This window comes from Streptococcus sanguinis, from assembly GCF_900475275.1.
Taxonomy (GTDB): domain Bacteria; phylum Bacillota; class Bacilli; order Lactobacillales; family Streptococcaceae; genus Streptococcus; species Streptococcus sanguinis_N.
Genome location: NZ_LS483364.1, coordinates 1 through 57,671, shown reverse-complemented (window position 1 = coordinate 57,671; position 57,671 = coordinate 1). Strand labels below are relative to the sequence as shown.

Here is a 57,671-nt window from a genome sequence, read left to right as displayed (position 1 = left end):
AGAAAAAATAAGAAACACTGGCTGTTCCCCTGAAAATTAGTACAATGATAAAGCAAAAAAGCTGGATTCAATCCCAGCTTTTTGATATAAAATGTTCCTTATTTTGCAAATGAAGTCGTTTATCAAGTCTTTAGAAAAACGGCTATTTTTTTATTTCTAATTCACGGACCTGAAGCAAAACATTAGGCAAATCTGCCCCGGCTTGTAGAAGAGCAGCAGCCGTATAGGATCCTTCTACCAAGGGAACATTATTGATAATGATTTCCTTATCAGAAAAGTCCGCGACCATTTCCAGATTCATCCGAGCCGAACCCAGATCGAAAAAGGCCAAAATAGTGTCCTTGTCATTGGCATCTAAAGCTGCCTGAATCCCTTCAAAGCTGGTCCCAATGCTACCGTCGTCCAACCCGCCCACATAGCTGATGGCCACATCTGCCGCCACCTGCGAAATGAGGTCAAACAAGCCTTGGGCCAGGTTTTTGGAATGGGAAATGATAAGAATGCCAGTATCTGCCATCAGCCTGCCTCCGTTTCTAGAAGAGCCTCAAAGAGGAGACCAGATGAAGCCGAACCGGGATCGATATGACCGATAGAGCGCTCACCGACATAGGAAGCCCGCCCCTTGGTCGCCTTCAAATCCTTAGTCGCTTCCACTAGGGAACCAATCATTTCACGCGTCAAGTCTCCGGACTGCAGAGAAATGGGAAGCCCCGACCAGACATCCACCATGGTCTTCTCACCCGGCACAGCCTTGCCCCGCTTCTGAATCATGTCCAGCCCAGCTTGGATGACTTCTGACAAGTCTTTGCCGTCTTTTTCAGCTTTGGCCATACCCATGAAAGCTGAGCCATAGAGAGGTCCGGAAGCACCGCCGACCTTGCTAATCAGCTGCATAGAAACAGCCTGAAAAACCTCAGCCGCACTGGCAAAGTCCTTAGCAGCTAGACTCTCTACTGCTGCCGCCATTCCCCTGGCCATATTGGCGCCATGATCACCGTCGCCGATGGGAGTGTCGAGATCAGACAGATAGACTTTCTGGTCCTGGATCTTCTCGTTGAACAACTGCATCCATTTTTTTGCTCTTGCTGCGTCCATAAGCACCTCCTTACCAAGCGGCTGTTGTGACAGGACTGTTGAGAGCTTTCAGCCAGTCTGGCTGGTCCAGCTGGATAAAGGTCAGAGAAATCCCCGCCATATCAATGGAGGTCATGTAATTACCCAGCTTTTTGTAAACAACTTCGACTCCAGCATCTGCCAGGAGATTTGCTACATCTGCCGCAAAGACATACTGCTCCATGAGCGGTGTTGCCCCCATACCATTGATGAGGATACCAATTTTTTTGCCAGATTTGAGCTCAAAGGACTGACTGAGTTTTTCGACCAATTCTTTAGCTAAGTCCTTAGACGGCTGCATCTTTTCCTTGCGATAGCCTGGCTCACCATGGATGCCAATACCGAACTCTATCTCATCATCAGCCAAAACAAAACCAGGCTTGCCGACTTCCGGTACGGTTGCCCCGCTCAGAGCCAAGCCAACCGTGTGAATATGTTTGACCAGCTCATCAGCCAGAGCCTTGATTTCAGTCAGAGATTTGCCTGCACGCGCCGCATTCCCTAGAATCTTATGGACAAGAATGGTGCCAGCCACTCCGCGGCGACCTTGGGTATAGAGGCTGTCTTCCACTGCGATATCATCATCTACGACGACACTAGCCACCTCAATCCCTTCCATCTCAGCCATTTCCTGAGCCATTTCAAAGTTCATGATGTCACCGGAGTAATTCTTGATCACCATGAAGACCCCAGCTCCCTCATCTGCTTCCTTGATAGCCTGCAAGACTTGGTCAGGTGTTGGCGAAGTAAAGACTGCTCCGCAAATAGCGGCTGACAGCATGCCCTCACCGACAAAACCCGCGTGGGAAGGCTCATGACCACTGCCACCGCCAGAAATCAAGCCAACCTTGCCTGTCTTCTCGCTCTTACGGGCAATGATATCGAAGCCCTCCACCCGATAAACCAAATCGCTGTGAATATAGGCCAAGCCGTCCAGCATCTCGTCCACAACCGCTGTTGGATTATTGATAATTTTCTTCATAGGTGTCCTCCGTTTCTCAGCGTTTCTTTACAACGAGCAATTCGCCCTAAAAAGAAAGCGCTATCATTTTGATATTATTTTAACATTTTATCTTACTGAAAGCAAATTCTGTCACATCCTAGACTAGAAGAAAGCATCAAATTAGTTGACAAGAAAAAGTAGACAGTGTATACTAAAGATAGATAAGTAGACAGTGTATACTTTAGGAGAAAATGAATGAAACGCAATACTGCCCAGCTGAAAGAACAACTCATCCAAACAGGGATTGACGAAATCGGAAAACACGGAATTGAACAGCTTTCGCTCAGGACTGTTGCCAAGGCCTGCGGTGTAACTCACGGCAGCCCCTACCGCCATTTTGAGAGCAAGGAAGGCTACCTTAAGGTAGTTTTGACCCAGCTTTCGCTGTTTCTCAATCAGGAAATCAATGAAAATATTGATGCGACAGGTTCTGCGCGTGATCAGCTGACCCGGCTTGGACTTAATTTCATTATTTTTGCCAAGACCTACCCTCATTTTTTCGAAGCTCTCTTTATCAAATTTCCTTTTAAATATATGAAGGTGACTCAGGACACCATTCTCTTGGAGTCTGACCTGCCTGGATTTGATAAATTTAAGGAGCTTGTTTTAAAGCTTCGCGAGGAGGAAAATTTTAGCAATAGCGAAGCAGAAAGCCTTTTTCACTTTTGGAGCTTTATCACAGGCCTAGCCGTTCTGACCAACAGTCCTATCGGACAAGACCTTGATCCTCAAGCCATCCAAAGCACGATCGAGCACATGCTTGACATTTATATCAAAGGAGAACGATCATGAAAACCTTGATTATTTACACCCACCCCAGCCCAACTGGCTTCAATACTGCTATTCTCAAAGAGGTTCAAAGCAACCTTTCTAAGAAGCATGAGGTAAAAACCTTGGACTTGTATGCTGAAAATTTTGACCCTATCTTACGCTTTGACCAAGAACACAGACGCCGTGATCTGCATAAAGACCCTGAAATGGCCAAATACCGAGATTTAATCACTTGGGCAGACCATCTGATTTTCATTTTCCCTATCTGGTGGAGCGGTATGCCGGCCATTCTCAAAGGCTTTATCGACCGCGTCTTTGCGGCTGACTTTGCCTACTCTTATAAGAAAGTCGGACTCCAAGGCCACCTGCAAGGGAAATCCGGCTGGATTATCACCAGCCATAATACTCCAGGTTTTGCCCTGCCTTTCGTTCAAGACTACGGTAAGGTGCTTAAAAATCAAATCCTGAAACTTTGTGGAATTTCTCCAGTCAAACTGACCGAGCTCAACGGAGTAGAACGCAAAACAGACCAACAACGTCAAGAAATGCTCAAGAAAATCGGACAACTGGCCAGTCAAATTTAAGATAAAGCAAATAGGCACTTCCCTAAGAAGCGCCTATTTTTTTGTTTAATCCAGCCCCACGCGCTTGAAGATTTCATCTACGCGCTTGGTGTAGTAAATAGGATTGAAGATTTCATCAATTTCTTCTTGAGTCAGACGGGAAGTCACTTCTGGGTCCGCTTCGAGCAGAGGCTTGAAGTCTACTTGATTGTCCCAAGACTGAGCAGTCTTTGGCTGCACCAGATCATAAGCCTGCTCCCGAGTCATGCCTTTCTCAATCAAGGTCAACATAGCCCGCTGGCTAAAGATAAGACCAAAAGTTGAGTTCATGTTGCGCTTCATGTTTTCTGGAAAGACGGTCAAGTTCTTGACGATATTACCAAAGCGGTTGAGCATATAGTCGATGAGAATGGTCGTGTCCGGTGCGATAATCCGCTCAGCTGATGAGTGGGAAATGTCGCGCTCATGCCAGAGAGAGACATTCTCAAAGGCCGTCACCATGTGGCCTCGAATGACACGCGCCAGACCAGTCATATTTTCAGAGCCGATAGGATTGCGTTTGTGAGGCATTGCTGAAGAACCTTTTTGTCCCTTGGCAAAGAACTCTTCGACTTCGCGCTGCTCAGACTTTTGCAGACCGCGAATCTCAGTTGCCATACGCTCGATAGAGGTTGCAATCAAGGCTAGAGCTGAGAAGTATTCAGCATGGAGATCACGTGGCAGAACTTGAGTCGAAATCTCCTGCGGACGGATGCCTAATTTCTCACAGACATAACTTTCCACAAATGGCGGAATGTTAGCAAAGTTCCCAACCGCACCAGAGATTTTCCCAGCTTCCACACCCGCAGCCGCAATCTCGAAACGCTCGATATTACGCTTCATTTCGCTGTACCAGGTCGCGAGCTTAAGACCGAAAGTCGTCGGCTCCGCATGTACCCCGTGGGTCCGTCCCATCATGATGGTGAACTTGTGCTCCCGTGCCCGCTCCGCAATGATGTCGGTGAAGCGACGCAGATCCTCACGAATGATGTCATTGGCCTGCTTGTAGAGGTAACCGTAGGCTGTATCCACCACGTCGGTCGAGGTCAGGCCATAGTGCACCCACTTGCGCTCCTCGCCCAGCGTCTCAGAAACCGCCCGCGTAAAGGCCACCACATCGTGGCGCGTCTCCTGCTCAATCTCCAAGATGCGGTCGATGTCAAACCCAGCCTTCTCACGAATCAAGGCCACATCTTCCTTGGGAATCTCACCCAGCTCAGCCCAGGCCTCATCAGCCAGAACCTCAACCTCCAGCCAAGCCTTGTACTTATTTTCCTCAGTCCAAATATTCGCCATTTCGGGACGAGAGTAACGGTTGATCATAATTAATTTTTCCTTTCCTTTTATACTTGCCTTAAGTAGTGGGAACAGAAGTGACCTCTTACAGAGTTCCATTTCCAAGTTGTGAGCCTTTAAAGGCTCACAACTTCCCTGCAACCAAACTGATAGTTTGGTTGCAGGGAAGTATCTAGTGGGCGACCTACGGTCGCAAGATTGATTTCATCTCTTATTTAATACACTGTTGCAACTTATTTACACAACTTCTCCAAAAATTTATGAATAAATTTATAACACAAAAATGTTCAATTTTTAAGAACTCTCTTTTTGACTCCTCATTATATATAATTTTTCTATAGGTAGCATTATCAATAATACGATTTTTATAAGTTTCACCACCAAAATAAATTGCATCTCTCAAATCTTCATATGTAGCGTTTTCACTGTATAATATACTATCATATATGTTAGAGGCTCTCAATTCTCCTAGTTTCAATTTAATATTAATAATAAAACTACCAAGTACATAGCCAGATAACCATAAAAAATTAATAGTTGAAAATATTTTCAGCTTACTTTTTATTATTACTAAAAATAATAATTCAATAGTTTCATTAATCTCTTTAATAAATCCACTTTTGTATAATGAATCATAAAAATCCCTAGGTAAAACATTTGATAAGTTTTGCACCGTCATGGTGGATTGTGCAAACTGACCTATAACATAGTTTGATAATATATGTTCCATTAAGGTGGGAACTATGATAGAAAATAATGCTCCAAAAATTAATGTTGAATTAGTCACTTTTCGAAGATAAGGAACCGGCAGCAACAAAGTGAAAATCAGATACATTATTATCACAAAGCAAAAATACTTAACAATTGACTCAGTAGTACCCACATCTTCAATTTTAACCGATAATAGACTTAAAGAAGTAATAGGAATTATAAAATAATATATGGGAGTCCAGTGATATCTCAATTTTAATATAATAGCTATAAGTACTAATAAAATGGCTACATGAGCTACATTCAAATCACTACCGAAAATTTTTATTTTACGTAAATCTATTCCAACTTGATTAAATAAATAAAAACTTAGAACTACTGCAAAAAATATTCCATACGCTGTTATCAGAGACACTTCGTCAATTTTTCGTCTTTTGACAATGTCGGTTTCATGACCTAAGTCTGTTACATAAAAATAGACACGCTCTCGGACCTTTTCTCTACTTTTTCTTGTATCTGTCCACTTCTTTATAATTTCCTTCCGCCAAAGTGCTAACATGGAGAAATAATATATAGAGAATAAAAAAATTAATAATTGTTGATTTGGATAATAGTAATTCAGTAACATTATCAAAAAAAACAAACCAAAACTTACCCATTGTTTTGGCGTAAATTGTATTTTAGGGTTGTTATTCTGCATAAACTCCTCCCTAGAATTGTTTTATATTAAAGTCTAAATTCTTCTTTAATTTGTTTTCTTGAGAAATAATTAGATATCTGGATACTCTCTTCATTTACCAATCAATCCCTTTCCCAAACTCCTCAACCTCATCCGGCGCATCACTAAACACTGTCACATGACCTACCTTACGATTGCACTTGTCTTCTATAATCACTTATTTACCGCCCACCCAGCTGCTTTCTCTGCATGAATCATCGTTGTGTCGTAGAGAGGCAAGTCAGTGTCGGATTGCTTGACGAGGAGACCAATCTCGGTACAACCCAAGATAACAGCTTCTGCGCCAGCTTTTTTCAAATCATCTATAATGGTAAGATAAGTCTGCTTTGAGCTTTCTTTGATATCCCCTAGACAGAGTTCGTCATAAATGATCCGATTGACCTCTGTAATACCAGCTTGGTCTGGAATCAGCACTTCTAACCCAGACTCTATTAATTTCTCCTTGTAAAAATCTTGGGTCATGGTGTACTTAGTCCCGAGAAGACCGACTTTTTGAATACCGTCAGCCAACAAGGCCTGCGCAGTTGCCTGTGCAATATGCAAGATTGGAATCGTAATCTTTTCTTGTATCTGCGGAGCAACCTTGTGCATGGTGTTGGTGCAAATAACAATGAAATCTGCACCTGCTTGCTCCAAGCGCTTAGCAACATCTGCCAAAAGTTGACCGCTTTTCTCCCAGTCTCCGACTGCCTGATAATGCTCAATCTCTGCAAAATCAACACTATAAAGTAGAATCTTAGCAGAATGCAGGCCACCCAGCTCTTTTTTGATGGTTTCATTAATAATTTGGTAGTAAGATGTGGTGCTTTCCCAACTCATGCCACCAATCAGACCGATAGTTTTCATAGGCTAATCAAACTCCTCCTTGCTTATCGCCACCGACGGATAGTGCGGCAAGCTACTCAGATCTGTATCCAATGGCAAATCATAGATAGCCAGATAATTGTCTGGATATTGAATCTTTAATTCCTGATATTTGGCTTTTACTTTTTCATGGTCAGCGCTGGCAAAAAGCACTTCTACAACGGCAGTTTATTTGCCTTCTTCCAAAAAAGCATTAACGATGATTTGAATCATAGAAACCTCCTATATCACAATTCAACATCTAACTTTAAAATATCTCCCTTTTCTCCATAATGAAGAAGCCGCAGATATTCTCCCCAAACTCTGGACTTGCCAATTTCTGTATTCATCCAGCTATCCCGACCAATCTCAACATCCTTGTAAAAGGCATTGAAGGTATAAGGGATATAGCGAAGATGCTTCGGTAAGTGCTGAGCCAAAGTCCGCCATTGCCTACCAGTCGCGTGGCTTTTGCAAATGAACATAACGGTCTCAACAGTGTTAAAATCAAAAATTTCTTTGGCAAACAGTACGTTTTCTAAAGTATTGCTAGATGAGTTTTCAGATTTAATCGCTTCTTCAGGAATGCCCGCAGCCAGCAGATGCTGAATAATAACCTCTGCCTCTGTATATCCATTCCAATCCGGATGAGGCGTTCCCGTCAAACTTCGGCCGCCAGTCACAATGATTCGTCTTACATAGCCTTTTTGATAAGCCTCAATAGCTTTTTCCCAGTGGCCTGGGTGAGTCCCACTGAAAACAAATAAAACGTCACACGGCTGAGGTTCGATTATTTCCCCAAAAACACTCTTAGTCAAAAAGGAAATTTCTTTATCAGAGAACTCTTTCGGAACTTCTGGACTTTTCGGGATAATTGGTTTCATCTATAACATTTTCTCCGCAGAATTTTCTTAAAAATCAATCCCTTTCCCAAACTCTTCAACCTCGTCTGGTTCACTACTAAACAAAGTCACATGTCCCATTTTGCGGTTGTGTTTCGCTTCTATTTTACCATACAGGTGGAGGTGGGCGCTTGGATTTTCTGTGACATATTTTTCAGCGGCCTCAACATGCTGGCCGAGCACGTTGAGCATGACGGCTGGCGCATGCAGGTGGATAGCTGGCAATGGTGCTCCGAGAACACCGAGAATATGGGTGTCAAACTGCGAGAAGTCGCAGGCTTCGATAGAGTAGTGCCCAGAGTTGTGCGGTCGTGGAGCAATCTCATTGACAATGATGTCATCAGCAGTCGCAAACATTTCCACGCAAAGCGTTCCAGACAGGTTGAGCTGTTCTGCGATTCGCACCGCCATAGCTTTGGCCTTGTCAGCCAGATTTGCTGAAATGCGAGCTGGCACAATGGTCTTAGACAGGATATTGTTGCGGTGGATGTTTTCCTGAACTGGGAAAACTGTCACATCCTTGCCATTTCCGGATACAATGACAGAAATTTCAAGATCAAAATTGACAAATTCTTCCAAAACGCAGGCTGCTGAATTCGCTAAAACGTAGGCTTCTTCCAAGTCTTCTACCGAGCGAATAACCTTTTGTCCATGTCCGTCATAGCCACCTGTCGCAGTCTTGAGAACATAGTTTTTGGACAGGTCAATATTTGCCAAGTCTTGGCTAGAAGTCACGACTTTGTAGGGTGCCACGGTGACTTGGGCCTTGTTTGCGAGAAAGTCCTTCTCAGAAATCCGATTTTGAGAAATGCGGAGCAGGTCTGTCCCTTGAGGGAGTTGTCCCTCCTTGATGACAGCATCCAAACCGTCTGCATCGACATTCTCAAACTCATAGGTCAGGACGTCGCAACGTTCAGCCAGCTGACGAAGGGCGTCCACGTCATTATAAGGCGCCACGATAATCTCTGCCACGCGAGAGGCCGGGCAATCCGCCGCAGGATCCAGCGTGATAACCTTGTGCCCCATGTAGATAGCAGAAATGGCCATCATCTGACCCAGCTGACCGCCACCGATGATTCCGATTGTTTTAGATGAGCTCATTCGTAGACTCCTCAGCGATTTTTCCTTGTTCTTCAGCAAAATCTGCTAGCGCTGCTGCTAGGTCTTGGTCTTCAATGGCCAAGATCCGAAGGGCAGTCAGGGCAGCGTTTGTCGCTCCCGCTTCCCCAATAGCCATAGTTGCCACAGGCACACCACCTGGCATCTGCACAATCGAATAAAGAGAGTCCAGACCGCTGAGCGCGCGTGATTTGACTGGTACACCGATGACAGGCAGAGTGGTTTTAGCCGCTACCATACCTGGCAAATGGGCGGCACCGCCTGCACCTGCGATGATGACCTTAATGCCGCGACTGCGAGCTTCTTCGGCATGCTGAAACATGAGGTCGGGTGTACGGTGGGCAGAAACGACTTTCTTTTCGTAGGCTACGCCGAAGCGGTCTAAGACTTCAGCGGTTTTTTGCATGGTTGCCCAGTCGGATTTGGAGCCCATGATGATGGAAATAATTGGTTTCATTGTTAATATCCTTTTTCTTTTTGATAATGGTTTTAAGTAGTGGGTCAGAAGCAAACCTTCGGGTTCATTCCTAAAATTTGAGCCCGAAGTCTCAAATTTTCCCTAGACCAGAACATACACTGTTCTGGTCTTTTCACCACGGCGACCTTTATCGTATTTAGCGACTGCGTCGCCTAAGCTAGCGCTAGTATGAAAATGCTCGAAAAAATTCTCAGAATGACAAGGAAAAGCGATAAAGTTCGAGCTGAAGTTCTTCAAGGGGCTTTAACACAGTCAATCGTAGATTTTAGAAGATTTTTATTTAACCGCCTTGCTTCCTATGTCTGTTCGGTAAAAGAGGCCTGTTGTGTCTTGTTTTTTTAGTTGGTCGTAGATTTTTTTCTGCGCAGCTGAGACGGTATCTGCTGTGGTAACCAGCATGTACACTCGGCCGCCATTTGACAGCAGTGCTCTGCTATTTTCCGCAAACTTAGCCCCAGCATAGTAGGTGATGATGTCGCCGTCTGTCTTGTCCGGCAGAGGCAAGCCTTTCTCATAGTCCAGCGGGTAGCCATTTGATGCGACAACCACGCCAAGTGTCACCCCCTCATCCAGCCAAGTGATAGCAGGCTCTTTCTTGTCCAAAATGTCCGTGATGTTCTGCGCAAAATCAGACGTAAGGCGCGGCAGGATAATCTGGGTCTCTGGGTCGCCAAAACGCGAGTTGAACTCGATAACCTTGGGACCATCGGCTGTCAAAATCAGCCCAGCGTAGAGCACGCCAAGATAAGGTCGGCCCTCAGCTATCATGCCTTTGAGAACCGGCTTGATAATCGTCTCAACTGACTGATCCACCACGCTTTGTGGCAAGTGAGGCACTGGCGCATAGGCTCCCATACCGCCTGTATTGGGCCCCTTATCCCCATCGTAGGCCCTCTTGTGATCCTGAGCCGTCGGCAGGATGTAAAACTTGTCGCCATTGACAAAGGCAAAGAGGGAGAACTCCTCGCCGTCCAAGAACTCTTCGATAACCACACGCGCACCACTGTCGCCGAACTTATTGTCCAAGAGCATATCGTGAGCTGCTTCGACTGCCTGCTCCACGGTCTCTGCGACGACCACACCCTTGCCCAGAGCTAGTCCGTCCGCCTTGACCACGATAGGCGCTCCCTGCTTTTCGATGTAGGCTTTGGCTTTCTCAAAGTCGGAAAATGTGCCATAGGCTGCTGTCGGAACTCCGTATTTAACCATGATCTCCTTGGCAAAATCCTTGGACCACTCCAGCTCCGCTGCTAAACGAGATGGGCCGAAAGCCTTGAGCCCAGCTTGGTTAAAATCATCTACAATTCCAGCTGCCAGAGCATCATCCGGACCGATAAAGGACCAAGCAATATCATTCTCCTTGGCAAATTCGATTAGTCTGGAATGTTCGGAAATTCCAATGTTTACTAAATCCAACCCATCCAAGGTCATCCCGTCATTTCCAGGTGCGACAAACACCTGCTCCACACCCTGAGACTCCAATAACTTCTTAGCAATCGCGTGCTCACGACCGCCTGAACCAACAACCAAAAGCTTCATAGCTGAGATACCTCTATGTTCATATCATAGGTGCTTACGCACCGAGCTAACACATCACGTAAAAATCACCGCATTTTTACGAATTATTTATCTAAATTATATCACAATCGTTCGTTTTATTCCATTCTAATGGGAAAAAGAATATCTCTTCTATAATGATTGCCGTAATTATTGTTGGCTTCAGCCTTCTCCTTCTTGAGTGGATTGTACCCATTTTAGACAGAAAATATTCAGGGCTTGTCAAATTTACTATCATTTTCAAATAAGTTTTCCGAATAATACAGGTGGGCCCATCCAAAACCATTCTCACAAAGGAGTTTTATGAAGAAATATCAAAAACTGTTTTTATTATCCGGAGCTGTCCTAGGTCTCTTTGCAAGTCACTCTACAGCTCATGCGACCGAAACGCCTGAATCTGAAGTCAAAATTCTAGGCCCCACTGATCGTGCCAGCAATGTCGATGTTACTCTGAACGATCGTACAGCCTCTATTAGTTATACCCGTTCCCAAGCTCAAGAACCTCATCGTATTCTCCATGCTGTTTGGTCTGACGAGAACGGACAGGATGATATCAAATGGTATGAAGCACCGTCAACAACTACCACTAACACTGACATTGACCTGAGTAACCATCCAGGTTACGGAACCTTTCATGTTCATACCTATATTGACCTCTATGGAAAATTAATTGGGCTGAATGGAACAACCTTTACTCTCGATAAACCAGCCATTAATGTCACTACTAATATCCTAGGGAAAACTGCTCAAATCCACTTTAATCGCAACAAAGACCAACTAAATTCCAATATTTTACATGCTGTTTGGTCTGATGAAAATGGACAAGATGATATCAAATGGTACAATGCAGGACAAGATATTACTGAATTTGAACTTTCAAATCACAAAGGCTATGGAACTTATCACATTCATACTTATGAAAATAAAGATGGTAAGATGATTGGCTTAAACGGGACCACTTTCAATTTAGAAAAACCTAATCCTACTGTTGAAACCAGCTTCCCTCAAACTGGTATCATGGAAATTACTGTCAAAAATGTGCCAGCCACTATGTATAAAGTAGTTCTTCCTACTTGGTCTGATAAGAAAGGGCAAGATGATCTACAATGGTATGAAGCAAGCAAAAATCCAGATGGTAGCTACAGCGCTCGGGTGGAACTCAGAAAGCATAACTACGACACAGGGATTTACAATATCCACCTTTACGGTGAAAGTTATGTTAAGCCTGACTTAACAGGTCTCTCAGGGGCTACTGCACAAATTGATAGTGGAAAATTGCCTTCTGAAGAGGAGCAAAAGCCACTTTTTACTATAGAAAATATCAACCCCAAACAAGGAACCTATACTGTAAAAATCACTGAAACAGCTTTATCTAAGCCCATAAAGTCTGTCCAAGTTCCCATTTGGAGCACTAGCAATCAGAGCAATCTTAAATGGTATGCAGCCACTCCTAACGGAGATGGCTCCTTCAGCGCAACCTTTGATATCCGTAATCACCAGGCTTTGTCTGGAACCTATAACAACCATGTGTATGTCACCTATAAGGACGGCAGTGAGCGTAGCTACGCAGCAGATGCCGTCTCAATGTCTACCGACCAAATCCAAGCCAAGGTTGCAGTCAGGAAAACTGAGGCTAATCGCTATGAGGTGACAGTGACAGACGCCTACGGAGATGGCGATATTATTCTGCCGACTTGGTCAGAAGTCAATGGGCAAGATGATATCAAATGGTATACCGCTAATAAGGTCGGCAATGGAACATACAAGTTTACCGTAGATACTCAGAATCACAAGGGGAGCGGTCTATTTAACACCCATGTCTATCGTAGAAAAGCGGGACAGTTAATCGGCCTGACTGGAACTAGCTATCAGGTTGAGAAATCAAGCGTTCAATCAGCTAATATTCAGCCTAACTATGCCGCTGCTAATGCGACAACTTATCCTGTCGGTCAATGTACTTGGGGAGCCAAAGCTCTAGCTCCTTGGGCTGGAAATTACTGGGGCAACGGCGGTCAATGGGCAGCTAGTGCCAGAAGAGCTGGATTCCGTACCGGCAGTACACCTGAGGTTGGTGCCATCGCCTGCTGGGATGACGGTGGCTACGGCCACGTTGGTGTTGTGACTCATGTCGAATCCAATACCCGCATCCAGATTCAAGAGTCTAACTACCTCGGCAAGCAGTACATCAGCAACTTCCGTGGCTGGTTTGACCCAACTGCTTCCTACTGGGGTCGCCTGACCTATATCTACCCTAAATAAGTCGCTTTCGCATTCCTCAAAATCACTTCAAACCAGTGCTTTGAGCAGACTGCTCCTGCTTAGTTTATTCATGAATTTCATTGAGTATAAGTCTACTCAAAAATCCTCGGCTCATAACGAACCGAGGATTTTTTATGTCTAAAATTTGTCGCTTAAAATTATAACTATTTTTTATAATATTCTCCATATAATATAAACTAGGTAAAAGTCAGACAACATTTTCTTTTCAAGTAGTCATTCAAGCACTCAGGCGTATCTGCACAATTAGTAAACACTGTCATTATAGCTCTATCATCAATAAAAAATTGTTTTTTCAGAATACCTCCACTCTTACCTTCTACGGATAATATAAACTCTTTTAAAAACCATAACAACTGTTTACCTCTAGAATAATCCTCTATGTGAACACGGTATTCCTCTATATCATTTTCGAAAGTGTAGCGTATGTGTTCTCGTCTATCTCTAAAAATAGATAACTCCGAGACATAATCTCTGCCATTCTTTTCACTACCTTTTTTAATTTTCTCACTTAGCATTTTCTCATACATACTTTCAAAAAAATTAAAACTTATATCTTCCACTAATAATTCTATCTTTTTTTCATGCTTGATTTTAACTATTTTATCTGCATTATTTTTTAACCCCAACAAATCAAAGTCTATTTTGACCTCATTTAATTGACAACAAATAGCCCATAGATTCATATCCGTCAGATGTTGAATAAATTCTTTATATCTTTCATTAAAAAAATCTAATACCTTGCTAAACTCTGGATCATCTTCATTTATCCCAAAATGTGTTTTCAGTATTCTCTCGATTACTGTATGACTTACGTAAAAGTTTTCAATTGAGTATTTTGGAGTCATATATACATCCGAATCTAGCCGGTATCTTTCATAGTCTTTATCTATAAAAAATAATTTATTCTTTAATTTATAACCCTCCTCATGAGTAAATTTATCAACTAATTGTAACACTTTGCTCTTACCACCAACCTCATATGCGTTATAATTGTTAGTAAAATTTCGTATTCGACAATCATAATACTGCCTATCTTTTCCTTCATAAAATACAAAATATCTATTGGGATTAATCTTAGCATCTCTCGTATACCTTTCCCAAATAACTGAGGATTCTGTCAAACTTTCTAGGTGGTTTTCTATTGTTACTGATTTCAAATTATCCCCCCCTTATTTAAAAAGGTAATTCATCATCATTATCATCATTTAAAAAGAAAAATGAAAATTCGTTATCACTATTTTGTGAGTTTTCTTTAATACAATCGTCAATCTCTTCTGCATAATCTAGGAGATTTCTATATATAAATGGAGAATGAGTTACTGTTAATAAAAATCTACACTTATTTGCTTGAGAAATATCATAAATAAATTCCTCCTGCCATGGAACAGATAAAGATAACTCAGGTTCATCAAACAGAATAACAAGTTCTTTTTCATCTTCTAAAAATATCTTAGAAAAGGTAGAAATTAATTGTTTTTCTCCCGATGAAAGATTACTTAAATTAATAATATCTTCAACTCTTTCCCCATACTGATCATTCTTAAATATAGTTTCCCCTTTGCTATCAGTCCTTTTTATATCTAACCTTAACGACTGTGGATTATAATAAAATTTTTTCCTAAACAGATATTTATTTACTCTTTTATTAAAATCATTAATTCTACTATCAATGACCGCCAAAGTTTTGTAATTTTTAAGAATACTTGAAACTAGATAATCAAGATATTTATCTTTGTGCAATTCTCCCTTATTTATCTTACTTAAAATTATAGATTTAGTTTCTTTAGTTATTTTATCCCCTAATCTAGAAAGAGCAATATTTACTTCTTCAGGATCAAAATTTTCACCAGAAAGTTTAATATTTTCTCCATTAGAGAAAGTATTTAGTAAACCACTCGTCATATTATTATAACGTTCGTTAGTTTCTTTACTAATCTTATTTAATAGTTCATCTATCCTCTGCTTAACATCCTCCATACCGAAATGGATTAATTCACCACTGGATTTACTATTAAACGCTCTTCCCCCAGGACCTACATTTTCAGGCTCTGTCTTTAGTTTGACTAGATCTTCCTCAATCCTTCTATAAGTTGGGAAGTATAAAATTTTATACTTATTTTTTAATTCCTCTATATAACCTATTAGTTCCATGTACTCTGCAGGATTAATTCTCTCTAAAACCTCAACCATGAGTTCTTGAATAAGAGGTTTAGGATAATTATGTAATGATGGATATTTTTCATATATTTTTCGTACTTCGAAATTAAATAAAAAATCAGTCGAAGTCTCTAATTTCAATAGTTCGTTCATCAAATTTTCGTCTTGTTCAATTTTATTGATTAATTCATCAACTATATATTTCGGATATCGTCCCTTACGACTTCTGACTACTGAATTTATCTGTGTAATATCACTTTTAGTTATTCTTACACTTTTTTTTCCTTCGAATTCAATTTCAAGACTCTCAAAAATATATTTTGATAATCTTTCATAGTTTAGATCAAGCAAATAATACAGCATCGAAAGAATAGTGGTCTTACCAACACCATTTTCACCAATATAAATAGTTTTATCATTTTTAAAATTCAACTCAACATCATAATAATTATGGAGATTATTAATTTTAAATTTCTCAATTAAAGGCATATAATTCCTCCTTATTAGTTTTATTTATTACAATTATATCAGAAAACAAGCCTTTCGGCTTGCTTCCTACAAATATTATTATACCCAATTTTAATTATTTTACTTTTTCCTGATACTTTTGAATTCTCAATGCCTAAAATGCCGTACGCCAGTGAAAATCATGGTCAAGCCATACTTGTCAGCCGCTTCGATAGACTCCTCATCACGGACAGAACCACCCGGCTGGATGATAGCTTTGATACCAGCCGCCGCAATTTCTTCGATATTGTCCGCAAAGGGGAAGAAGGCGTCAGAAGCCAGAGCAGCACCGTCAAGGCGATCTTTGGCTTGCTCAATAGCAATCTTGACAGAAGCCACACGGTTGGTCTGACCGGGACCGACTCCCAGCACCTGACGGTCATTGGTGATGATGATACCATTAGATTTGACATATTTGACGGACTTCCAAGCAAATTCCAAAGCCATACGCTCCTGCTCGTTCGGCTGGCGCTTGGTCACAACCTGCCAATCAGCTGGATTTTCCTCGATAACATCTTGGTTTTGCACGAGGAGACCACCCAGAACACCTGTCACTTCCTTCTCTACTCCAGAAGCTGCCTGCGCATCAAAAGCCAACTCCAAAATCCGCAGATTTTTCTTTTTATTGGTCAAAATCGCTAGTGCTTCTGCCGTGTAGCTCGGTGCGATGATGATTTCCAGGAAAATACCGTGCATCTTCTCAGCTGTCGCAGCATCCACCTGACGGTTGAGGACGACAATCCCACCAAAGATGGACACTGGATCAGACTCATAAGCATAGTCCCAAGCTGTCTCAATATCATCCGCCTGACCGATACCACAAGGATTCATGTGTTTTAGTGCCACAACAGTTGGCCGATCCTTGAAATCTCGAATAATCCGAATAGCCGCATCTGCATCGCGAATGTTGTTGAAGGACAACTCTTTCCCATTCAGCTGCTTGGCCGAAGCAATGGAATAGTCCAGTGGCAAAGCAGTCTGATAAAAATCAGCGTCCTGCTGGGGGTTTTCACCGTAGCGCATGGGCTGCTTGAGTTCATAGGTCAAAGTCAGCTTTTCAGGCTTGCTTTCGCCCACCTGATTTGTGAAATAGTCCGCAATCAAGGCATCATAAGCTGCTGTGTGACGGAAAACCTTGGCTGCCAAACGTTGACGCGTTTCATAGGTCGTTTGGCCATTTGCTGCCAACTCTTCCAGAACAAGAGCATAATCAGCTGGATCTACAACAACCGTCACGCTGGCATGATTTTTAGCCGCAGAGCGAAGCATAGAGGGCCCACCGATGTCAATATTTTCCACCGCGTCCGCATACTGCACACCCGGCTTGAGAATGGTTTCTTTAAAAGGATAAAGGTTGACCACCACAAGGTCAATGAGCTCAATCTGATTGTCCTTAGCCGCTTCCAAGTGGCTATCTAAATCCCGACGAGCCAAGAGACCTCCGTGAATGTTTGGGTGGAGGGTCTTGACACGGCCATCCATCATCTCTGGAAAACCAGTCACATCATCAATAGCAACGGTGCCTACTCCTTCATTGTCTAGAGCCACCTTTGTTCCACCGGTTGAGATGATATCCCAGCCTAATTTTTTTAATTCTTGGGCAAATTCTACAATGCCTGTCTTGTCTGAGACACTGATCAAGGCTTTTTTCGTCATTCTATTCCTCTTTCTTTAGATCCAAGCGCATAGCGACTTCGTTATTTTCTTCTATAAATCCTGTTTCCTGAAAACCCAGACTAGTCAGCAGGTGCTTCATTTTTTCATTTCCAACCACATAATCTGCGATAATATGACTGCAAGCTCTATCCATCTGAGCCTCTTTGATCAGAACTTCCAAGGATTTTCGACCATAACCTCTTCCTTGGTACTGCTGACCAATCATTATCCGCCAGATAAAGTATTCCGCTTCATCCTTGTCTATTTCCAGCAGAAGAAAGCCAACCACTTGCTTATCCCAATAAATTGCCATCGGAAACACATCTTCATTTTTCCGGTAGAGCCATGCGTCAGCTAAAGAGCGCACATTTGGAGCCACGAAACGTGCTCGTTCATCAGCATCAGATATTTTCAAATCCAGCACTGCCTGAAAACTGCTCTCATCTACTAATTTCAGCTCAATCATTTTTCCTCCTAGCAAGATTGCACAATCAAAACTTGATTTACTTCTTACCTTCTCCACACCCCTAAACTCTCCAGCACTTGAGGATAGAGCTGATACTCGGCGGCATGGATGCGTTCTTCAAAGCTGTCAATCGTATCATCAGCTAGTCGCGGCACGCGCACTTGCTGAATGATCTTGCCTGTGTCAACGCCCGAGTCCACCCAATGAATGGTCACACCGCTCTCAGAGACACAAGCCTGCCAAGCATCCTCAATGCCATGAGCCCCTGGAAATTCGGGCAGGTAGGCAGGATGAATGTTGATAATCCGGCCTTCATAAGCACCAAGCAAGGTCGGCCCAACAATTTTCATGTATCCTGCTAGGCAAACCAAGTCAATCTGGTGCGCTTCTAGTAGGTCTACAATAGCTTGCTCGTAAGCCTCCTTACTATCAAACTCTCTAAGCTCAAAGGCATAGCTTTTGACACCTAGCTTATCCGCCCGCTCGAGCACATAGGCATCGCGATGGTCTGAAAAGACAAATTCAACAGGAAACTGCTCAGCAATCACTTGGAAATTTGATCCATTACCCGAAGCAAAAACGGCAATTTTTTTCATTTGATAAGGACACTTTCATTTTCTTTTTTGACAATCCGGCCAACTTCATAAACAGTCTCGGCAAGAAGTTCTTTGACACGATCCACATTTTCAGGCGCTACAGCCAAAATCATCCCTAGCCCCATATTGAAGATTTCAAACATTTCTTGGTGCTTGATGTGACCATATTTTTCTAAGGCCTTAAAAATCGACAAGACTGGAATCTTGTCTTCTTCAATCTCAGCAGCCAAGTCATCGGCAAACATGCGGGGCACATTTTCGATAAAACCGCCACCAGTAATATGGGCAATCCCATGAACCAGCTTTTCCTTAATCAGCGGCAGCAAAGCCTTGACATAGATACGAGTCGGCTCAAGCAACACTTCCTTGAGTTTTTTACCTTCCAATTCTGGCAGTTCTTCCTCACCAGTATAGTCCGCAAAAACACGACGAACGAGAGAGTAACCATTTGAGTGAATGCCACTGGAAGCCAATCCCAGAAGGACATCGCCCTCTGCGACTTTAGAGCCGTCAATAATCTCTGACTTTTCAGCAACTCCGACCGCAAAACCAGCTAGGTCATAGTCATCTTCACCATACATGCCAGGCATTTCAGCGGTTTCCCCGCCAATCAAGGCAGCCCCAGACTGAACGCAGCCTTCAGCTACACCAGCAACAACTTGTTCGAGTTTAGCTGGTTCATTTTTCCCAGTGGCAATATAGTCCAGGAAGTAAAGGGGCTCAGCTCCTGCAGCAATGATGTCGTTGACACACATGGCTACACAATCCTGCCCAATGGTATCGTGCTTGTCATACTGAATGGCCAACATAAGCTTGGTTCCGACCCCATCCGTACCAGAAATCAGCACTGGCTCCTTGACCCCAGTCTGAGACAGGTCAAACATGCCGCCAAAGCCACCCAGCGCCCCCATGACGCCAGCCCGCTCTGTACGTGCTACATGTTTTTTGATTCGCTCAACAACTTCATAACCTGCTTCAACATCCACACCGGATTGAGCGTATGCATTTTTATTTGTCATAATTTTCTTCCTTACTCTTATTTTTGAAAAAGATTGCGACAACTACCGCTGACCTCGTTTTAATAAAAACTCGTCTTTTCCTTCAGGCTTTCCAGATAGCGCTCTTCATAATCATAGAGCGGAGTTGGGTACTGACCGTCAAAGTAAGCCACACAGAGTCCGCCATTCGGAGCATCCGTCTCAATACCGACTGATTCAATGAGACCTTCCAGAGACAGGTAAGTCAAGCTGTCAGCTCCTATAATCTCACAGACCTCATCAACCGTATGATTAGCCGAGATGAGCTCGCGTCGATTCTGAATATCAATGCCATAGAAACATGGATATTTAAGTTCTGGACTGCCGATAGCCACATGGACTTCAGCTGCACCTGCATCTCGTAGGAGCTGGACGATGCGTCGGCTGGTTGTTCCCCGTACAATAGAGTCATCCACCATGACCACGCGCTTGCCCTTGACAATGCTGGAAACAGCAGATAATTTCATACGAACTCCTTGCTCTCGCAACTCCTGCGTTGGCTGGATAAAAGTCCGTTGGATGTATTGATTTTTAATCAGGCCCATTTCATTTGGCAGGCCAGACTCTTCGGAAAAGCCAGAGGCTGCTGACAAGGAAGAATTAGGCACACCTACAACGATATCTGCCTCATGTTGGAATTCCTGAGCCAGTCTGCGGCCCATTCGTTTGCGGGCTGCATGGACATTGACCCCGTGAATGACGCTGTCCGGCCGAGCAAAATAGACATATTCCATTGAGCAAATAGCCAGCTGGGTATCTGTCGTATAGCTGTCGTAGGTCACACCTTCATCATCGATAATCACGATTTCCCCTGGCTCAAGGTCACGAACCCATTCGGCACCCACCACTTCAAAAGCACAGGTTTCACTGGAAACGACCCAGGCCCCATTTTTCATACGGCCGATGGACAAAGGACGAAAGCCATTAGGATCCAGCGCAGCGTAGAGCTTGTCCTCTCTCATGATGAGATAGGCAAAGCCCCCCTGAACTCGTCTCAAGGATTCCTTGAGCTTGTCTAAGAAATTTTCCTGCTCGCTATGGCGAATCAAGTGCATGAGAATTTCCGTATCAGACGAGCTGGCAAAGATGGAACCCTTCTTTTCCAACTCCCGTCTCAGTGAATAGGCATTGGTAAGATTGCCATTATGCGCCAAGCCCATCTGCATATCATAGAAACTGAAAAAGAAAGGCTGGACATTGTTGATGGAGGCTCCGCCAGACGTTGCATAGCGGACATGGCCAATAGCTGCTTCTCCTGTCAGATTATCCAAGTCTGCTGGGTTTTTAAAGACCTCTGCAACCAATCCCAAATCGCGGTGGCGTTTGAGCTTTCCGTGGTCGTTTGACAGGATACCAGCTCCTTCCTGACCGCGGTGCTGCAGACTGTGGAGTCCGAAATAGGTGACCTGAGCCGCCTGTGGATGACCCCAAATTCCAAAAATACCGCACTCTTCATTCAGTGACTTTACTTCGTATGTCATTGTTTTACCTAAATTCTTTTGTCTTGTAAAAGGGAGAAAACCTGGCCTTCCAGGCCAAGCAGACTCTTTTTTGCTTGCTCTTGCAAGCCAACTTTATTCGTGACTCGCTTGGAAATAACGAACGGCACTTTCAAACAATTTCTGGTCTTTCTGACCTGGAATATTTTGGAAAAGACCGTCTTCATAACGTTCTGAGTGGCCCATCTTTCCGATGATTTGGCCGTTCTTGCTCATAATCCCTTCGATAGCATAGAGAGAGCCGTTTGGATTATACTTACTGTCCATGCTTGGCTGACCATCAAAGTCTACGTACTGACTCCAAATCTGACCATTGTCACGCAGCTCAGCAAACTCCTCAGCCGTCACGACAAATTTCCCTTCACCATGTGAAACCGGAATGGTATGGATATCTCCCACTTGCACACCAACCAGCCAAGGCGAGTTGGTATTGGCAATACGGGTTTCAACCATCTTAGCCACGTGCTGGTTGGCATCATTGTAAAAGAGAGTTGGACTGCTAGCCCCTGCTTCTTCAAAGTTTCCGTATGGAAGAAGGCCAGATTTAACCAGAGCTTGGAATCCATTACAGATACCAATGATGAGACCGCCGCGGGCGATGAAAGCATCGATGGCTTTCTTGACCTTCTCGTTTAGCAAGATGTTGACGATAAACTTAGCTGATCCATCTGGCTCATCTGCAGCAGAGAAGCCGCCTGCAAAGAAGATGATATTGGCCTTGTCAATGTTGTCAACCATGCTGTCAACGGAGTGGACAATAGCTGCTTCATCCAAAGTGACAAAGGGAACTAGATTGACCTTGGCTCCAGTTGCTTCAAAGGCTTTGGCTGAGTCATATTCTGAGTTGGTTCCAGGGAAGACTGGAATGTAAACCAACGGCTCCGCCACTGTCTCTTTGGCTTTGATAACTGTATCAGCGACAAAAGCCGGCACTTCTTCAATAACTGTTTCCTGTTTAAATTCTGTCGGGTATATAGGCTCTAGTCGGCCTTCAAAGCTTGCCAAAAGCTCTGCTCCCTCAAGCTGAACACCATTGACAATCAGTGTAAAGTCTGGCTTGGTATGACCAATCTTCACCGCACCTGGAATATCCTGCTCCAGACTGGTAAAGACAAATCCGCCCAACTGCGCCTGCAAAACGGAAGGCAGATCAGCAACATCCACCTGAGCACCGATGCGATTACCAAAGCTCATCAAGGCCAGGCTCTCTGCTAGGCCACCGTATTTGACAGCGGCGGCTGCTGTAATCTGATACTTGGCCTGAATGGCCGCAAAATTTTCAAAGTTATTCTTGATTAAGTCAAAGTCAATATCCTGAGACAGGATCTGTCCTGGCAGATAGTAGATAGACTCTCCTGCCGCCTTAAACTCTGGAGACAGGATACGCCCAGCAGTTGAAGTAGTCACTCCAAAAGCTACCAAGGTCGGCGGTACGGTCAATTCTTCAAAAGTTCCGCTCATGGAATCCTTACCACCAATAGACGGCAAACCTAGCTGAATCTGGGCTTCAATCGAACCAAGCAGAGCAGAGACCGGCTGTCCAAAACGCTCGGCCTGCTTATCCATCCGCTCAAAGTATTCCTGATAAGAGAAGCGAGCCTTGGACCAGTCCGAACCAGCAGCAACCAAGCGAGCTGTCGCTTCAATCACTGCATAAGCTGCTCCATGATAAGGTGACCAAGCTGCCACATAAGGATTGTAGCCCTGCGCCATCACAGATACTGTCTCTGTCTTGCCATGCTCAACTGGCAGTTTCTGCACAGAAGCCTCAGTCGGCGTAATTTGGTAGCGCCCGCCAATTGGATGATTAACAGTAGAACGGCCAACAGAGCTGTCAAAGATAGTCTGCAGCCCCTTTTGACTGGTATGATTGAGGTCGCTGAGCAAGCTCTTGAGGTCCTGCTCCAAAGTCGCTTCAGAAGTCACAGTCTGCCCTGGCAATGCTGCTTGGGCATCCACAACCTTGGCGTCCACAACCACACGCACACCATTGGTATCCAGAAAACTCCGCTCAATATCCACGATAGTTTCCCCGTTCCAGTGCATAACCAGATTTGGCTTTTCTGTCACTTTAGCCACAACGACTGCCAGCAGATTTTCCTTAGCTGCCGCAGCGATAAATTGTTCCACATCTTCTGGGCGGACCACCACAGCCATTCGCTCCTGCGATTCAGAAATCGCGATTTCTGTACCGTTAAGTCCTTGGTATTTGAGTGGTACCTTGTCAAGGTCAATTTCCAGTCCGTCCGCCAATTCACCAATAGCTACGCAGACCCCACCAGCCCCAAAGTCATTGGATTTCTTAATGAGGCGAGTTACATTGCCATCGCGGAAGAGGCGCTGAATCTTGCGCTCCTCAATAGCATTTCCTTTTTGGACTTCCGCACCAGCCGTCTCCACAGACGCAGCTGTCTGTACTTTGGACGAGCCAGTGGCACCGCCGACACCATCACGGCCTGTCTTGCCTCCCAGCAAGATAACCACATCACCTGCTACTGGCTTTTCACGGACGACATTTTCCTTAGGAGCCGCACCGACAACCGCACCCAGCTCCATCCGCTTGGCTACAAAGCCTGGATGGAAATACTCACGGACATAGGTCGTTGCTAGACCAATTTGATTCCCATAGGAAGAATAGCCATGCGCTGCAGTTTTTGAAATGACCTGCTGAGGGAGCTTGCCATCCCGCGTTTCAGCAATCGGCTGAGTAATATCACCCGCACCTGAAATTCGCATAGCCTGATAAACATAAGAACGACCAGAAAGCGGATCACGAATGGCTCCTCCGATACAGGTCGCAGCCCCACCAAAGGGCTCAATTTCTGTTGGGTGGTTGTGGGTTTCATTTTTAAACATCAGCAGCCAAGGCTCCTTGACGCCATCCACATCCACTTCAATCTCTACTGAGCAGGCATTGATCTCATCAGACACTTCCATGTCATCCAGACGGCCATTAGCTCGCTCGTAGCGACCAAAAATAGTCGCCATATCCATGAGAGTCTGCGGTTTGTCACCACGTCCCAGCTCATCTCGCATAGCCAAGTATTTATCATAAGTGGCCTGCAGCTGCTTTTCAAACTTAGAAGCTGAAAAATCAATCTTCTTCAACTCCGTCTCAAAGGTCGTATGCCGACAGTGGTCGGACCAGTAAGTATCTAAAACCTTAAGCTCAGTCTCCGTCGGGAAACGACCAATCGATTTGAAATAGTCCTGAATGAAGAGCAAGTCTGCTACTTCCATAGCCAGACCATGCTCCTGCTTATAGGCTTTAAAGTCCGCTTCCGTATAGTCCTTAAAGAAGTCCAGAACCGGAATGGTCTTATCTGACTCGAAGAATTGCTCCAGCTGGATCGTCTGCTCAATATCTTTAAAGCGTGAATCAACCGGATTCAGCAAGTATTTCTTGATCGCTGCTAACTCGCTGTCTGAGATGTCTTTATTGACCAAATAAAGCTGCGCGGTCCTCACCAGAACATCTGTCCCAGCGCCGAGCAAAAAGAGAGCCTCCTGAGAGCTGGCTGCCCGCTGGTCAAACTGCCCCGGCAGCGCTTCGATGGCAAAAAACGCTGTCTCTGCAAGTGCAGCCTCTACTTCCTCCGCCGTCAGCAATCTATCTGTCACTTGCTCAGAGAAAATATGCTTTTCAGCCCGAGCGACCAAATCTTCTGCCAGATGAAAGACATCATAAACTTGAATCATCCGAAGATCTGACAATGTTTTCAACTGAAGATTATGCGTCAGCTCTCTCACCAAGCTCTGTGACTTCACACCGAAGTTGCTCTTCTTCTCTACAAAAATACGCTTGTCCATGATTTTTCACACCCTGCCCTTACTTAATCGCCTGCAATTTTTCCCAAACAACCTGATAGACATCTGTCAGTTCACCAAGTCCGCGCCGGAAAACATCCTTGTCCATGTGATGGCCTTCCGCATCCCAGAGGCGGCAATTGTCTGGTGAAAATTCATCTGCCAGAATAATCTTGCCATCTTTGTCAAAGCCGAACTCTAACTTAAAATCAATCAATTTCAGTCCGATTTGGCGGAACCAGTCTGACAAAAGCTCGTTGATTCGACGAGTCTCCTCTTTCAAAAAGGCAATTTCTTTATCGCTGGCAATCTTCAAGAATTCCACATGCTCATCATTGATGAATGGATCGTCCAAATCATCATTTTTGTAGTAAAATTCCACAATCGGAGTTTCAAGCGCGATGCCCTCTTCTACTCCAAAACGCTTGGAAAAAGAACCTGCTGTGTAGTTGCGCAGCACCACTTCCAAAGGAATAATCTCTACTTTTTTATTTAGCTGGTCCGTATCCGAGACCTTCTCAATAAAATGCGTCGCCACTCCAGCCGCATTGAGTTTCTCAAAAATAAAAGATGAAATCTGGTTGTTGAGCACTCCTTTACCAGCAATCTGCTCCTTCTTGACTCCATTAAAAGCCGTTGCCTGGTCCTTGTAGCGCGCCAGAATGACTTGCTCATCATCTGTAGAGAAAATATCCTTAGCTTTTCCCGAATATAACAACTTATTAGACATTTTAATATTCGCCTTTCGTGGTTTTGTACCCTCATTTTATCATCTTTGAATATATTTTACAAGAAATTCCGTATAAACTTTCTGTATCCAGTTAAAGAAATCGTTTCCTTTCCAAGATACGAAAAAAGACCGGAAGATACCGATCTTTGATTTTTAATGCTGCTTCTTCAGTTTTTCGTGGATATAAGCCACCACATCGGAAATTGTTTTGAAGTTATCCATATCCTCATCAGGAATCTCAATATCAAAAGCTTCTTCCAGATTGATGATAAATTCCATCAAATCCACAGAGTCCACTCCCAGTTCTTCTTTCAAATTCAACTCTGGAGTGACATGCAGCTTACTGCTGTCATGTTCTTGAATGATTTCGACAATTTTTGCATAAATTTCTTTTTCGCTCATGTTTACTCCTTTGCATCTGAAAATTCAACGACCGATTTACCAACAACATCTGTTTCCAGCATGGTCCTAATCTGACGAATCGTGCTATAAACAGCCTTAGCATCGCTAGAGCCATGCGTTTTGACAACAGGCGCTTTCAAGCCGAATAGAACTGCACCGCCTGCACTAGAATAGTCTAGACTATTTTTGAGCCCTCGCAGGCTATCCTTGAGCAGCCAAGCTCCCAATTTAGCCTTAAAACCACCGCCTAAAATAGACTTCTTCAGCTGACCCATGATACTGATAGCAGTTCCTTCGATTGATTTCAGAACTGCATTACCAGTAAAGCCATCTGCAACGACAACATCCGCCACATCATCCATCAAATCACGCGCTTCTACATTGCCGATAAAGTTAAGTGTTGAATCCCCAGCTAAAAGCTCATAGGCTTCCTTGCGCAGAGGGTCGCCCTTGCTGCTTTCTGTTCCGTTATTCAAGAGCCCCACCCGTGGCTTCTTGATTCCTCGGACATTTTCAGCATAGAAAGAACCCAAAGTCGCATACTGGTGTAAATGATGGGCTGTGTTTTCAGCATTGGCTCCCAGATCCAGCATATCAAATCCCTGACCTCCAACCGTTGGCATAGTAGATAAGAGACCCGGTCGGTCAATGTTCTTAATACGCCCTACGATAAAGAAACCTGCCGCCAAAAGCGCTCCAGTATTTCCAGCAGACAGCATGGCATCTGCCTCCCCTGCCTTCACAGCCTTGGCTGCCAGCACCATACTAGCCTCTTTCTTCTGACGAATGGCCTTGGTCGGCTCGTCGTCCGAGTCAATCTTTTCCTCCGTGTGGATGATGCGGACCCGCTCACCAGCAGTCAGATAAGGCTTAATTTTCGCCTCATCGCCATAAAGGAGAATTTCAATATCCGAAAACTCCTGTACTGCTTGATTGACTCCTTCGACTAGAGCCTGAGGGGCATTGTCCCCTCCCATAGCATCAACAGCTATTTTTTTCATTCGATTTATTCCTCGTTCTTATCTTTTAAAATGCTTCCCCAGTCCCCCAGAGAATCTATAAATTTTTTGGATTTGAGATGGATGCCGACATATTCATCATAGAGCAGATCGATAAAATTCCGCAGCTGCTTTTTAATATCTGGCTTCAAAGAAATGGTCTCCAATTCGCTAAAGCGGACTGCCTGAAACTGATCCAGCAGAAAAGGAAGATTAGGATTCAGATGACAGCGCCGTTCATCCTGATGGTAATGATCAGGGCAAAGGACTCCGCTATATTTGAAAGAGAAGTCAAAAGGCAAACCTGTCCGATGACAAAAGGCACAGTCATGGAAGTTCAGCGAAACTCCAAAACGTGATAAAATCTGAATCTCAAAGATATTGGTCAGCACCTCATAGTCCAGACCATTATTCATCAGCTCCAGGGTTTTCTGCAGAAAAGCAAAGAGCGCCGGATCCGGCTGATTGTCCTGAAGACTGGCATCTGCCAAGGCTGCCACATAACTGGCATAGGCCATGATGAATAAATCCTCATTGATGCGATGGTAGGTGACCACATCTTGATAGTCCTCGATATAGCTAAGACCATCATCATTGATTTTCATCAGTAAGTTCGCCGCAGTCAAAGGCTGAATGACGGGTGCTAGCTTAGATTTCCCAGCATGCTTGACGAAAAACATACGCTTGCCAGCCTGTTCCGTAAAGATCTTGACCAGCTTATCATCCTCACGGAAATTGCGGTTATAGAGAACCAGACCTTGACTTGTTAGAGATTTAAGCATAGTCCTCCATGTAGTCCTTGAGGCGCTTCAGAGCTTCTCGAATCGTCTCCATACTAGCCGCATAGGACAGACGGATATAGCCTTCCCCGTATTGACCAAAAGCTGCTCCCGGGATAAAGGCCACAGCCTTCCTCTCTGCAAAATCCTGCAGAAAAGCAAAAGAATCTTGATTATAACCATCTGGTATCTTAGCAAAGATATAAAAAGCCCCGTCTGGTTTGATAATCTTAAAGCCTAGCTCAGCCATTTTCCCTATGATATAATCGCGGCGCTGTATATACTCAGCCTTCATTGCCTCCGCATCATCTTTACCAACTGTCAAGGCTTCAATGCCTGCAAACTGAGCCATAGTATTGGCCGCTGTTACGAGATACTGATGGCTCTTAATCAGCTGGGCAGTGAAAACTGCTGGAGCAAAGATAAAGCCCAGCCGCCAGCCAGTCATGGCATGAGACTTAGACAGGCCGTTGATGACGATAGTTTGGTCTGGCAGATACTCCGCGATGGAGACATGCCCCTGCTCCGTATAGGTCAGTTCAGAATAGACCTCATCACAGACCACAAATACTTGGTATTTTCCTAGGACATCAGCCAGAGCTTTTATCTGCTCCCGCGAATAAGTCACGCCGGTCGGATTGGCTGGATAATTGAGAATGACCGCTTTTAGCTGCTCACCCTGCTCTAAAATAGCTGCTTCCAGCATCTCTGGAGTGAGGACAAAGTTATTGGCCGTTGTGTCAATCTCGACAATCTCCGCCCCTACTAGATTGACAATGGGCTCATAGCCTGGATAAGCAGGAGCTGGCAGCAAGACCTTGTCTCCTTCTTCTAGAATAGCTGTCAGCGTAGCCGACAAGGCCTCTGTTGCGCCAATAGTGACTAAGACCTCATCTTCTGGGCGATAGTGCAGATTGTACTTTCCTTTCACAAATCTGCTAGCCGCCTGACGCAGCTCCAAGAGACCGCTCATGCCAGTGTAGTGACTTTGATTAGCATCAATCGCCGCCTTGGCTGCTGCTTTGATATGATCCGGTGTCGTAAAATCCGGCTCCCCTAAGGTCAGCCGAAGAACTCCGGGAATAGCAGAAATTGATTGGTCAAACTGACGAATCAGCGAAATTTCTATTTTTTCTAAGTTTTTATTAAATTTCTTACTTAAATCCATACATACCTCCAGCCGCTCAATAGAACTATTATACTATAAATGCAGAAGCATAGCAAAAGCTATTACATGATTTCTTATGCAGAAAAAGGACTAAGCTTTGCACTCAGTCCCTTTTTTCCTTGCCTTAAAATTCTTCTCTGGCAGATAGTGGTTATAGCTGCATCTCACGTGACTGGCCAGTCAACGAGTCGGAGTATAAGTTAATTCCTTGCCATGCTTGGCCAGAAAATCTGGCAGTTCTAAATCAGAAATCTGCCGCAAATAAAGGTTAGAACGAATCGTGTCATCTTCCTCACGGCAGGTTGAGAGAACTAAATACCGGTCACTCGCATTAATCTTTATCTTGGGATCCTTTGTCCGAGCAGCCTCATAGATATTTCTAAGCTGAGTTGTAAAGTCCTCGTCATCCTTAAACTCCGTCCGATAAAAAGCTGTCTCTTCCGGCACGATTACCAGTCCCATAGCTTGATAATAATACTTACGCTCAGGAGTCTCAATCACGACATATCTATGTTTGTCAAAATAATCCTGACGATCATAGTAGTTGACATCATTAAACATGCGATGATCTCCTGCCTTGCTACCCCGAGCATGCCCGAAAAGCCAAGTCAGACGATCGCTGAAATCTTTATGATTGTCCTTATCCATAAAGACCGCTCCCATATAGGGCTCTTGCTTTCCTTCAAAAGTCTTCAGCAGATAAGTCGCATTATCTTTCGTTTGCACCACTGGCTCATCCAACTGTGTACCAGGAGCATAGACATAGCCTATCGTTTCTGAATTCACAGCCTTCAGTTTAGAAAAACGCTCTGCTAAATATTCCTTTTCTGTCTGACTTGAAGATGCAGATGAGCTTGACGTTTCAATCCTGCTAGGATGCGAAACTCGAAGCTTACTGCCTGATGCTGATGAACGGAAAGCATAAAAAACAGAAAAAATAACCAGAACAATCAGCAGGAGGCAAATGCCAACAACAAAGAGCTGTTTCTTATTCGAAGCTTGACTCCTATCTTTTTCTTGCATAATCTAAAAATCCTTTATTTTTCATTTTTTACAAAAAATATCACCGAACAAAGGCTCAGTGATATTTAGGCGTTAGCACAAATTAAAGACAAAATTATTTGACTGCACTTGTCTTAGGAAGTGACTTTTCTTCAGAATTTTCCTCATTTTCCTTGTTCTCTTCTTTTGCTTCCGGAGCTTTTTTTGCTTTATTTTCTGATTTTTTAGCCTTCTTTTTTCCTGCTGCTGAAGAGGATGCTGCCGAAGATTGAGACGGTGCTGGAAAAGTCGGAACTGATGAAGAGGCTGTGGAGTAAGGTGCTGCCGAATAAGCCGGTGTAGATGGATCTGTAGTAGATGGTGCCACTGAAGGCTGATCAGCATTGGCCGACTCTCCCTCACCAATAACAAGAACTTTGTTACCAGCCTGATCCTCCATCACAGCACTTTTACCAACCGGAGCTTTCTTAGCTTCAGCAACTTGCTGATCCAGAGCTGATTGTGCATCTCTATAGGCCTGCAGTTCATCCATAACTTTATTAGATTCTGAGTCCGTACTGCCTTGGGGAACTTCATTATTATCAATGTCATTAACCCAAAGACTGGCTGTACCCTCAGCAAATACTGGTGCAGCAGCCGCGAAAAGTGAAAGGGCCACAGCACTTGAAAGCAAAACCTTTTTCATTATCTCATCTCCTCGTTACTTTTCAAAAATAATTGTAACTCCCCGTTACCTAATATTACCTACTACTAAGTATAGTTCGAACTCTTAAAAAAGTCAAGAATTTTACTACATAAAAATTTCTAAAATCAAAGAATACCAAGGGATGAGACAAATTGTCAATTTACCAACTATTTAAATGGTCATTTATTTATATTTGAAACATCAAGTAATTTGATTTTTCTTTTAAAGTAAATGTCGGATTTTTTAAAAAAGATAGTAGAAACAAAATAAAAAGAGGCTAGGAATCAAGTATCCCAGCCATATATATCAGATTATTTTTTCCCTATTTCAAATAAGGGTGACAGCGGCCGTTTTTCATGAATACGGACAATGGCTTCCCCTAAAAGATGCGCAATTGAAATCTGCTCAATCTTATCAATCAAGCGCTCTTGAGGCAGATAAATTGTATCCAGCACAACCAATTTTTTAATCGCCGACTTTTGGATATTATCCATAGCTGGACCAGACAAGACTGGATGCGTACAGCTAGCATAGACTTCTACAGCCCCTGCTTCAGCGAGAGCGTCAGCTGCATGGCAGATAGTCCCTGCTGTATCAATCATATCATCAATTAAGATACAAGTTTTTCCTTCCACCTTACCAATGATGTTCATAACTTCACTGCTATTCATCTTGTCTACGCTGCGACGCTTATCAATAATGGCAATCGGTGTTTTCAGAAACTCTGCTAACTTACGAGCCCGACTCACACCACCATGGTCAGGACTGACTACCACATAGTCGCCCCCTGTCATATTACGGCGCTCAAAGTAATCTGCAATCAAAGGTGCACCCATCAAGTGATCCACTGGAATATCAAAGAAGCCCTGGATTTGCGCTGCGTGCAAGTCAATAGTCAGCATCCGATCCACACCAGCAATTTCCAACATATTAGCAACTAATTTAGATGTAATTGGCTCACGAGCTCTAGCCTTGCGATCCTGCCGAGCATAGCCATAGTAAGGCATGACAACGTTGATGGATTCAGCACTAGCCCGTTTCAAAGCATCTACCATAATCAAGATTTCCATCAAATTATCATTGACTGGCGAGCTGGTAGACTGCAAAATAAAGACGTGTTTCCCTCGAATAGATTCTTCAATATTCACTTGAATCTCTCCATCAGAGAACTGACGAACAGTTGATTTCCCAAGTGGCAATCCAATCTCTTGAGCAACACGCTGCGCTAATTCTTGATTAGAAGAAAGAGCAAAGAGTTTTAAATCAGAAAAAGACATGATTCCCTCCAGATTCTAAATCGTCTTTCATTGTCCAATTACAACTTTTCCCAACTACCATTGTAACTTTTTTCAATTGATTTTTCAATTAAAAATAAAAAACGCCAGAGGCGCTTTTTACTGATTAGTTCGGATAGATATATGAAACTGTACCTTGTGCAGTTGTTGGATTAAACCATCCACGGTAGTTACCAATTGATTGTTGTCCAAGGTAGTTTGCTTCTGATACTTGGATGCTTGTAGTAGATTGAACAGCTGTTACTACTGCAACGTGTCCATATCCACCGTCAGTCCAACATGCGATCGCTCCAACTTCTGGCTGTGAACCAACACGGAAGCCTGCTGCTGCTGCACTTGCAGACCATTGTCCGCCATTACCCCAGTAATCGCCAGCCCAAGGAGCTAATGTCTTAGCACCCCAAGTACATTGACCTACTGGATAAGAAGATGCAGACGAGCTATAAACTGGTCTATTCGCACGGGCAACAGATTGAGTTACTGCAGGTGCTGCTGGAGCCGCTGCTTCAGCTGCTGGAGCTGAATTAACAACTGCTTGAACCTGAGCTTGCAGGGTAGTATTTCCTGAAGCTTCAATTGCTTGACGTTTTGATTCTTGCTCTGCTTTATAAGCTGCTTCACGAGCTGCCGCTTCAGCTGCTGCTTTTTCAGCTGCTGCTTTTTCTTCAAGAAGAGAATTCTTTTCGTTTTCAGCAGTCGCTTTTTCAGCTGCAAGACTTGCCTGAGCTGCTTTCAGTTCAGCTTGTTTTGTTGCCAAAGCTTGCTCATCATCAGCTAACTTCTCTTGGTTAGCAATTACAGTATTGATAGCTTCATTATTCGCAACTTGCTTTTCAGCAATTACTTCTTTATCTTTCTTTTGTTGTTCCAGCATTTTATTATTTGCTGAAACAATTTCGCTCATAGCTGCTACACGAGAAATAGCTTCTGTGATAGAGCTAGAATTTACAACTGTATTGATGTAGCTAGTAGCAGTTCCATTTGTTTGGGTACTGCGAGCTTGATTTGCAAGTGACTCATTACGAGCTACGATGTTTTTAGACAGTTCATCAATCTCAGCAGAAAGTCTTGCAGATTCAGCAGACAATTTTTCATTTTCTGCTTTAAGCTCTTCTTGTTGCTTTTGAATAGCAGATACTTGGCCTTGAATCTCGTTGACTTGTGCCTGAGCTGATTGTTGTTGCTCTGTCAAACTGTTAATCTTGCTGTCTTGTGCAGCAATCTTTTCATCAGTTGTCTCCGCTTTAACGCTCACAAGTGCAGCTCCTTGTGAAAGGATAACCGTACTCAATAAAATTGATGTGAGTAGTTTTTTCTTCATAAAAATAATACACTCCTTCTTATAAGACATTAACTAGTATACCAGAAAATGCTGTATCATATGTTACGCCTTTATTACATTTTTATTTCTTGTTTATCATAAATACATTTTTTCGAAAATAGGCTGAAAAATGAGGAATATCAGGCTATTGAGAAGGATAGTCGGTACCAGACTGCTAAGGACAAAATCCTGTAAATTCAGACTAGAAAGATTCAAAAATACTGCAAAAGCAAAACTAGTTAATTCAAATAAAAATACAAGAATCAAAACAGATAAAAAGCGAGTAAATGTATTTAAAAGCATAGTTGAACTAGACTGACAAACCAAGAGACTTAAAAGAGGAAAAAGAATAAGAGCAATACCGATGGTATGAAAATAGTAAACATCATAAATCAACCCCAAACAGCAAAATAAGAGAATATTGTAGTTTCTAGAGAGATTGATGGAAACAAAAAGCATGAAAATAAAGATAAAATGACTGACTAAATGCCATTGTAAAGGCAGAATATTAGCCAGAAAAGTCGAAATTTGTCCGTCTATCAATAAGACAAAAAATAAAATAATAGGAGTCAAAAGATGTTCTTTAATATCTCTCATATCAGTTCCCTACCAACATTACAGCACGGATATCCGACAAATCCGCAGCTGGCTTAACCAGAACAATCTTGTTTAACTGATCCTTAGCCTCAGACACGGAAAGTACCTTACCGACAGGAATATTTTCTGCATTATAAGCACCCAAGCCACTGGTTGCCACCTCATCTCCCTCTTTTATATCTTCAGCACTATTTAACTGACTGATGATATAAGCAGAGTTTTTTGCATCATAACCCGTAATAATCCCATAAACTAGACCAGACTTAGTTTGAATTCTAACAGAAATTTTAGTTGAGTTTTCCTCGTTAGTCAGTAGAGAAACCAAGCTAGACTGACTACTAGTTTCAGAAACACTTCCGACCAGACCACCATTAGCGACTACTAGCATAGCATCTGTCACATTATCAGATGTCCCCTTGTCAATAGTCAGCTCATTTTTCCAGGATGCTGGCGTACGGGCAATCACTTCGCTGGCAATTTGTGTTTGATTTTTATCAGCCTCTTTAAATTCCAGAAGTTTTCGTAACTGCTCATTCTCATCTTCTAAGGAATCTGCCTTCCCAGCCTTTTCCTCAACCTCATAAAGATTTTTCTTGAGCTGCTGATTCTCTCTATAAGTAGACATCAAATCTGACATTTCTTCTTTTTTATCAGCTACAAAAGCAAAAGGAGAGCCGACAAGTCTATCTACCAATGAAATAATATTTGAAGTAGTTGATACAAACCAACTAGAAGAGGTAGATAGGATGAGTATCGTCATTGCAACAACTAATACAAAAAAAGAAATTAGAAACTTAGATTTTTTAAATCGATTCATCAGAAAAACCTCACTAAACAGGACGAGAAAGTATAAGAAAAGGAGATAGCAAACGCTAAACTCCTCATTATACGGAGAATGGGGGATTCGAACCCCCGCGCCGGTAACCCGACCTAACGATTTAGCAAACCGTCCTCTTCAGCCTCTTGAGTAATTCTCCAATATTTAATGGGCACGAGTGGACTCGAACCACCGACCTCACGCTTATCAGGCGTGCGCTCTAACCACCTGAGCTACGCGCCCAAGTTTGAAAACTTGGTATGAACTTTCGTTCAAAGCGGGTGACGAGAATCGAACTCGCGACAACAGCTTGGAAGGCTGTAGTTTTACCACTAAACTACACCCGCATCACCACTATGATAATGTATGGCGCGAGACGGAATCGAACCGCCGACACATGGAGCTTCAATCCATTGCTCTACCAACTGAGCTACCGAGCCAATTATTGCGGGAGCAGGATTTGAACCTACGACCTTCGGGTTATGAGCCCGACGAGCTACCTAGCTGCTCCATCCCGCGTCATTACTATTCGTCCCTAAGGAGGATGTGGGATTCGAACCCACGCACGCTTTTACACGCCTGACGGTTTTCAAGACCGTTCCCTTCAGCCGGACTTGGGTAATCCTCCAAGATAACATTATGGACCTTGTAGGACTTGAACCTACGACCACTCGGTTATGAGCCGAGAGCTCTAACCAGCTGAGCTAAAGGTCCGACAAGATCATTATAGCGGCGAAGGGGATCGAACCCCCGACCTCCCGGGTATGAACCGGACGCTCTAGCCAGCTGAGCTACACCGCCATCTATCGGGAAGACAGGATTCGAACCTGCGACACCTTGGTCCCAAACCAAGTACTCTACCAAGCTGAGCTACTTCCCGAACTTAAGTTATTCACTTAATGCACCCTAGAGGAGTCGAACCTCTAACCGCCTGATTCGTAGTCAGGTACTCTATCCAGTTGAGCTAAGGGTGCTCATCTTCTTCTACTGCCTCTTACAAGTCTATGCCGAGGACCGGAATCGAACCGGTACGATCGTTACCAATCGCAGGATTTTAAGTCCTGTGCGTCTGCCAGTTCCGCCACCCCGGCCGCCTCAAGCGAACGACGGGATTCGAACCCGCGACCCCCACCTTGGCAAGGTGATGTTCTACCACTGAACTACGTTCGCATCCTATTCAAAAATGCCGGCTACATGACTTGAACACGCGACCCTCTGATTACAAATCAGATGCTCTACCAACTGAGCTAAGCCGGCTCATTATTATCTTATATGCGGGTTAAGGGACTTGAACCCCCACGCCCTAAAGCGCCAGATCCTAAATCTGGTGCGTCTGCCAATTCCGCCAAACCCGCTCTTATGACCCGTACTGGGCTCGAACCAGTGACCCTTTGATTAAAAGTCAAATGCTCTACCAACTGAGCTAACGAGTCTCTTACTTTTATTGAAATCTTCTCGACTTCAACGGTCCCGACGGGAATCGAACCCGCGATCTTCGCCGTGACAGGGCGACGTGATAACCGCTACACTACGGGACCTATTCTTTTCAGAATATGGGAGTTAACGGGATCGAACCGCTGACCCTCTGCTTGTAAGGCAGATGCTCTCCCAGCTGAGCTAAACTCCCTTCGCTAAGCGACTACCATATCTCACAGGGGGCAACCCCCAACTACTTCCGGCGTTCTAGGGCTTAACTGCTGTGTTCGGCATGGGTACAGGTGTATCTCCTAGGCTATCGTCACTTAACTATTGAATTAACTGTCCTGTCCTCTCAGACAAGCCTTGTCAACTCAAAATTGAATACAATATCAAATCTCACATTCCTCTAAACCATTCGCTGCACTCTGATGAAGCTCTTATTCTAGGATAAGTCCTCGAGCGATTAGTATTAGTCCGCTCCATGTGTCACCACACTTCCACTTCTAACCTATCAACCTGATCTTCTCTCAGGGCTCTTACTAACTTGCGTTATGGGAAATCTCATCTTGAGGTGGGTTTCACACTTAGATGCTTTCAGCGTTTATCCCTTCCCTACATAGCTACCCAGCGATGCTCTTGGCAGAACAACTGGTACACCAGCGGTAAGTCCACTCTGGTCCTCTCGTACTAGGAGCAGATCCTCTCAAATTTCCTACGCCCGCGACGGATAGGGACCGAACTGTCTCACGACGTTCTGAACCCAGCTCGCGTGCCGCTTTAATGGGCGAACAGCCCAACCCTTGGGACCGACTACAGCCCCAGGATGCGACGAGCCGACATCGAGGTGCCAAACCTCCCCGTCGATGTGAACTCTTGGGGGAGATAAGCCTGTTATCCCCAGGGTAGCTTTTATCCGTTGAGCGATGGCCCTTCCATGCGGAACCACCGGATCACTAAGCCCGACTTTCGTCCCTGCTCGAGTTGTAGCTCTCGCAGTCAAGCTCCCTTATACCTTTACACTCTGCGACTGATTTCCAACCAGTCTGAGGGAACCTTTGGGCGCCTCCGTTACCTTTTAGGAGGCGACCGCCCCAGTCAAACTGCCCGTCAGACACTGTCTCCGTAGATGATAAACCTACCGGGTTAGAGTGGCCATAACACAAGGGTAGTATCCCAACAACGCCTCCATCGAAACTGGCGTCCCGATTTCATAGGCTCCTACCTATCCTGTACATGTGGCACAGACACTCAATATCAAACTGCAGTAAAGCTCCATGGGGTCTTTCCGTCCTGTCGCGGGTAACCTGCATCTTCACAGGTACTAAAATTTCACCGAGTCTCTCGTTGAGACAGTGCCCAAATCATTACGCCTTTCGTGCGGGTCGGAACTTACCCGACAAGGAATTTCGCTACCTTAGGACCGTTATAGTTACGGCCGCCGTTTACTGGGGCTTCAATTCATACCTTCGCGTTACCGCTAAGCACTCCTCTTAACCTTCCAGCACCGGGCAGGCGTCACCCCCTATACATCATCTTACGATTTAGCAGAGAGCTGTGTTTTTGATAAACAGTTGCTTGGGCCTATTCACTGCGGCTGACCAAAGTCAGCACCCCTTCTCCCGAAGTTACGGGGTCATTTTGCCGAGTTCCTTAACGAGAGTTCTCTCGCTCACCTGAGGCTACTCGCCTCGACTACCTGTGTCGGTTTGCGGTACGGGTAGAGTATGATACAACGCTAGAAGCTTTTCTTGGCAGTGTGACATCACTCACTCGCTACTAAACTTCGCTCCCCATCACAGCTCAACGTTAGAGGTATAAGCATTTGACTCATACCACGCCTCACTGCTTAGACGTACATCCAATCGTACGCACGAGTTAGCCTACTGCGTCCCTCCATCACTTCATACTCTAGTACAGGAATCTCAACCTGTTGGCCATCGGATACACCTTTCGGTCTCTCCTTAGGTCCCGACTAACCCAGGGCGGACGAGCCTTCCCCTGGAAACCTTAGTCTTACGGTGGACAGGATTCTCACCTGTCTTGCGCTACTCATACCGGCATTCTCACTTCTATGCGTTCCAGCGCTCCTCACGGTACACCTTCTCCACACATAGAACGCTCTCCTACCATACCTATAAAAGGTATCCACAGCTTCGGTAAATTGTTTTAGCCCCGGTACATTTTCGGCGCAGGGTCACTCGACTAGTGAGCTATTACGCACTCTTTGAATGAATAGCTGCTTCTAAGCTAACATCCTAGTTGTCTGTGCAACCCCACATCCTTTTCCACTTAACAATTATTTTGGGACCTTAGCTGGTGGTCTGGGCTGTTTCCCTTTCGACTACGGATCTTAGCACTCGCAGTCTGACTGCCGACCATAATTCATTGGCATTCGGAGTTTATCTGAGATTGGTAATCCGGGATGGACCCCTCACCCAAACAGTGCTCTACCTCCAAGAATCTTGATGTCGACGCTAGCCCTAAAGCTATTTCGGAGAGAACCAGCTATCTCCAAGTTCGTTTGGAATTTCTCCGCTACCCACAAGTCATCCAAGCACTTTTCAACGTGCCCTGGTTCGGTCCTCCAGTGCGTTTTACCGCACCTTCAACCTGCTCATGGGTAGGTCACATGGTTTCGGGTCTACATCATGATACTAAAGCGCCCTATTCAGACTCGGTTTCCCTACGGCTCCGTCTCTTCAACTTAACCTCGCATCATAACGTAACTCGCCGGTTCATTCTACAAAAGGCACGCTCTCACCCATGAACGGGCTCGAACTTGTTGTAGGCACACGGTTTCAGGTTCTATTTCACTCCCCTCCCGGGGTGCTTTTCACCTTTCCCTCACGGTACTGGTTCACTATCGGTCACTAGGGAGTATTTAGGGTTGGGAGATGGTCCTCCCAGATTCCGACGGGATTTCACGTGTCCCGCCGTACTCAGGATACTGCTAGGTACAGAATCTATTTAAAATACGAGGCTATTACTCTCTTTGGCTGACTTTCCCAAGTCATTCTTCTATAAATTCTGAGTCCACATTGCAGTCCTACAACCCCGAAGAGTAAACTCTTCGGTTTGCCCTCCTGCCTCTTCGCTCGCCGCTACTAAGGCAATCGCTTTTGCTTTCTCTTCCTGCAGCTACTTAGATGTTTCAGTTCACTGCGTCTTCCTCCTCATTCCCTTAACAGAAATGGGTAACAGGCATCAACCTGTTGGGTTCCCCCATTCGGACATCCCCGGATCGAAGCTTACTTACAGCTCCCCGAGGCATTTCGTCGTTTGTCACGTCCTTCTTCGGCTCCTAGTGCCAAGGCATCCACCGTGCGCCCTTACTAACTTAACCTTATTTTTGACCTTTCAGTCTTAAACTCATTAATTTTCACAGCGTTTTCGGTTTATTTTCTTGTTACTATTTGATATCGGTATTCAATTTTCAATGGACAAGTTCTTTATCTAGTAAAACTAGATAATGGAGCCTAGCGGGATCGAACCGCTGACCTCCTGCGTGCAAAGCAGGCGCTCTCCCAGCTGAGCTAAGGCCCCACATAGCCCTCTCAAAACTAAACAAGACCCAAGTGCATTCCGTGTGTCCTTACGGACTCCTTAGAAAGGAGGTGATCCAGCCGCACCTTCCGATACGGCTACCTTGTTACGACTTCACCCCAATCATCTATCCCACCTTAGGCGGCTGGCTCCTTACGGTTACCTCACCGACTTCGGGTGTTACAAACTCTCGTGGTGTGACGGGCGGTGTGTACAAGGCCCGGGAACGTATTCACCGCGGCGTGCTGATCCGCGATTACTAGCGATTCCGACTTCATGTAGGCGAGTTGCAGCCTACAATCCGAACTGAGACTGGCTTTCAGAGATTAGCTTGCCGTCACCGGCTTGCGACTCGTTGTACCAGCCATTGTAGCACGTGTGTAGCCCAGGTCATAAGGGGCATGATGATTTGACGTCATCCCCACCTTCCTCCGGTTTATTACCGGCAGTCTCGCTAGAGTGCCCAACTGAATGATGGCAACTAACAATAGGGGTTGCGCTCGTTGCGGGACTTAACCCAACATCTCACGACACGAGCTGACGACAACCATGCACCACCTGTCACCTCTGTCCCGAAGGAAAACTCTATCTCTAGAGCGGTCAGAGGGATGTCAAGACCTGGTAAGGTTCTTCGCGTTGCTTCGAATTAAACCACATGCTCCACCGCTTGTGCGGGCCCCCGTCAATTCCTTTGAGTTTCAACCTTGCGGTCGTACTCCCCAGGCGGAGTGCTTAATGCGTTAGCTGCGGCACTAAGCCCCGGAAAGGGCCTAACACCTAGCACTCATCGTTTACGGCGTGGACTACCAGGGTATCTAATCCTGTTTGCTCCCCACGCTTTCGAGCCTCAGCGTCAGTTACAGACCAGAGAGCCGCTTTCGCCACCGGTGTTCCTCCATATATCTACGCATTTCACCGCTACACATGGAATTCCACTCTCCCCTTCTGCACTCAAGTTAAACAGTTTCCAAAGCATACTATGGTTAAGCCACAGCCTTTAACTTCAGACTTATCTAACCGCCTGCGCTCGCTTTACGCCCAATAAATCCGGACAACGCTCGGGACCTACGTATTACCGCGGCTGCTGGCACGTAGTTAGCCGTCCCTTTCTGGTAAGATACCGTCACAGTGTGAACTTTCCACTCTCACACCCGTTCTTCTCTTACAACAGAGCTTTACGATCCGAAAACCTTCTTCACTCACGCGGCGTTGCTCGGTCAGGGTTCCCCCCATTGCCGAAGATTCCCTACTGCTGCCTCCCGTAGGAGTCTGGGCCGTGTCTCAGTCCCAGTGTGGCCGATCACCCTCTCAGGTCGGCTATGTATCGTCGCCTTGGTGAGCCGTTACCTCACCAACTAGCTAATACAACGCAGGTCCATCTGGTAGTGATGCAATTGCATCTTTCAATTAATTATCATGCAATAATCAATTTTATGCGGTATTAGCTATCGTTTCCAATAGTTATCCCCCGCTACCAGGCAGGTTACCTACGCGTTACTCACCCGTTCGCAACTCATCCAAGAAGAGCAAGCTCTTCTCTTCAGCGTTCTACTTGCATGTATTAGGCACGCCGCCAGCGTTCGTCCTGAGCCAGGATCAAACTCTCATTAAAAAGTTTGAGTTCGCACTCATTACTGTCCACTGACAGATTTATTTTCGTTTTTTTGACAGGTTACATATCTCTATGTCACCCTGCACTTGGTTCGTCTTGTTCAGTTTTCAAAGGGCTTTGTCTTTCGCGACAACTATATTAGTATATCACCTATACCCACCAACTGTCAATACCTTTTTTAATCTTTTTTTATTTTTATTTAATAAAAAAACTTGATGCTCTAAGCTGTTCTAGTAAAACAGAAATAAAGTCATCAAGTTTGTTCATTACAAAATCGTATTATCTTGAAAATCTTTTAAGTGATTTTTTAAATCTTTAAGCATGGCTCTTCTTCCTTTAAAGCGCTCGTTGCTCATCAACCTCTGATAATTATCCAATCCAACATCATCAAGAGTTCTTTTATAATTGTCAATCGCTTCTCTGAAGGCAACTAACTCATCCAGAAACAATTCTTTTGATTTCAAACGATGTCCAATCTCACTCACTTCTTCATAAGGCTGGCGGTCCAATTTTCGCTTTTGGCTTTCTTGTTTACGAATTTTATCATGTATATGATTTCTGAATTTTGTTTTGAAATAACGATAGAGTTTTTCCTCATCGTTTTCAATTCCTTTTTCTTTAAGCAGAAGTTCGTATAAAACCAACATTCCTTCTTGCTCCCAATCACTATGTTCCCACAAATGAATATAATAGTCTTTCTTACACTTCCAAACTATCCATTTCACCTTCTCATAAGTAGTTCTAAAATCCATAGTTCCTCCTTAAAATTTACTTGACTTAATTCTACTGTAAATAGAAAGCAAGGTGGGCTCTTTCTTCTAAAAAGCATCTTTCAGGAGCTCTTCTGACTCGAATAACTATTTTTAAGTCATTTCAGGCACATATTTAGTCATTTGGGAGGATTGCGCGAAGTATAAAAGCAAAAAAAAATCAGATGCTTACACATTTGATTTTTTAAACCTAGCTCCGCCAGTAGGACTCGAACCTACGACATCATGATTAACAGTCATGCGCTACTACCAACTGAGCTATGGCGGATTATATAGTCCGTACGGGATTCGAACCCGTGTTACCGCCGTGAAAAGGCGGTGTCTTAACCCCTTGACCAACGGACCATTTTTTGTCCCTCTGCAGAACATATTCCATTATATCAGCTTTTCTTCCTTTGTCAATAATTATTTCAGAAAAAGAGAAAAAAGTTGGAATTTCTCCAACTTTTTCTACTCGGAACTTTTTTCTTCCATTTTCGTTTTAATTTCATCATAAGAAAGCGCATGAGCTTCTTTGTCTAATTCAAGTTCAGACTCTTCTGGCATTTTGCCAGTTTCATACAATGATTTAATCTGATTGCTATCCAAAGTTTCATATTTAAGAAGCGCTTCAGCAATCAATTTATGGGTTTCGCGATGGGACTGAATAATCTCTGCAGCTTTGTTACGTGCTTCATTAAGAAGTTCTCTTACTTCTTCGTCAATCTCATATGCTGTCTGTTCTGAAATTGATTTTTGAGGACTGGCTGCACCAAACATAGCATGGTTTCCTTCGTATTGAACCGGACCAAGTTTTTCGCTCATTCCATATTCTGTTACCATACTGCGAGCCATCTGAGTTGCCTGTTCAAAGTCATTAGAAGCACCCGTTGTCTGCACATTAAATATAATTTCTTCAGCCACACGACCACCCATAAGACCAGCTAATTGCTCTTTCATATCTTCTTTAGATAGAAGCATTTGGTCTTCCTTAGGCAGGGCAATCATATATCCGCCAGCGCGTCCACGAGGGACGATGGTTACTTTATGTACAACACGCGCATTTGATAATACCAAACCAACAATAGTATGTCCAGCTTCATGATAAGCAACCATTTGACGATCGCGTTCAGAAACCATCTTATCTTTCTTAGAAGGTCCTGCAATTACCCGGTCTTCCGCTTCATCAATATCATCTGCATCAATGACTTTCTTGTTACGACGAGCAGCAACCAAAGCAGCTTCATTCAAGACATTTTCCAAATCAGCACCAACAAAACCTGGTGTCTGCTGAGCAACCAGTTTCAAATCAACATTTTTAGCCAGCGGCTTATTCTTAGCATGAACACGAAGAATAGCTTCCCGACCTTTAACGTCAGGACGACCGACTAATACTTTTCTGTCAAAACGGCCAGCACGCAGCAAGGCTGGATCCAATACATCCGAACGGTTAGTAGCCGCAATGATAATGATTCCTTCATTGCCTTCGAAACCATCCATTTCAATCAAGAGCTGATTGAGGGTTTGCTCCCGCTCATCGTTACCACCGCCAAGGCCAACACCACGCTGACGACCGACTGCATCGATTTCATCGATGAAGATAATGGCAGGGGCTGCTTTTTTCGCATCTTCAAACAAAGAACGGACACGGCTTGCTCCGACCCCAACAAACATTTCTACAAAGTCGGAACCTGAGATACTGAAGAAAGGAACTCCAGCTTCCCCAGCAACTGCCTTAGCAAGCAAGGTTTTACCAGTTCCTGGAGGGCCTTCTAGAAGGACACCGGCAGGAATACGAGCACCTAACTTGGTGTAGCGTTTCCGATCTTTCAAAAACTCAACGACTTCTACAAGTTCTTGTTTCTCTTCCTCGGCACCAGCTACATCCGAGAAACGAACCTTAATATCTTCTTTATTAGCAGCACGCGCCTTATTGCGGCCGAAATTCATGGCACCGCGAGCACCACCGCCTCCACCTTGATTCATCATGGACATAAAGAAGAAGATGACAATCACAAAAGGAACGATGGAAGTGAGGATTGTAATCCACATTCCGCTTGAACTTTCGCGCTTTATGCTGATTTCAGTGTTATGCTCAGAGGCTAATTTTTGTAAATCAGAAATTGTAATATCTGACGGTAAAATAATACTTGTGAATTTTTCTACTTTAGAAATGTTTGGAGTAAAAAATAAAATCCCTGTATCTTCTTTTGATTCCTGAGGTGTTTTGTAAGTACCTGAAATCTCTACGACACTACCATTGGGCTGGTAGCTCATCTCTGTGACATTATTTTCCTTAATTTCCTTCACTAATTCTGTGTAATTGATTTGCTGACTGCGACCGCCAGTATCTCCTGAGAAGAAATACTGAAACCCTGTCACTAGGACAACGATAATCAGAATATAGAGAAATGGATTTTTTATAAAACCATTGTTTTGCTTATTTTTCATCTATTAATAGTAAACCTTTATTTTGTATAAACTTCTTCTTTCAAAATACCAATATATGGAATATTACGATAGTTCTCGTTGTAATCTAATCCATATCCAACAACAAATTCATTTGGAATTGTGAAACATGTATAATCTGCATCAATTTCAACAACACGGCCTTCTGGCTTATCCAAAAGTGTAGCAATTTTTACTGATGCAGCATTTCTTTCCTTAAACAAATTGCATAGATTTTTTAAAGTCTGACCAGTATCAATAATATCCTCAACAAATAGGATATCACGTCCTGTGATGTCTTGATCAATGTCTTTAATAACATTAATGACACCTGAGCTGGCAGTACCACCATGGTAGCTGGAGACCAACATAAAATCAAGCTCAATATGTGTATCAATATGCTTGATTAACTCAGCCATAAAAGGTACGGAACCTTTTAAGATTCCAACAAAAATTGGATTCTTACCTTGGTAGTCTTTGGTTAATTGCTGACCAAGCTTTTTTGCAGCATCCACGATTTCATCATGGGAAATCAATATTTTTTTGATATCTTGTTCTAGCATAATTTTACCCATCTATTTTCTGAATATAAAGTACAGTACTCATTATATCACTTTTTAATGCCTTACTCAAATCACTGATAGCAATATTTAAGATTGCTAAAATTTGATGATTTTGTTCCACGATTACAGATGAATTCCGTTCTTCAAAGGAAACTTTCTTATCAATAAAAAGACGACGAAGCTTTTTGTGATGACCATTCAGCAAAATACTGTCTCCCTCTTTTCGGAAGCGGAGTGTCAGCGAAGTTTCACGCGAAACAAAAATTTTCTGGATATTTTCACCACTCAAAGGAATCCCGAATGAAAATCGATAATGCCCAAACTCAATCAGATTCTCAAATTCTAACAAAATTGAATCCATTTTTAAATCGGGCTTACGACTGATTTTTCTAATTTCAAAACGCTGGTAATCTTTAACAAGCTCATAGTCTTTTTTCAAAGTGTGCTGATAATTTGCCTTAGTCCGCAGGATGTTTAAAACTTCCTCAAACTGCTGCTTGCTCAGATTCAGACCAGGAAAGTTTTCGAGATAGTTCTGCAATAGAAAACGTTGAATCTGAGGGATTTGTTGATGAAAGACTTGTACATTTTTTATATCTAAATCTCTGGTCAAGTGAGACAAAGCGGTCTGCCAATCTTCAATTTCCTTTCCCAGATACCGCAAAGAATCCTTAAATTGTGGATTTTCTTTTTCTAAATCCGGCAGATAAAGATTGCGAATTCGATTTCTGAGATAGTCATTTTGAAAATTACTGCTATCTTCAAAATGCTGAATATCTGGAAAGTCTGACTTATGAAAAGTAAGCAAAGGACGAATCAGCTCCCCGCAAGCAAAAGACTGGACAGCTTTCATGCCGGACAGATGGCGAAGTCTAGCTCCACGCAGCAGCCGCATAAAAACAGTCTCAGCTTGGTCATCTGCGTGGTGGGCAGTTACTAAAGCAGTATAGTGCTCCTCCTGCATCACTTTCCCAAAAAAATCATAACGAAACTGCCGAGCAGCATTTTCTGAAAAATTACCAGAAAAACTTGATGTAAAAATCTTTACACCAAGCTGTTCCGCAATCTTTACTAATGCCTTTTCTTCTTGTTCTGACTCTGGCCGCTGTTTGTGATTAACATGAGCAATAGCAAGCTCGATATCCAGTTCTTTTTGAGAATCAATCAACAGCTGCAGCAGTGTCATAGAATCCAGTCCACCTGATACAGCAATCAAAACTTTTCGATGGTCTTGGAAATACTTTTTCTCCTGCATTTTTTTAAGAAATTCTTGCTTAATCATTTCAGGACTCCATAGACATCGTCTGCTATCTGGGAAATATTATCGTAGGTTGAATTATTAGTAAAAATGACAATGATAAAAGGAGAATCTGCATAGACAATCGCAGCATCGTGCTTAAAATCATAGGCGTCACCAATTTTATGAGCTACTTTAACATCAACATTTTTAGAAATCCGCTGATTATCATAATTTGTCTGAGACAAGGCATCGATAATCATGCCATTTTGCTCATAGATAGCTTCCAAAACATTTCCAGCCATACGTGAAGATGCTTGTCTTTCTTCCACATCCCATTTCTTTCCAGCTATTTTATTGATCGTCTGCTGAAAATTTTTATCAGATTGATTGGTCGCATAATAGCCCAAAATATTGTGGGCGACATTATCTGATTCTTTGGCCACTCGATTTATCAAATCCTGAACTGAATATTCCTTGTCATCAGCTGACTTAGCAATACTGCCACTTCCTTCTGGTTCGTAAGCACCTGCAAAATCATTGACTGCTCCAATATACTTGAACTTCTGATCTAACGAAAGTTTTTTTTGATCCAGCTGTTCCTGCACATAGTAAAGATAAGGTAGTTTTGTCACACTTGCCGAATACATCTCTTGATCTTGATTAATGCCTGCTTCTTTGCCTGTGTCCAGCTGTTTCACATAGATAGAGTAGTCCGCCTTGTTGTACTTACTGCTCAAAATTTCTTGAACTTTGTCCATTCGATTATCAGTTTCATCCAGAAATTCCATAGAAACCCAGCCCTGTCCTTCAATCTGGGCAAAAGTTCCTTTGACTGTCTGGACAATTTGAATAATGTTTACTTTTGTATATGGAGCTACCGTTGTATTGATTTTTTTAGCTCCGTTGATATTGGCTTTATCATAAAGAGTAAAGCCGGGTTTCAACCACATTTCTTGATGGATATCTTGAATTGACTGGACAGTATCTTCGTAAATTGTGTTTTTGTCCGCTATCACAAACTGCCCATTTTTCAGTTTGAAAATCGGGACTCCTTCTTCATTTACATAAAATCCTGTTATCTGGATTGGCTGGTCTGGAACTAGCTTTCCAGCAGTCTTACTCAGAGTAGAATCTGTAAATGTAGGAGTTTCTTCATAAACATTAGGATTTGTCGGGATGCTATCATAATAGCGTCCATACGCAGTGCTTGTAAAATGATATTTTTCTTCCTCGTCTAACACGAAATCTTTTTCGGTACTAATAACTGTGATACTGCTAAATAAAGCTGGCAGCAAAAATATCAGTAACAAAAGCTTACGCATGTTTTCCCCTTTCCTTTTGATTTTCTTGAAGTTTCAAAGCTTGATTTTTTTCAGACAGTTCTTCCAATTTCTCATCTGAAAATTCCAAGAACTGCTCAATTGTTTTTAGTAAATCTTCCATAACTACTGTGGTAATAAATCTGGGATAGTATAAATGTACTCACCCTCTTTTGAAAAAGAGTATTTAGCGCGTGCATACTTAGCAGCATAGCTATCATCTTTTAACTTTGTTGCTATATCAGATTGATAGACCTTTTCTTCGCTGAGCGTCTGATATTTCTCCTTCAGTTTAGAATACTGTTCACGACGCTGCAGCAAGGTTTGATAACTCTGGTACAAATTATAGGTAGGTAGAATAAATAAGAGGATCACCAAAATCAGAACCCAGCCCATAAAACGGTTGCGTTTCCGCCGTTCCTGATCCACATATCTGCGGCGTTGATTTTCATCTTGTATAAAACGATTATTGAGTTGGACGATATTTTTAGGCATCTTCTTCTATCCTTGTTTCACTAACAATTTCGTACATTTTAGCTGCATCTTCTTTTTTAGTACTGTCTTTCATCTCCAGAACCTTTACAGTCAAGAGTTTATTACCAAAGCGTACTTCAACCAAGTCATCTACTTTCAAATCTGTTGAGCTCTTGGCCAAGATACCATTCACCTTTATCCGGCCCTTGTCAGCTACTTCTTTAGCCACTGGACGTCGCTTAATAATCCGTGACACTTTCAAATATTTATCTAATCTCATCCTATTACCTCATTTTCTCTTAATTTATTATTCTACCATTTTTTGAGAAAAATAGAGCTTAAAAAGCCAAACTTCACTGAATTGTAACCTTTATTCTGCCTTGCGTTGTTTAATTTCCAGCATCTTTTCTCCAAAATTAACCAGACCTTCTAAAATCTCATAATCTTTTTTGTTCCTCACATCAAAAATTACTTCAATCAAGCCATTTTTTTCACCAATTCGAGCCTTTAAATTCGTCATCGAAAGTGCTTCAAAATAGTCCTGCGTCAGATAAAGCTGCTGCGAAATTTTCTCAAAATGAATCATTACTGTATTCTGCTGGCGTTCCACTGACTTTACAAAAGCCTGATCTAAATAAGACTTAGCAAGTCCAATCTCCAACAGATAGGCTACAACATCAGGATACTCCCCAAAGCGATCAATCAATTCATCCTGTAGATTTTCATAGTTTACACGACTGTCAATCTCACGAATTCTCTTGTAAATTTCAATTTTCTGTCTTTCATCAGAAATATAGTCACTAGGCAGATAGGCATCAATCTGCAGATTAAGTTCTGCATTGCTTTTTTGACGCTTATTCTCTCTACCCTGCTTTTTAGCAATAGCTTCTTCTAGAAGCTGTGAGTACATCTCAAAACCAACAGAATCAATAAAGCCAGATTGCATACTTCCTAGGATATTGCCAGCCCCTCGAATAGACAAATCACGCATAGCAATCTTAAATCCAGAACCTAACTCTGTAAATCCTTTAATAGCCTCTAGACGCTTTTCAGAAACTTCTGTTAGAATCTTATCTGGTCTGTACATCAGATAAGCGTAAGCAATCCGATTACTGCGGCCAACTCGGCCACGAAGTTGATACAAGGTTGACAGCCCCATGTGGTCAGCATTTTCTACAAACAAAGTATTGGCATTGGGGATATCAACCCCAGTTTCAATAATGGTTGTAGTCACCAAAATATCGTATTCTCTATTGATGAAGTCCAGTAAAGTGTTTTCTAAACGAATCTCACTCATTTGACCATGAACATAGCCTATAGAAGCTTCTGGGATTAACTCTCTTAACTCTGAAACTTTCTGTTCAATTGTGTCAACCTTGTTGTAAAGATAGTAAACCTGTCCACCTCGGTCTATTTCACGTAAGACAGCTTCTCGAATTACTGTAGGATTGCTTTCTAAAACATAGGTCTGAACAGGATAGCGATTGGTAGGCGGGGTCTCAATGACTGACAAATCGCGAATCCCCAGCATAGACATATGAAGAGTTCGAGGAATAGGAGTTGCTGTCAAAGTTAAGACATCAACTTTCTTTTTCAATTCTTTTAATGTTTCCTTATGTTTAACTCCAAAACGCTGCTCCTCATCAATGATGATTAAACCTAAATCCGCAAATTCTACATCTTTTGATAAGAGTCGGTGGGTTCCGATGATAATATCAACTTGTCCCTTCTGCAGCTTCTCCAGAGTCTGTTTTTGTTCTGCTTTACTCCTGAAACGGCTGAGTACCTCGACATTAACCGCAAAATCATTAAAGCGTTCTTTAAAGTTAGTATAGTGCTGCTGGGCTAAAACCGTTGTTGGTACTAATACAGCCACCTGTTTATGATCGTTGACAGCCTTAAAAGCAGCCCGCATAGCTACTTCTGTTTTTCCAAAGCCTACATCACCAACTAAGAGCCGGTCCATTGGACGACTGCTTTCCATATCCTTCTTCACTTCCTGAATACTTCTTAGCTGGTCCTCTGTTTCAACATAAGGAAAATCATTATCAAATTCCTCTTGATTAGAATCATCCGCTGAGAAAGCAAAACCTTTTAGCTGGCTACGTTCAGCATATAGTTTAATCAAATCATCCGCAATATCCTGAACCTGATGCTGAACTTTTTGCTTACTCTTCTGGAAACGACCGTCATTTAGCTTATTTACCTTAGGTGTTTTTCCATCGCTGGCAACATACTTTGATAGGAGATCAATCTGGTCAACTGGAATCGAAATACGATCAGAATTTTGATATTGAATCGTCAGATAATCACGGTGGACACCAGATATTTCAATCGTTTCTATTCCCAGATAACGTCCTATCCCATGAATATTATGGACAACATAATCCCCTTTTTCTAGCTCATTATAATCTTTCAGTCGTTCAGCATTGGAGATATTCTGTCGCCGGATTTTTCGTTTTATTTTCTTGTGAATAATTTCGTACTCTGTAATAAGAACAATTTTCTCATCTACGAAATTAAAACCCTGAACAAGATTTCCTTCTATAAGCTGAACTGCATTTTTGTGAATCTCAGCCTCTTTTATATAGTCTAAATGAATATCATATTCCTGTAAATTTTTATGTAAACTTTGTAAACCTGCCGAAGAATTTGCTTGTAAGATTATTGTATAGCCAGATTTTTTATAGCGATTAATTTCTTCTTTGAGCAAGGGAAATTGACTGAAAAATTCTTGCATTGGGTATTGATTGAATTGATACAAAGCATCAAATTTCAAATTTCCCAAACCTTTTTGAAAGCTTGAAAAGAAGGTTGCTGGTTTATATTGACGATAATCTTGGTACTTATCTGCAAAATATTTCTGACTTGATAAAGCTTTACAATTTTGTAAATCATCTGTCAATAAGCCAGCTGTTTCCAGTTCAAATTGAGCATGCCGATCCACAATTTTTTGAAAATCATCAAAAAATACAGGACTATGAACAGGCAAATAGTCTAAAATAGTCCATTCTTTCTGATAAAAATAAGAAAGGAATTTACGAATATCTGCATGATGAAACTCCTCTTTAGCACTGATTAGTAACTCTTCTAAGTAAGATTTCAAAGCAGGATCAACAGCTTTTTCTAAAATTGCTTCCAGATTTTCTCGTCCTCGAGCATAATCTTTCTCAGAAAGCAGGATATCAGAAGCAGGTTTAATCAAAATACTTTCTATATTCTCGATTGAAGTTTGATTTTCTGGATTGAAAATCCGAATACCATCAATTTCATCGCCAAAAAACTCCAGTCGATGGGGAAACTCTGCTGAGCGCTCAAAAATGTCTAAGATATCTCCTCTTAGACTATATTCTCCCTGACTTAAAACTTGGGATACCTTCTTGTATCCTGTTCTTGACAACATCTTTACAAGATTATTTAGGTCATATTCTTGTCCAACTATCAAATTTATGTTGGTTGTTTTAAAATCAATGGGATCAGGCAAGAGTAATTTACTAGCCGCAACATTAGTAACTAGAATTCCAGACTTTTGATGGTCTATTAAAAAGTTCAGAGCATCTAATCTTGAAAATATTTTTTCCTGTGAGGCAAAAACAAATTCTGCTATAGGAGTATCATCTGCTAAGAAAGTATAGACCTTGTCTTCTCCCAACAAAGAAATCAAATCACTAGCCAAACGATCTGCTTCATTTTGACTAGAAGTCAGCACAAGGATTTTATCAGCTTCTTCTAATCCAGCCGCTATAGTGATTGCTTTTGTTGATGCAGACAATCCCATTATCAACTGTCTGCTGCTTTTATGGAGATTTTTCTTCCAATCTGAAATTTGCTGGTTTTGACAAAATAAATCAATCAAGTTCATTTTATTATCCATTATACTTCTGCATTGCTTGTTCAAAATTGCCTAACTGTAAATAATAATTTACAGCATTGTCAACCTTATCAAGAGTATTCAGAATTGTTATATAATCATCTTTATCAAATTTTCCTAGAACATGGTGGACCACTGTCATGCCTTCTTTTGGACGGCCAATACCTATCTTTATCCGTTTAAATTCTTGACTTCCAATGTGTTTGATAATAGATTTAATACCGTTATGGCCACCAGCTGAACCCTTGCTGCGCAAACGAATCTTACCAACTTCCATATCCAAATCATCATAGATGACCAATAAATCCTCTATATCTAAACCATAGTATGCTAGTAAAGCTTGAACGGCCTTTCCGCTCTCATTCATAAATGTAGTTGGTTTGACAAAATAGACTTTTTCGCCATTTAGAAAAGTAGAGGCGATATCTGCTTGAAAGATTTTATCAGCTGTAAACTTTAAATCAAGATCTTTACAAATTTTGTCAACTAGCATAAAACCAACATTATGCTTGGTTTCGATATATTTTTCTCCTGGATTTCCCAGACCGACTATTAACTTTACCATTTTTCTCCTTTATAAAAGCCAAAAGGGCTGGAAAAAAATTTCCAACCTAGAATTTTTAAACTTTACAAATACTTTACACATTAAATCTAAATTCCATAATATCGCCATCTTGAACGATATATTCTTTTCCTTCTTCGCGCAAACGTCCAGCCTCTTTAACTGCTTTTTCGCTGCCATAGTGCACTAAGTCATCATAAGACATAGTCACTGCTCGAATAAAGCCTTTTTCAAAGTCTGAGTGAATAATACCAGCCGCTTGAGGAGCTTTCATTCCACGCTTAAAGGTCCAGGCACGCACTTCTTTTTCACCAGCTGTAAAGTAGGTTCCAAGTCCCAACAGATGATAAGCTGCTCTGGTCAGTTTATCCACACCTGATTCTGTCAAGCCGATAGCTTCCAGAAATTCTGACTTATCTTCATCGTCCAATTCAGAAATCTCTTCCTCTGCACGCGCTGAAATGACAACAACTTCAGCATTTTCTGTAGCTGCAAATTCACGAATCTGCTTCACATAGTCAATATTATCTGGATCTGCTACCTCATCTTCACTGACATTGGCCACATAGAGAACCGGCTTAGTCGTTAAAAGAAAGAGGCCTTTGACAATTTTTTGCTCTTCTTCTGTAAACTCAATTGTACGAGCTGACAGACCGTCTTCCAGGACAGGCTTAATTTTCTGTAAAACATTAAATTCTGCCACTGAATCCTTATCTTTTTGAGTACGAGCCATCTTCTCTACACGTGCATAACGTTTGTTAATACTTTCTAGGTCTGCTAAAATCAATTCTAGATTAATAGTCTCAATATCGGCCATTGGATCTACAAATTCAGACTCACGGCCTTGTTCTCGCATGACATTTTCATCATCAAAAGCACGTACTACGTGGACGATAGCATCTACTTCACGGATATTGGCTAAGAATTTATTCCCTAGTCCTTCTCCTTTTGAAGCACCTTTCACAATTCCAGCAATATCAGTAAATTCGAAGGTTGTTGGAACTTTCTTCTGTGGTTTGATGAGTTCTGTTAATTTATCCAGACGAGCATCCGGAACTTCTACCCGCCCGACATTTGGATCAATTGTCGCAAAAGGGTAATTAGCTGCTTCTGCACCTGCTTTTGTAATTGCATTAAATAAAGTTGACTTACCAACATTGGGTAAACCAACGATTCCTGCTGTCAAAGCCATTCTTATCTTCTCCATTCATCTTTTCAATCCAAACCATTATACCATAAATCCTTATCCTAAACAGCGGATTTAAGTTATTTTTTCTAGCTTTCTTTACAAAAATGTAAAATAAATTGAAGAAAAAAATGGTATAATATAGCTAATATTCTTATTAAAGGAGTCCCTAATGAAAAAGAATACTTTCAAAACACTTTTTCTTTCCTTCCTTGCGGTTTCCGCTTTGTTTGTTTTAGCTGCCTGCAGCAGTCCTAAAAAAGCTTATTTCCAGCTGATTGACCAAAATACTAAACAAGATAGCCGCATCACTGTTGAATATAAAGGTGATGAGCTTCTTATAAACGAAACAAACAACACCTTCTACTATAAACCAGTTGGCTTGACAAAAGACACTGCTAAAGAGCAGACAGAAGCCTATGCTAAATCTATTGAGGGTATCAAAGGATTAACTCATAAAATCGAGTACAAAGATGATTATTTAACTGAAAAACTGACAATTGATTTCAGTAAAGCTGATATTGAAGAACTACAAAGTAAACAGCTTCTTCAAACATCTGGTAATCAAAAAGCTGATTACATCAGCTTTAAAGAAACTGCTAAATTACTCGAAAAAGCAGGTTATAAAGAAGTAAAAGACGGTAAATTTGAAAATCTTAAATAAAAGCAAAATGGATAGGACTTAAAAGTCTTATCCATTTTTGCTTGAAAAATTAAATCTAAATCTGAACTTCAGCAATGCAAATTAGTTTTCCACAATAGCATTTACGATGATTTTTAGTTCAATCAATTATTTTCTTCATTTTTCTTTCAAAATCGTGACGACTCATCATCACAAGATGTTCACAATTAGTACAACGGATTTTGATATCTGCACCAACCCTTGTGATTTCCCAGCGATTCGCCTTTTTCCCAGTCGCTTTAATGGTGCAGGCATGGGGCTTTTTCATCTCTATAAAATGACCAATTTCATACATTTTCTTTCTCCTTTCAAGGAACTAGCATAGTCCAGGAAGAAAACTTAAGCATCTATCATACTTTGTAAATGAAAAGAGCTTAGAACCAAGAATTAAAAATCTTTAACTTGGCCCACTGCTTTTCATCTTAATTAGTTCTGACAGGTGTAATCAGCTGAATAAAGTTTTCTGTGTCTTCACTTGGTACCAAGGTGAAAGGACGAACGGATGAGATAAAACTAATCGTTACTTTTTCACTGTCAATGGCCTTCAAAGCATCAATCAAATAAGTTGGATTAAAGCTAATAGTCAAATCTTCGCCAGTTACACTTTCTGTATCAATTTCTTCGTTAACACGGCCAACCTCTGGTGAATTTACATGGGCACTGACAATACCGCCTGCAATCTCCAGTTTAACTGTTCCATTCTGTGTGGCATTAGACAAGAGACGAGCGCGTTCCATAGCTGCACGCAAATCAGAAGTATTAAAAGTAAGGACACTCGTAAATTCAGTCGGAATCAAACGATCTGTATCTGGATAATTTCCTTCCAAGAGGCGGGTGTAGAAGCTGATATTTTCGCTTCTGAAAAGAATTTGATTGTTAGCAAAGAAAACCTCTACCGTTTCAATTTCATCGGTAAAAACAGCCGTAAATTCCCGTAAAGAGCGACTTGGAATGACTACGTCGAAATTATCTCCATTTTTCTCCAGAGTAATTTTCTTTTGACTCATTCTGTGGGAGTCTGTCGCAACAGTCTTCAAAGAACGGTTATCTATCAAAACAAAGTGAACACCAGTTAAAATTGGACGGCTTTCCTGAACACTGGCTGCAAAGGCTGTTTCGTTAATGACATCTTTGAGAATTTTTGTTTCAAGAACCAAGGGATTGCTGACAGAAATTTCCTGGATTCGTGGATACTGGTCAGCGTCTTTTCCTTTCAGGGTAATCTCTGATTTGCCGCTAGTCAAAACGATTTGTTTTTGTTCAATTTCTTTAAAATCCAGAATAATATCTGGCAGGCTGGAAACAACATTAATAAAGAAAGTTGCTTCTAATAAAATTGAACCTGTTGAGTTGACAAGCAAGCCTGCATTTTCATTTTGAATAGAAATAAAGTTTTCAATCGACACTTGCCCATTCGAACCAATTAAAGTGATTCCCTCTTTGGTAACATCAATTTTCACAGTAGAAAGAATAGGAATTGCATTTTTATGGCTGATAGCCCTTTTAGTGGTATTTAACGCTTGTAAGAAGAGATTTTTATTAATAGAAAAATGAATCATAGGATCTCCTTTTTATTTATTTATAATTATAAGATTAATAGTAATAGTAGTTTATGTGAATTATGTGGAAAAATAGCTTGGTCCTTATTCTAACAAGTTTTGAGACTTGTTCACAAAGTGTGGATAAGTTTTGAAAAAATTCTGTAGTTTTCCACACGCTATTTAATTTTATTCTTGATGCTTTCAATTTCTAAACGTAAATTGTCGTCTGATTCAATCATGGTTTTGATTTTTCCATGTGCATGGATAACAGTCGTATGATCTTTCCCGCCAAATTCACGACCAATTTTAGGCAGACTGTTGTCAGTCAGCTCACGAGTCAGATACATAGCTACCTGTCTAGCTAAAACGATATTTTGTACTCGACGGCTGCCTTTCATCTCTTTGACACTAACACCATAGAATTTCCCAACTTCAGACTGAATCTTGTCAATCGGGATAACTGTTACCTGGCTTGAATCCTGCTTGCGTGCTCGAATAGCCTCTGCAGCGATATCAATGGTGATTTCCTTCAGATGACGAACTCTAGCAATGAGACTGATGTCATTCAAAGCGCCTTCCAAGTCGCGGACATTGGAATCGAACTGTCCCGCAAGATATTCCAAGGTATCATTCGGGAAAATATAATCCAAGTCTTCAATTTTGTTTCTTAGAATTGCAATTCGTGTTTCAAAATCTGGCGGTGTAATATTCTGAGTTAATCCCCATTTGAAACGTGTTACCAAGCGTTCTTCTAAATTGTCAAGATGATCAGGACTGCGGTCGCTGGTTAAAACAATCTGTTTATTTTCACCATGAAGAGCATTGAAAGTGTTGAAAAATTCTTCCTGAGTTGAAACTTTTTTTCCTCCCAAAGATTGAATGTCATCAATCAGCAGAAGATCCAGACTACGATAGATTTTTTTAAAGCTATCCATTTCTCCCAATCTTAAATGTTCGAGGAAGTCGTTAATAAAGGTTTCAGCCGGTATATACTTGACACGCGCATCTGGAATATTTTCTAAAATCTGATTGCCAATAGCATTTAATAAATGAGTTTTGCCCAGGCCAGGCCCTCCGTAGATAAAAAGAGGATTATAGGTTGTGGCTAGATTCTCAGATACCGCTAAGGCAGCGGCTTTAGCCCAGATATTTCCGTCTCCCTGAACAAAATTGTCAAAGGTATATTTTGACTTTAAGCCAGTATCAATAGGTGGCAAGCTTGGCTGAACAGTGCTGATTTGAGGACTGGTTACTGCAGATTTCGGTGTATCAATGTTAGTCTCTTCTTCAAAAATATACTTTCCAGCAATCTGATCATTAAAAATCTCAAATCCTGCAGTAAGAATAACTCCTACTAAGTTTTGCTCCCAAAATAGTTGTTTTACTGGACTATCCAGGAAAATAACAGCTTGTTTTTCTTCAACTTTGACAAGCTTGGCTTCAGCAACAAAGAAATCATAAGTTGTCTGTTTTAGCTGAGCATGAGCCAATTCTAAAATACGATTCCAAAAGTCCTGTTCTTTGGTCAT

48 protein-coding genes, 20 tRNA genes and 3 rRNA genes are annotated in these 57,671 nt (G+C 42.5%); 4 read left to right on the top strand and 67 right to left on the bottom strand.

Annotated features, from left to right (window positions below; genetic code table 11):
- Positions 1-142: 142 nt before the first annotated feature.
- The 3 genes from dhaM to dhaK are packed head-to-tail and all read right to left on the bottom strand — an operon-like array spanning position 143 to position 2,095.
- Complete coding sequence (gene dhaM / locus DQM55_RS00360; protein WP_111675123.1) at positions 143-517, bottom strand: dihydroxyacetone kinase phosphoryl donor subunit DhaM; 375 nt, start codon at positions 515-517, stop codon at positions 143-145.
- The gene (gene dhaL / locus DQM55_RS00355; RefSeq protein WP_111675122.1) at positions 517-1,095 is read right to left on the bottom strand and encodes a dihydroxyacetone kinase subunit DhaL; all 579 of its coding nucleotides are present in this window, start codon (positions 1,093-1,095) and stop codon (positions 517-519) included. Before dhaL ends, dhaM begins: the two co-directional genes overlap by 1 nt.
- 10 nt (positions 1,096-1,105) lie before the next feature.
- Positions 1,106-2,095 (bottom strand): dihydroxyacetone kinase subunit DhaK, encoded by a 990-nt coding sequence (dhaK, locus tag DQM55_RS00350; RefSeq protein WP_111675121.1) that lies wholly within the window; start codon positions 2,093-2,095, stop codon positions 1,106-1,108.
- 216 nt (positions 2,096-2,311) lie between these two features.
- On the opposite strand from dhaK, the gene DQM55_RS00345 reads away from it, so the two are divergent.
- Positions 2,312-2,908 (top strand): TetR/AcrR family transcriptional regulator, encoded by a 597-nt coding sequence (locus DQM55_RS00345; protein ID WP_002894377.1) that lies wholly within the window; start codon positions 2,312-2,314, stop codon positions 2,906-2,908.
- Entirely contained in the window at positions 2,905-3,471 is a 567-nt protein-coding gene (locus tag DQM55_RS00340; RefSeq protein ID WP_111675120.1) for an NAD(P)H-dependent oxidoreductase, read from the top strand. The genes DQM55_RS00345 and DQM55_RS00340 overlap by 4 nt, the downstream gene beginning before the upstream one ends.
- Before the next feature lie 45 nt (positions 3,472-3,516).
- Here the strand turns inward: DQM55_RS00340 and purB are convergent, their stop codons facing one another.
- The 8 genes from purB to purD all read right to left on the bottom strand — a co-directional run bounded on the left by purB (position 3,517) and on the right by purD (position 11,116).
- Entirely contained in the window at positions 3,517-4,812 is a 1,296-nt protein-coding gene (gene purB, locus DQM55_RS00335) for an adenylosuccinate lyase (RefSeq protein ID WP_111675119.1), read from the bottom strand.
- Between the two features lie 184 nt (positions 4,813-4,996).
- The gene (locus tag DQM55_RS00330) at positions 4,997-6,196 is read right to left on the bottom strand and encodes a hypothetical protein (RefSeq protein WP_111675118.1); all 1,200 of its coding nucleotides are present in this window, start codon (positions 6,194-6,196) and stop codon (positions 4,997-4,999) included.
- Positions 6,197-6,388: 192 nt separating this feature from the next.
- Complete coding sequence (locus DQM55_RS00325) at positions 6,389-7,081, bottom strand: aspartate/glutamate racemase family protein (protein ID WP_111675117.1); 693 nt, start codon at positions 7,079-7,081, stop codon at positions 6,389-6,391.
- A 3-nt stretch (positions 7,082-7,084) separates the two neighbouring features.
- Positions 7,085-7,252 carry a hypothetical protein gene (locus DQM55_RS00320; RefSeq protein ID WP_002916790.1) on the bottom strand — a complete coding sequence of 56 codons (168 nt, stop codon included), beginning with the start codon at positions 7,250-7,252 and terminating at the stop codon, positions 7,085-7,087.
- A gap of 74 nt (positions 7,253-7,326) precedes the next feature.
- A complete protein-coding gene (locus tag DQM55_RS00315) occupies positions 7,327-7,962 on the bottom strand; it encodes a YdcF family protein (RefSeq protein ID WP_101772131.1) in 636 nt (211 codons plus the stop codon).
- Positions 7,963-7,989: 27 nt separating this feature from the next.
- Positions 7,990-9,081: a 5-(carboxyamino)imidazole ribonucleotide synthase gene (gene purK, locus DQM55_RS00310; RefSeq protein WP_111675116.1), complete on the bottom strand. Its 1,092-nt coding sequence runs from the start codon at positions 9,079-9,081 to the stop codon at positions 7,990-7,992.
- On the bottom strand, positions 9,068-9,556 hold the full coding sequence (gene purE, locus DQM55_RS00305; protein ID WP_111675115.1) for a 5-(carboxyamino)imidazole ribonucleotide mutase: 489 nt from the start codon (positions 9,554-9,556) through the stop codon (positions 9,068-9,070). The genes purK and purE overlap by 14 nt, the downstream gene beginning before the upstream one ends.
- Before the next feature lie 297 nt (positions 9,557-9,853).
- Entirely contained in the window at positions 9,854-11,116 is a 1,263-nt protein-coding gene (gene purD / locus DQM55_RS00300; RefSeq protein WP_111675114.1) for a phosphoribosylamine--glycine ligase, read from the bottom strand.
- A gap of 321 nt (positions 11,117-11,437) precedes the next feature.
- Between purD and DQM55_RS00290 the strand changes: the two genes are divergently transcribed.
- On the top strand, positions 11,438-13,393 hold the full coding sequence (locus DQM55_RS00290) for a GBS Bsp-like repeat-containing protein (RefSeq protein WP_111675112.1): 1,956 nt from the start codon (positions 11,438-11,440) through the stop codon (positions 13,391-13,393).
- A 197-nt stretch (positions 13,394-13,590) separates the two neighbouring features.
- On the opposite strand, the gene DQM55_RS00285 is transcribed toward DQM55_RS00290, so the two are convergent.
- The 53 genes from DQM55_RS00285 to ychF all read right to left on the bottom strand — a co-directional run bounded on the left by DQM55_RS00285 (position 13,591) and on the right by ychF (position 53,925).
- Positions 13,591-14,571, bottom strand: coding sequence for a DUF4435 domain-containing protein (locus tag DQM55_RS00285; protein WP_048773626.1), 981 nt, complete (start codon positions 14,569-14,571; stop codon positions 13,591-13,593).
- Positions 14,572-14,587: 16 nt separating this feature from the next.
- A complete protein-coding gene (locus DQM55_RS00280) occupies positions 14,588-16,060 on the bottom strand; it encodes an AAA family ATPase (protein ID WP_048773625.1) in 1,473 nt (490 codons plus the stop codon).
- Between the two features lie 126 nt (positions 16,061-16,186).
- A complete protein-coding gene (gene purH, locus DQM55_RS00275; RefSeq protein WP_111675111.1) occupies positions 16,187-17,734 on the bottom strand; it encodes a bifunctional phosphoribosylaminoimidazolecarboxamide formyltransferase/IMP cyclohydrolase in 1,548 nt (515 codons plus the stop codon).
- A gap of 1 nt (position 17,735) precedes the next feature.
- Positions 17,736-18,200, bottom strand: a complete 465-nt coding sequence (locus DQM55_RS00270) for a GNAT family N-acetyltransferase (RefSeq protein ID WP_048773620.1) — start codon at positions 18,198-18,200, stop codon at positions 17,736-17,738.
- A 44-nt stretch (positions 18,201-18,244) separates the two neighbouring features.
- Positions 18,245-18,796, bottom strand: coding sequence for a phosphoribosylglycinamide formyltransferase (gene purN, locus DQM55_RS00265; protein ID WP_048773618.1), 552 nt, complete (start codon positions 18,794-18,796; stop codon positions 18,245-18,247).
- On the bottom strand, positions 18,793-19,815 hold the full coding sequence (gene purM / locus DQM55_RS00260; RefSeq protein ID WP_048773616.1) for a phosphoribosylformylglycinamidine cyclo-ligase: 1,023 nt from the start codon (positions 19,813-19,815) through the stop codon (positions 18,793-18,795). Before purM ends, purN begins: the two co-directional genes overlap by 4 nt.
- Positions 19,816-19,874: 59 nt before the next feature.
- Complete coding sequence (purF, locus tag DQM55_RS00255; protein ID WP_111675110.1) at positions 19,875-21,314, bottom strand: amidophosphoribosyltransferase; 1,440 nt, start codon at positions 21,312-21,314, stop codon at positions 19,875-19,877.
- Positions 21,315-21,407: 93 nt separating this feature from the next.
- Positions 21,408-25,142 (bottom strand): phosphoribosylformylglycinamidine synthase, encoded by a 3,735-nt coding sequence (locus DQM55_RS00250; protein WP_111675109.1) that lies wholly within the window; start codon positions 25,140-25,142, stop codon positions 21,408-21,410.
- 19 nt (positions 25,143-25,161) lie between these two features.
- On the bottom strand, positions 25,162-25,869 hold the full coding sequence (gene purC / locus DQM55_RS00245; protein ID WP_048773613.1) for a phosphoribosylaminoimidazolesuccinocarboxamide synthase: 708 nt from the start codon (positions 25,867-25,869) through the stop codon (positions 25,162-25,164).
- A gap of 153 nt (positions 25,870-26,022) precedes the next feature.
- Positions 26,023-26,271: an acyl carrier protein gene (locus DQM55_RS00240; protein ID WP_002898839.1), complete on the bottom strand. Its 249-nt coding sequence runs from the start codon at positions 26,269-26,271 to the stop codon at positions 26,023-26,025.
- Between the two features lie 2 nt (positions 26,272-26,273).
- Complete coding sequence (gene plsX, locus DQM55_RS00235; protein ID WP_111675108.1) at positions 26,274-27,272, bottom strand: phosphate acyltransferase PlsX; 999 nt, start codon at positions 27,270-27,272, stop codon at positions 26,274-26,276.
- Positions 27,273-27,277: 5 nt separating this feature from the next.
- A complete protein-coding gene (gene recO / locus DQM55_RS00230) occupies positions 27,278-28,051 on the bottom strand; it encodes a DNA repair protein RecO (RefSeq protein WP_004185027.1) in 774 nt (257 codons plus the stop codon).
- Complete coding sequence (locus DQM55_RS00225; protein ID WP_004185025.1) at positions 28,044-29,216, bottom strand: pyridoxal phosphate-dependent aminotransferase; 1,173 nt, start codon at positions 29,214-29,216, stop codon at positions 28,044-28,046. The genes recO and DQM55_RS00225 overlap by 8 nt, the downstream gene beginning before the upstream one ends.
- A 180-nt stretch (positions 29,217-29,396) precedes the next feature.
- Positions 29,397-30,239 carry a class B sortase, LPKTxAVK-specific gene (gene srtB, locus DQM55_RS00220; RefSeq protein WP_004185024.1) on the bottom strand — a complete coding sequence of 281 codons (843 nt, stop codon included), beginning with the start codon at positions 30,237-30,239 and terminating at the stop codon, positions 29,397-29,399.
- A gap of 94 nt (positions 30,240-30,333) precedes the next feature.
- Entirely contained in the window at positions 30,334-30,903 is a 570-nt protein-coding gene (locus tag DQM55_RS00215; protein WP_002898847.1) for an LPKTxAVK-anchored surface protein, read from the bottom strand.
- Positions 30,904-31,214: 311 nt separating this feature from the next.
- A complete protein-coding gene (locus DQM55_RS00210; protein ID WP_002894321.1) occupies positions 31,215-32,180 on the bottom strand; it encodes a ribose-phosphate diphosphokinase in 966 nt (321 codons plus the stop codon).
- Positions 32,181-32,304: 124 nt separating this feature from the next.
- Entirely contained in the window at positions 32,305-33,519 is a 1,215-nt protein-coding gene (pcsB, locus tag DQM55_RS00205) for a peptidoglycan hydrolase PcsB (protein WP_011836283.1), read from the bottom strand.
- 96 nt (positions 33,520-33,615) lie between these two features.
- Positions 33,616-34,116, bottom strand: a complete 501-nt coding sequence (gene mreD / locus DQM55_RS00200) for a rod shape-determining protein MreD (protein ID WP_048773598.1) — start codon at positions 34,114-34,116, stop codon at positions 33,616-33,618.
- 1 nt (position 34,117) lies between these two features.
- Positions 34,118-34,933 (bottom strand): rod shape-determining protein MreC, encoded by an 816-nt coding sequence (gene mreC, locus DQM55_RS00195; RefSeq protein WP_002901931.1) that lies wholly within the window; start codon positions 34,931-34,933, stop codon positions 34,118-34,120.
- A 72-nt stretch (positions 34,934-35,005) separates the two neighbouring features.
- Positions 35,006-35,093 (bottom strand) — tRNA-Ser (locus DQM55_RS00190).
- Positions 35,094-35,102: 9 nt separating this feature from the next.
- Positions 35,103-35,176 (bottom strand) — tRNA-Ile (locus DQM55_RS00185).
- Positions 35,177-35,209: 33 nt separating this feature from the next.
- A tRNA-Gly gene (locus tag DQM55_RS00180) sits at positions 35,210-35,280 on the bottom strand.
- Between the two features lie 20 nt (positions 35,281-35,300).
- Positions 35,301-35,373: transfer RNA gene (locus DQM55_RS00175), tRNA-Phe, on the bottom strand.
- A 5-nt stretch (positions 35,374-35,378) separates the two neighbouring features.
- A tRNA-Met gene (locus DQM55_RS00170) sits at positions 35,379-35,452 on the bottom strand.
- A gap of 19 nt (positions 35,453-35,471) precedes the next feature.
- Positions 35,472-35,561, bottom strand: a tRNA-Ser gene (locus DQM55_RS00165).
- Between the two features lie 12 nt (positions 35,562-35,573).
- Positions 35,574-35,647: transfer RNA gene (locus tag DQM55_RS00160), tRNA-Ile, on the bottom strand.
- Between the two features lie 13 nt (positions 35,648-35,660).
- Positions 35,661-35,734, bottom strand: a tRNA-Met gene (locus tag DQM55_RS00155).
- Between the two features lie 5 nt (positions 35,735-35,739).
- Positions 35,740-35,813, bottom strand: a tRNA-Pro gene (locus tag DQM55_RS00150).
- Between the two features lie 20 nt (positions 35,814-35,833).
- Positions 35,834-35,907 (bottom strand) — tRNA-Arg (locus DQM55_RS00145).
- A gap of 31 nt (positions 35,908-35,938) precedes the next feature.
- Positions 35,939-36,024 (bottom strand) — tRNA-Leu (locus DQM55_RS00140).
- Positions 36,025-36,031: 7 nt separating this feature from the next.
- Positions 36,032-36,103, bottom strand: a tRNA-Gly gene (locus tag DQM55_RS00135).
- A gap of 14 nt (positions 36,104-36,117) precedes the next feature.
- Positions 36,118-36,190: transfer RNA gene (locus DQM55_RS00130), tRNA-Thr, on the bottom strand.
- A gap of 16 nt (positions 36,191-36,206) precedes the next feature.
- A tRNA-Leu gene (locus DQM55_RS00125) sits at positions 36,207-36,288 on the bottom strand.
- A 5-nt stretch (positions 36,289-36,293) separates the two neighbouring features.
- Positions 36,294-36,366: transfer RNA gene (locus DQM55_RS00120), tRNA-Lys, on the bottom strand.
- Between the two features lie 32 nt (positions 36,367-36,398).
- A tRNA-Asp gene (locus DQM55_RS00115) sits at positions 36,399-36,471 on the bottom strand.
- 16 nt (positions 36,472-36,487) lie between these two features.
- Positions 36,488-36,560: transfer RNA gene (locus DQM55_RS00110), tRNA-Val, on the bottom strand.
- Positions 36,561-36,563: 3 nt separating this feature from the next.
- Positions 36,564-36,679 (bottom strand): 5S ribosomal RNA (gene rrf, locus DQM55_RS00105).
- A 116-nt stretch (positions 36,680-36,795) separates the two neighbouring features.
- Positions 36,796-39,695 (bottom strand): 23S ribosomal RNA (locus DQM55_RS00100).
- Between the two features lie 127 nt (positions 39,696-39,822).
- Positions 39,823-39,895 (bottom strand) — tRNA-Ala (locus DQM55_RS00095).
- Positions 39,896-39,959: 64 nt separating this feature from the next.
- Positions 39,960-41,507, bottom strand: a 16S ribosomal RNA gene (locus DQM55_RS00090).
- Together the 16S, 23S and 5S rRNA genes with 18 tRNA genes alongside form the textbook arrangement of a ribosomal RNA operon.
- A 266-nt stretch (positions 41,508-41,773) precedes the next feature.
- Positions 41,774-42,259: a sigma-70 RNA polymerase sigma factor region 4 domain-containing protein gene (locus DQM55_RS00085; protein WP_002894314.1), complete on the bottom strand. Its 486-nt coding sequence runs from the start codon at positions 42,257-42,259 to the stop codon at positions 41,774-41,776.
- A gap of 212 nt (positions 42,260-42,471) precedes the next feature.
- Positions 42,472-42,545, bottom strand: a tRNA-Asn gene (locus DQM55_RS00080).
- A gap of 5 nt (positions 42,546-42,550) precedes the next feature.
- Positions 42,551-42,622 (bottom strand) — tRNA-Glu (locus DQM55_RS00075).
- Between the two features lie 105 nt (positions 42,623-42,727).
- Positions 42,728-44,707, bottom strand: coding sequence for an ATP-dependent zinc metalloprotease FtsH (gene ftsH / locus DQM55_RS00070; protein ID WP_002894312.1), 1,980 nt, complete (start codon positions 44,705-44,707; stop codon positions 42,728-42,730).
- Positions 44,708-44,724: 17 nt separating this feature from the next.
- On the bottom strand, positions 44,725-45,267 hold the full coding sequence (gene hpt, locus DQM55_RS00065; protein WP_032908267.1) for a hypoxanthine phosphoribosyltransferase: 543 nt from the start codon (positions 45,265-45,267) through the stop codon (positions 44,725-44,727).
- A 4-nt stretch (positions 45,268-45,271) separates the two neighbouring features.
- Positions 45,272-46,549, bottom strand: a complete 1,278-nt coding sequence (tilS, locus tag DQM55_RS00060; protein WP_111675107.1) for a tRNA lysidine(34) synthetase TilS — start codon at positions 46,547-46,549, stop codon at positions 45,272-45,274.
- Entirely contained in the window at positions 46,546-47,829 is a 1,284-nt protein-coding gene (locus DQM55_RS00055) for a serine hydrolase (protein ID WP_111675106.1), read from the bottom strand. Before DQM55_RS00055 ends, tilS begins: the two co-directional genes overlap by 4 nt.
- Positions 47,822-47,950, bottom strand: a complete 129-nt coding sequence (locus DQM55_RS11850) for an SP_0009 family protein (protein WP_002908371.1) — start codon at positions 47,948-47,950, stop codon at positions 47,822-47,824. Before DQM55_RS11850 ends, DQM55_RS00055 begins: the two co-directional genes overlap by 8 nt.
- 2 nt (positions 47,951-47,952) lie before the next feature.
- Positions 47,953-48,321, bottom strand: a complete 369-nt coding sequence (locus DQM55_RS00045; protein WP_002894303.1) for a septum formation initiator family protein — start codon at positions 48,319-48,321, stop codon at positions 47,953-47,955.
- Positions 48,314-48,580, bottom strand: coding sequence for an RNA-binding S4 domain-containing protein (locus DQM55_RS00040; RefSeq protein WP_002894302.1), 267 nt, complete (start codon positions 48,578-48,580; stop codon positions 48,314-48,316). The genes DQM55_RS00045 and DQM55_RS00040 overlap by 8 nt, the downstream gene beginning before the upstream one ends.
- A gap of 90 nt (positions 48,581-48,670) precedes the next feature.
- Positions 48,671-52,174: a transcription-repair coupling factor gene (gene mfd, locus DQM55_RS00035; RefSeq protein ID WP_111675105.1), complete on the bottom strand. Its 3,504-nt coding sequence runs from the start codon at positions 52,172-52,174 to the stop codon at positions 48,671-48,673.
- Entirely contained in the window at positions 52,167-52,736 is a 570-nt protein-coding gene (gene pth / locus DQM55_RS00030) for an aminoacyl-tRNA hydrolase (protein WP_111675104.1), read from the bottom strand. The genes mfd and pth overlap by 8 nt, the downstream gene beginning before the upstream one ends.
- A gap of 73 nt (positions 52,737-52,809) precedes the next feature.
- The gene (ychF, locus tag DQM55_RS00025; protein WP_032907115.1) at positions 52,810-53,925 is read right to left on the bottom strand and encodes a redox-regulated ATPase YchF; all 1,116 of its coding nucleotides are present in this window, start codon (positions 53,923-53,925) and stop codon (positions 52,810-52,812) included.
- A gap of 166 nt (positions 53,926-54,091) precedes the next feature.
- On the opposite strand from ychF, the gene DQM55_RS00020 reads away from it, so the two are divergent.
- Positions 54,092-54,583, top strand: coding sequence for a DUF1307 domain-containing protein (locus DQM55_RS00020; protein ID WP_111675103.1), 492 nt, complete (start codon positions 54,092-54,094; stop codon positions 54,581-54,583).
- A gap of 118 nt (positions 54,584-54,701) precedes the next feature.
- Here DQM55_RS00020 and DQM55_RS00015 read toward each other — a convergent pair whose 3' ends face one another.
- The 3 genes from DQM55_RS00015 to dnaA all read right to left on the bottom strand — a co-directional run bounded on the left by DQM55_RS00015 (position 54,702) and on the right by dnaA (position 57,671).
- The gene (locus DQM55_RS00015; protein ID WP_002931702.1) at positions 54,702-54,896 is read right to left on the bottom strand and encodes a DUF951 domain-containing protein; all 195 of its coding nucleotides are present in this window, start codon (positions 54,894-54,896) and stop codon (positions 54,702-54,704) included.
- A 127-nt stretch (positions 54,897-55,023) separates the two neighbouring features.
- A complete protein-coding gene (gene dnaN / locus DQM55_RS00010) occupies positions 55,024-56,160 on the bottom strand; it encodes a DNA polymerase III subunit beta (protein ID WP_111675102.1) in 1,137 nt (378 codons plus the stop codon).
- A 158-nt stretch (positions 56,161-56,318) separates the two neighbouring features.
- Positions 56,319-57,671, bottom strand: a complete 1,353-nt coding sequence (gene dnaA, locus DQM55_RS00005) for a chromosomal replication initiator protein DnaA (protein WP_111675101.1) — start codon at positions 57,669-57,671, stop codon at positions 56,319-56,321.

Bases quoted from the DNA above. Each gene is read 5' to 3' on its own strand.
- purC (WP_048773613.1), bottom strand. From the start codon at position 25,869: ATGTCTAATAAGTTGTTATATTCGGGAAAAGCTAAGGATATTTTCTCT.
- DQM55_RS00340 (WP_111675120.1), top strand. From the start codon at position 2,905: ATGAAAACCTTGATTATTTACACCCACCCCAGCCCAACTGGCTTCAAT.
- DQM55_RS11850 (WP_002908371.1), bottom strand. From the start codon at position 47,950: ATGGAAGATTTACTAAAAACAATTGAGCAGTTCTTGGAATTTTCAGAT.
- mfd (WP_111675105.1), bottom strand. From the start codon at position 52,174: ATGGATAATAAAATGAACTTGATTGATTTATTTTGTCAAAACCAGCAA.
- srtB (WP_004185024.1), bottom strand. From the start codon at position 30,239: ATGCAAGAAAAAGATAGGAGTCAAGCTTCGAATAAGAAACAGCTCTTT.
- DQM55_RS00215 (WP_002898847.1), bottom strand. From the start codon at position 30,903: ATGAAAAAGGTTTTGCTTTCAAGTGCTGTGGCCCTTTCACTTTTCGCG.
- DQM55_RS00020 (WP_111675103.1), top strand. From the start codon at position 54,092: ATGAAAAAGAATACTTTCAAAACACTTTTTCTTTCCTTCCTTGCGGTT.
- DQM55_RS00280 (WP_048773625.1), bottom strand. From the start codon at position 16,060: ATGCCTTTAATTGAGAAATTTAAAATTAATAATCTCCATAATTATTAT.
- recO (WP_004185027.1), bottom strand. From the start codon at position 28,051: ATGCTTAAATCTCTAACAAGTCAAGGTCTGGTTCTCTATAACCGCAAT.
- DQM55_RS00085 (WP_002894314.1), bottom strand. From the start codon at position 42,259: ATGGATTTTAGAACTACTTATGAGAAGGTGAAATGGATAGTTTGGAAG.
- hpt (WP_032908267.1), bottom strand. From the start codon at position 45,267: ATGCTAGAACAAGATATCAAAAAAATATTGATTTCCCATGATGAAATC.
- DQM55_RS00055 (WP_111675106.1), bottom strand. From the start codon at position 47,829: ATGCGTAAGCTTTTGTTACTGATATTTTTGCTGCCAGCTTTATTTAGC.
- DQM55_RS00290 (WP_111675112.1), top strand. From the start codon at position 11,438: ATGAAGAAATATCAAAAACTGTTTTTATTATCCGGAGCTGTCCTAGGT.
- DQM55_RS00045 (WP_002894303.1), bottom strand. From the start codon at position 48,321: ATGCCTAAAAATATCGTCCAACTCAATAATCGTTTTATACAAGATGAA.
- purB (WP_111675119.1), bottom strand. From the start codon at position 4,812: ATGATCAACCGTTACTCTCGTCCCGAAATGGCGAATATTTGGACTGAG.
- mreD (WP_048773598.1), bottom strand. From the start codon at position 34,116: ATGAGAGATATTAAAGAACATCTTTTGACTCCTATTATTTTATTTTTT.
- purK (WP_111675116.1), bottom strand. From the start codon at position 9,081: ATGAGCTCATCTAAAACAATCGGAATCATCGGTGGCGGTCAGCTGGGT.
- mreC (WP_002901931.1), bottom strand. From the start codon at position 34,933: ATGAATCGATTTAAAAAATCTAAGTTTCTAATTTCTTTTTTTGTATTA.
- pth (WP_111675104.1), bottom strand. From the start codon at position 52,736: ATGGTAAAGTTAATAGTCGGTCTGGGAAATCCAGGAGAAAAATATATC.
- tilS (WP_111675107.1), bottom strand. From the start codon at position 46,549: ATGATTAAGCAAGAATTTCTTAAAAAAATGCAGGAGAAAAAGTATTTC.
- dnaN (WP_111675102.1), bottom strand. From the start codon at position 56,160: ATGATTCATTTTTCTATTAATAAAAATCTCTTCTTACAAGCGTTAAAT.
- purD (WP_111675114.1), bottom strand. From the start codon at position 11,116: ATGAAGCTTTTGGTTGTTGGTTCAGGCGGTCGTGAGCACGCGATTGCT.
- DQM55_RS00330 (WP_111675118.1), bottom strand. From the start codon at position 6,196: ATGCAGAATAACAACCCTAAAATACAATTTACGCCAAAACAATGGGTA.
- DQM55_RS00015 (WP_002931702.1), bottom strand. From the start codon at position 54,896: ATGTATGAAATTGGTCATTTTATAGAGATGAAAAAGCCCCATGCCTGC.
- purH (WP_111675111.1), bottom strand. From the start codon at position 17,734: ATGACGAAAAAAGCCTTGATCAGTGTCTCAGACAAGACAGGCATTGTA.
- DQM55_RS00210 (WP_002894321.1), bottom strand. From the start codon at position 32,180: ATGTCTTTTTCTGATTTAAAACTCTTTGCTCTTTCTTCTAATCAAGAA.
- DQM55_RS00040 (WP_002894302.1), bottom strand. From the start codon at position 48,580: ATGAGATTAGATAAATATTTGAAAGTGTCACGGATTATTAAGCGACGT.
- dhaL (WP_111675122.1), bottom strand. From the start codon at position 1,095: ATGGACGCAGCAAGAGCAAAAAAATGGATGCAGTTGTTCAACGAGAAG.
- dnaA (WP_111675101.1), bottom strand. From the start codon at position 57,671: ATGACCAAAGAACAGGACTTTTGGAATCGTATTTTAGAATTGGCTCAT.
- DQM55_RS00225 (WP_004185025.1), bottom strand. From the start codon at position 29,216: ATGGATTTAAGTAAGAAATTTAATAAAAACTTAGAAAAAATAGAAATT.
- DQM55_RS00325 (WP_111675117.1), bottom strand. From the start codon at position 7,081: ATGAAAACTATCGGTCTGATTGGTGGCATGAGTTGGGAAAGCACCACA.
- purE (WP_111675115.1), bottom strand. From the start codon at position 9,556: ATGAAACCAATTATTTCCATCATCATGGGCTCCAAATCCGACTGGGCA.
- pcsB (WP_011836283.1), bottom strand. From the start codon at position 33,519: ATGAAGAAAAAACTACTCACATCAATTTTATTGAGTACGGTTATCCTT.
- ftsH (WP_002894312.1), bottom strand. From the start codon at position 44,707: ATGAAAAATAAGCAAAACAATGGTTTTATAAAAAATCCATTTCTCTAT.
- dhaK (WP_111675121.1), bottom strand. From the start codon at position 2,095: ATGAAGAAAATTATCAATAATCCAACAGCGGTTGTGGACGAGATGCTG.
- DQM55_RS00345 (WP_002894377.1), top strand. From the start codon at position 2,312: ATGAAACGCAATACTGCCCAGCTGAAAGAACAACTCATCCAAACAGGG.
- dhaM (WP_111675123.1), bottom strand. From the start codon at position 517: ATGGCAGATACTGGCATTCTTATCATTTCCCATTCCAAAAACCTGGCC.
- plsX (WP_111675108.1), bottom strand. From the start codon at position 27,272: ATGAAAAAAATAGCTGTTGATGCTATGGGAGGGGACAATGCCCCTCAG.
- DQM55_RS00250 (WP_111675109.1), bottom strand. From the start codon at position 25,142: ATGGACAAGCGTATTTTTGTAGAGAAGAAGAGCAACTTCGGTGTGAAG.
- DQM55_RS00315 (WP_101772131.1), bottom strand. From the start codon at position 7,962: ATGAAACCAATTATCCCGAAAAGTCCAGAAGTTCCGAAAGAGTTCTCT.
- DQM55_RS00270 (WP_048773620.1), bottom strand. From the start codon at position 18,200: ATGATTGAGCTGAAATTAGTAGATGAGAGCAGTTTTCAGGCAGTGCTG.
- ychF (WP_032907115.1), bottom strand. From the start codon at position 53,925: ATGGCTTTGACAGCAGGAATCGTTGGTTTACCCAATGTTGGTAAGTCA.
- purN (WP_048773618.1), bottom strand. From the start codon at position 18,796: ATGAAAAAAATTGCCGTTTTTGCTTCGGGTAATGGATCAAATTTCCAA.
- purF (WP_111675110.1), bottom strand. From the start codon at position 21,314: ATGACATACGAAGTAAAGTCACTGAATGAAGAGTGCGGTATTTTTGGA.
- purM (WP_048773616.1), bottom strand. From the start codon at position 19,815: ATGACAAATAAAAATGCATACGCTCAATCCGGTGTGGATGTTGAAGCA.
- DQM55_RS00240 (WP_002898839.1), bottom strand. From the start codon at position 26,271: ATGAGCGAAAAAGAAATTTATGCAAAAATTGTCGAAATCATTCAAGAA.